50 protein-coding genes, 3 pseudogenes and 2 riboswitches (2 of these 55 only partly in view) are annotated in these 57,671 nt (G+C 33.0%); of the genes and pseudogenes, 12 read left to right on the forward strand and 41 right to left on the reverse strand.

Annotated elements, in window-relative coordinates:
- Nucleotides 1-338 carry the final stretch of a peptide ABC transporter substrate-binding protein gene (locus tag LMD38_RS25055; protein ID WP_227585576.1) on the forward strand. Its footprint begins 1,303 nt before the window's first position, so 338 of the gene's 1,641 nt are visible here — the last part of the coding sequence; its start codon lies off the left edge, out of view; the stop codon is at nucleotides 336-338.
- Between the two features lie 44 nt (nucleotides 339-382).
- On the opposite strand, the gene LMD38_RS25060 is transcribed toward LMD38_RS25055, so the two are convergent.
- The 3 genes and pseudogenes from LMD38_RS25060 to LMD38_RS25070 all read right to left on the reverse strand — a co-directional run.
- Nucleotides 383-1,522, reverse strand: a complete 1,140-nt coding sequence (locus LMD38_RS25060) for a YhgE/Pip domain-containing protein (RefSeq protein WP_061183027.1) — start codon at nucleotides 1,520-1,522, stop codon at nucleotides 383-385.
- Between the two features lie 57 nt (nucleotides 1,523-1,579).
- Nucleotides 1,580-2,161 (reverse strand): TetR/AcrR family transcriptional regulator, encoded by a 582-nt coding sequence (locus LMD38_RS25065; RefSeq protein ID WP_016716269.1) that lies wholly within the window; start codon nucleotides 2,159-2,161, stop codon nucleotides 1,580-1,582.
- A 40-nt stretch (nucleotides 2,162-2,201) separates the two neighbouring features.
- Nucleotides 2,202-2,552 (reverse strand): annotated as a pseudogene (locus tag LMD38_RS25070) (helix-turn-helix domain-containing protein); the annotation flags it as partial.
- 173 nt (nucleotides 2,553-2,725) lie between these two features.
- Between LMD38_RS25070 and LMD38_RS25075 the strand changes: the two are divergent.
- On the forward strand, nucleotides 2,726-3,193 hold the full coding sequence (locus LMD38_RS25075) for a YusW family protein (protein ID WP_001259643.1): 468 nt from the start codon (nucleotides 2,726-2,728) through the stop codon (nucleotides 3,191-3,193).
- Nucleotides 3,194-3,209: 16 nt separating this feature from the next.
- Here LMD38_RS25075 and LMD38_RS25080 read toward each other — a convergent pair whose 3' ends face one another.
- From LMD38_RS25080 to LMD38_RS25100, 5 genes are read right to left on the reverse strand one after another with little or no spacing between them, the layout of a single operon-like run.
- Entirely contained in the window at nucleotides 3,210-4,820 is a 1,611-nt protein-coding gene (locus LMD38_RS25080) for a peptide ABC transporter substrate-binding protein (protein ID WP_061183026.1), read from the reverse strand.
- A gap of 13 nt (nucleotides 4,821-4,833) precedes the next feature.
- Nucleotides 4,834-5,607: an ABC transporter ATP-binding protein gene (locus tag LMD38_RS25085; protein WP_000205672.1), complete on the reverse strand. Its 774-nt coding sequence runs from the start codon at nucleotides 5,605-5,607 to the stop codon at nucleotides 4,834-4,836.
- Nucleotides 5,604-6,614 (reverse strand): ABC transporter ATP-binding protein, encoded by a 1,011-nt coding sequence (locus tag LMD38_RS25090; protein ID WP_048553658.1) that lies wholly within the window; start codon nucleotides 6,612-6,614, stop codon nucleotides 5,604-5,606. Before LMD38_RS25090 ends, LMD38_RS25085 begins: the two co-directional genes overlap by 4 nt.
- Complete coding sequence (locus LMD38_RS25095) at nucleotides 6,571-7,575, reverse strand: ABC transporter permease (RefSeq protein WP_227585577.1); 1,005 nt, start codon at nucleotides 7,573-7,575, stop codon at nucleotides 6,571-6,573. Before LMD38_RS25095 ends, LMD38_RS25090 begins: the two co-directional genes overlap by 44 nt.
- Nucleotides 7,576-7,590: 15 nt before the next feature.
- Nucleotides 7,591-8,508: an ABC transporter permease gene (locus LMD38_RS25100; RefSeq protein WP_000289310.1), complete on the reverse strand. Its 918-nt coding sequence runs from the start codon at nucleotides 8,506-8,508 to the stop codon at nucleotides 7,591-7,593.
- Nucleotides 8,509-8,644: 136 nt separating this feature from the next.
- A riboswitch (SAM riboswitch) is annotated at nucleotides 8,645-8,750 on the reverse strand.
- 167 nt (nucleotides 8,751-8,917) lie between these two features.
- On the opposite strand from LMD38_RS25100, the gene LMD38_RS25105 reads away from it, so the two are divergent.
- Nucleotides 8,918-9,133, forward strand: a complete 216-nt coding sequence (locus LMD38_RS25105; protein WP_000371388.1) for a DUF3951 domain-containing protein — start codon at nucleotides 8,918-8,920, stop codon at nucleotides 9,131-9,133.
- A 16-nt stretch (nucleotides 9,134-9,149) separates the two neighbouring features.
- On the opposite strand, the gene LMD38_RS25110 is transcribed toward LMD38_RS25105, so the two are convergent.
- From LMD38_RS25110 to LMD38_RS25135, 6 genes are all read right to left on the reverse strand, one after another.
- The gene (locus tag LMD38_RS25110) at nucleotides 9,150-9,653 is read right to left on the reverse strand and encodes a hypothetical protein (RefSeq protein ID WP_227585578.1); all 504 of its coding nucleotides are present in this window, start codon (nucleotides 9,651-9,653) and stop codon (nucleotides 9,150-9,152) included.
- Nucleotides 9,654-9,915: 262 nt separating this feature from the next.
- Nucleotides 9,916-11,175, reverse strand: coding sequence for a multidrug effflux MFS transporter (locus LMD38_RS25115; RefSeq protein WP_016716265.1), 1,260 nt, complete (start codon nucleotides 11,173-11,175; stop codon nucleotides 9,916-9,918).
- Nucleotides 11,176-11,293: 118 nt separating this feature from the next.
- Nucleotides 11,294-13,015, reverse strand: a complete 1,722-nt coding sequence (locus LMD38_RS25120) for a DUF3981 domain-containing protein (RefSeq protein ID WP_061183022.1) — start codon at nucleotides 13,013-13,015, stop codon at nucleotides 11,294-11,296.
- Between the two features lie 78 nt (nucleotides 13,016-13,093).
- The gene (locus LMD38_RS25125) at nucleotides 13,094-13,627 is read right to left on the reverse strand and encodes an MFS transporter (protein WP_000222369.1); all 534 of its coding nucleotides are present in this window, start codon (nucleotides 13,625-13,627) and stop codon (nucleotides 13,094-13,096) included.
- The gene (locus tag LMD38_RS25130; RefSeq protein WP_016716264.1) at nucleotides 13,624-15,060 is read right to left on the reverse strand and encodes an FAD-binding oxidoreductase; all 1,437 of its coding nucleotides are present in this window, start codon (nucleotides 15,058-15,060) and stop codon (nucleotides 13,624-13,626) included. The genes LMD38_RS25125 and LMD38_RS25130 overlap by 4 nt, the downstream gene beginning before the upstream one ends.
- Nucleotides 15,061-15,171: 111 nt before the next feature.
- Nucleotides 15,172-15,936, reverse strand: a complete 765-nt coding sequence (locus LMD38_RS25135) for a DUF6612 family protein (RefSeq protein ID WP_016716263.1) — start codon at nucleotides 15,934-15,936, stop codon at nucleotides 15,172-15,174.
- A gap of 145 nt (nucleotides 15,937-16,081) precedes the next feature.
- On the opposite strand from LMD38_RS25135, the gene LMD38_RS25140 reads away from it, so the two are divergent.
- From LMD38_RS25140 to LMD38_RS25155, 4 genes are all read left to right on the forward strand, one after another.
- The gene (locus LMD38_RS25140) at nucleotides 16,082-16,990 is read left to right on the forward strand and encodes an NAD(P)-dependent alcohol dehydrogenase (RefSeq protein ID WP_061183021.1); all 909 of its coding nucleotides are present in this window, start codon (nucleotides 16,082-16,084) and stop codon (nucleotides 16,988-16,990) included.
- A gap of 80 nt (nucleotides 16,991-17,070) precedes the next feature.
- Nucleotides 17,071-17,185: riboswitch (SAM riboswitch) on the forward strand.
- A gap of 86 nt (nucleotides 17,186-17,271) precedes the next feature.
- The gene (locus tag LMD38_RS25145; RefSeq protein WP_016716261.1) at nucleotides 17,272-18,084 is read left to right on the forward strand and encodes a MetQ/NlpA family ABC transporter substrate-binding protein; all 813 of its coding nucleotides are present in this window, start codon (nucleotides 17,272-17,274) and stop codon (nucleotides 18,082-18,084) included.
- Between the two features lie 12 nt (nucleotides 18,085-18,096).
- Nucleotides 18,097-19,137, forward strand: a complete 1,041-nt coding sequence (locus tag LMD38_RS25150; RefSeq protein ID WP_061183019.1) for a methionine ABC transporter ATP-binding protein — start codon at nucleotides 18,097-18,099, stop codon at nucleotides 19,135-19,137.
- Entirely contained in the window at nucleotides 19,112-19,780 is a 669-nt protein-coding gene (locus LMD38_RS25155; protein WP_016716259.1) for a methionine ABC transporter permease, read from the forward strand. Before LMD38_RS25150 ends, LMD38_RS25155 begins: the two co-directional genes overlap by 26 nt.
- 37 nt (nucleotides 19,781-19,817) lie before the next feature.
- Here LMD38_RS25155 and LMD38_RS25160 read toward each other — a convergent pair whose 3' ends face one another.
- Complete coding sequence (locus tag LMD38_RS25160) at nucleotides 19,818-20,594, reverse strand: SDR family oxidoreductase (RefSeq protein WP_061183018.1); 777 nt, start codon at nucleotides 20,592-20,594, stop codon at nucleotides 19,818-19,820.
- Nucleotides 20,595-20,979: 385 nt separating this feature from the next.
- Between LMD38_RS25160 and LMD38_RS25165 the strand changes: the two are divergent.
- A pseudogene (locus LMD38_RS25165) lies at nucleotides 20,980-21,302 on the forward strand (RNA polymerase sigma factor); the annotation flags it as partial.
- A gap of 67 nt (nucleotides 21,303-21,369) precedes the next feature.
- Here LMD38_RS25165 and LMD38_RS25170 read toward each other — a convergent pair.
- Together LMD38_RS25170 and LMD38_RS25175 are read right to left on the reverse strand one after the other, a co-directional pair.
- The gene (locus LMD38_RS25170; protein WP_016716256.1) at nucleotides 21,370-21,936 is read right to left on the reverse strand and encodes a DUF4256 domain-containing protein; all 567 of its coding nucleotides are present in this window, start codon (nucleotides 21,934-21,936) and stop codon (nucleotides 21,370-21,372) included.
- A 103-nt stretch (nucleotides 21,937-22,039) separates the two neighbouring features.
- A complete protein-coding gene (locus LMD38_RS25175) occupies nucleotides 22,040-23,998 on the reverse strand; it encodes a S9 family peptidase (protein ID WP_016716255.1) in 1,959 nt (652 codons plus the stop codon).
- 571 nt (nucleotides 23,999-24,569) lie between these two features.
- Here LMD38_RS25175 and LMD38_RS25180 point away from each other — a divergent pair.
- Nucleotides 24,570-25,085 carry a hypothetical protein gene (locus LMD38_RS25180; RefSeq protein ID WP_016716254.1) on the forward strand — a complete coding sequence of 172 codons (516 nt, stop codon included), beginning with the start codon at nucleotides 24,570-24,572 and terminating at the stop codon, nucleotides 25,083-25,085.
- A 19-nt stretch (nucleotides 25,086-25,104) separates the two neighbouring features.
- Here the strand turns inward: LMD38_RS25180 and LMD38_RS25185 are convergent, their stop codons facing one another.
- The 14 genes from LMD38_RS25185 to LMD38_RS25250 form a co-directional block, all read right to left on the reverse strand.
- Entirely contained in the window at nucleotides 25,105-25,278 is a 174-nt protein-coding gene (locus LMD38_RS25185) for a hypothetical protein (protein WP_016716253.1), read from the reverse strand.
- A 52-nt stretch (nucleotides 25,279-25,330) separates the two neighbouring features.
- On the reverse strand, nucleotides 25,331-25,729 hold the full coding sequence (locus tag LMD38_RS25190) for a DUF3540 domain-containing protein (RefSeq protein WP_227585724.1): 399 nt from the start codon (nucleotides 25,727-25,729) through the stop codon (nucleotides 25,331-25,333).
- Between the two features lie 18 nt (nucleotides 25,730-25,747).
- The gene (locus tag LMD38_RS25195; RefSeq protein WP_227585725.1) at nucleotides 25,748-26,548 is read right to left on the reverse strand and encodes a hypothetical protein; all 801 of its coding nucleotides are present in this window, start codon (nucleotides 26,546-26,548) and stop codon (nucleotides 25,748-25,750) included.
- A gap of 346 nt (nucleotides 26,549-26,894) precedes the next feature.
- On the reverse strand, nucleotides 26,895-28,019 hold the full coding sequence (locus LMD38_RS25200) for a hypothetical protein (RefSeq protein WP_228920014.1): 1,125 nt from the start codon (nucleotides 28,017-28,019) through the stop codon (nucleotides 26,895-26,897).
- Entirely contained in the window at nucleotides 27,988-28,635 is a 648-nt protein-coding gene (locus tag LMD38_RS25205; RefSeq protein ID WP_061663586.1) for a hypothetical protein, read from the reverse strand. Before LMD38_RS25205 ends, LMD38_RS25200 begins: the two co-directional genes overlap by 32 nt.
- A gap of 21 nt (nucleotides 28,636-28,656) precedes the next feature.
- Entirely contained in the window at nucleotides 28,657-29,976 is a 1,320-nt protein-coding gene (locus LMD38_RS25210) for a hypothetical protein (protein ID WP_228920016.1), read from the reverse strand.
- Between the two features lie 332 nt (nucleotides 29,977-30,308).
- Nucleotides 30,309-32,141, reverse strand: a complete 1,833-nt coding sequence (locus LMD38_RS25215; protein ID WP_228920018.1) for a TnsD family Tn7-like transposition protein — start codon at nucleotides 32,139-32,141, stop codon at nucleotides 30,309-30,311.
- A gap of 28 nt (nucleotides 32,142-32,169) precedes the next feature.
- Nucleotides 32,170-34,020, reverse strand: a complete 1,851-nt coding sequence (locus tag LMD38_RS25220) for a TnsD family transposase (protein WP_228920020.1) — start codon at nucleotides 34,018-34,020, stop codon at nucleotides 32,170-32,172.
- A complete protein-coding gene (locus LMD38_RS25225) occupies nucleotides 34,014-35,648 on the reverse strand; it encodes an AAA family ATPase (protein ID WP_228920022.1) in 1,635 nt (544 codons plus the stop codon). The genes LMD38_RS25220 and LMD38_RS25225 overlap by 7 nt, the downstream gene beginning before the upstream one ends.
- 14 nt (nucleotides 35,649-35,662) lie before the next feature.
- A complete protein-coding gene (locus LMD38_RS25230; RefSeq protein ID WP_228920024.1) occupies nucleotides 35,663-37,813 on the reverse strand; it encodes a Mu transposase C-terminal domain-containing protein in 2,151 nt (716 codons plus the stop codon).
- Entirely contained in the window at nucleotides 37,782-38,621 is an 840-nt protein-coding gene (locus tag LMD38_RS25235; protein WP_228920025.1) for a TnsA endonuclease N-terminal domain-containing protein, read from the reverse strand. The genes LMD38_RS25230 and LMD38_RS25235 overlap by 32 nt, the downstream gene beginning before the upstream one ends.
- A 240-nt stretch (nucleotides 38,622-38,861) precedes the next feature.
- A complete protein-coding gene (gene istB / locus LMD38_RS25240; protein WP_000980839.1) occupies nucleotides 38,862-39,626 on the reverse strand; it encodes an IS21-like element helper ATPase IstB in 765 nt (254 codons plus the stop codon).
- Nucleotides 39,623-40,885 (reverse strand): IS21 family transposase, encoded by a 1,263-nt coding sequence (istA, locus tag LMD38_RS25245; RefSeq protein ID WP_002073783.1) that lies wholly within the window; start codon nucleotides 40,883-40,885, stop codon nucleotides 39,623-39,625. Before istA ends, istB begins: the two co-directional genes overlap by 4 nt.
- A gap of 174 nt (nucleotides 40,886-41,059) precedes the next feature.
- The gene (locus tag LMD38_RS25250; RefSeq protein WP_228920027.1) at nucleotides 41,060-41,560 is read right to left on the reverse strand and encodes a DUF4652 domain-containing protein; all 501 of its coding nucleotides are present in this window, start codon (nucleotides 41,558-41,560) and stop codon (nucleotides 41,060-41,062) included.
- A 242-nt stretch (nucleotides 41,561-41,802) separates the two neighbouring features.
- Here LMD38_RS25250 and LMD38_RS25255 point away from each other — a divergent pair, with 242 nt between their 5' ends.
- Complete coding sequence (locus LMD38_RS25255; RefSeq protein WP_061663578.1) at nucleotides 41,803-42,267, forward strand: hypothetical protein; 465 nt, start codon at nucleotides 41,803-41,805, stop codon at nucleotides 42,265-42,267.
- A 177-nt stretch (nucleotides 42,268-42,444) separates the two neighbouring features.
- On the opposite strand, the gene LMD38_RS25260 is transcribed toward LMD38_RS25255, so the two are convergent.
- The gene (locus LMD38_RS25260; RefSeq protein WP_228920029.1) at nucleotides 42,445-43,914 is read right to left on the reverse strand and encodes a putative HlyD family type I secretion protein; all 1,470 of its coding nucleotides are present in this window, start codon (nucleotides 43,912-43,914) and stop codon (nucleotides 42,445-42,447) included.
- Nucleotides 43,907-46,057: a peptidase domain-containing ABC transporter gene (locus LMD38_RS25265; protein WP_228920031.1), complete on the reverse strand. Its 2,151-nt coding sequence runs from the start codon at nucleotides 46,055-46,057 to the stop codon at nucleotides 43,907-43,909. The genes LMD38_RS25260 and LMD38_RS25265 overlap by 8 nt, the downstream gene beginning before the upstream one ends.
- A gap of 57 nt (nucleotides 46,058-46,114) precedes the next feature.
- Between LMD38_RS25265 and LMD38_RS25270 the strand changes: the two genes are divergently transcribed.
- On the forward strand, nucleotides 46,115-46,321 hold the full coding sequence (locus tag LMD38_RS25270) for a Blp family class II bacteriocin (protein ID WP_228920033.1): 207 nt from the start codon (nucleotides 46,115-46,117) through the stop codon (nucleotides 46,319-46,321).
- 130 nt (nucleotides 46,322-46,451) lie between these two features.
- On the opposite strand, the gene LMD38_RS25275 is transcribed toward LMD38_RS25270, so the two are convergent.
- The 3 genes and pseudogenes from LMD38_RS25275 to LMD38_RS25285 form a co-directional block, all read right to left on the reverse strand.
- Nucleotides 46,452-46,958, reverse strand: a complete 507-nt coding sequence (locus LMD38_RS25275) for a DUF3278 domain-containing protein (protein WP_228920034.1) — start codon at nucleotides 46,956-46,958, stop codon at nucleotides 46,452-46,454.
- A gap of 2 nt (nucleotides 46,959-46,960) precedes the next feature.
- A complete protein-coding gene (locus LMD38_RS25280) occupies nucleotides 46,961-47,155 on the reverse strand; it encodes a helix-turn-helix transcriptional regulator (RefSeq protein ID WP_000956454.1) in 195 nt (64 codons plus the stop codon).
- Nucleotides 47,156-47,267: 112 nt separating this feature from the next.
- Nucleotides 47,268-47,872, reverse strand: a pseudogene (locus LMD38_RS25285) (IS4 family transposase); the annotation flags it as partial.
- 248 nt (nucleotides 47,873-48,120) lie between these two features.
- Between LMD38_RS25285 and LMD38_RS25290 the strand changes: the two are divergent.
- Entirely contained in the window at nucleotides 48,121-48,357 is a 237-nt protein-coding gene (locus LMD38_RS25290; RefSeq protein ID WP_000687419.1) for a helix-turn-helix domain-containing protein, read from the forward strand.
- Nucleotides 48,358-48,600: 243 nt separating this feature from the next.
- Here LMD38_RS25290 and LMD38_RS25295 read toward each other — a convergent pair whose 3' ends face one another.
- From LMD38_RS25295 to glmM, 5 genes are all read right to left on the reverse strand, one after another.
- Entirely contained in the window at nucleotides 48,601-51,348 is a 2,748-nt protein-coding gene (locus LMD38_RS25295) for an ATP-dependent DNA helicase (protein WP_228920036.1), read from the reverse strand.
- 392 nt (nucleotides 51,349-51,740) lie between these two features.
- On the reverse strand, nucleotides 51,741-54,278 hold the full coding sequence (locus LMD38_RS25300) for a DUF2726 domain-containing protein (RefSeq protein ID WP_228920038.1): 2,538 nt from the start codon (nucleotides 54,276-54,278) through the stop codon (nucleotides 51,741-51,743).
- Nucleotides 54,279-54,713: 435 nt separating this feature from the next.
- Complete coding sequence (glmS, locus tag LMD38_RS25305) at nucleotides 54,714-56,516, reverse strand: glutamine--fructose-6-phosphate transaminase (isomerizing) (RefSeq protein ID WP_000334168.1); 1,803 nt, start codon at nucleotides 56,514-56,516, stop codon at nucleotides 54,714-54,716.
- 12 nt (nucleotides 56,517-56,528) lie between these two features.
- The gene (locus LMD38_RS25310; RefSeq protein WP_001208183.1) at nucleotides 56,529-56,714 is read right to left on the reverse strand and encodes a hypothetical protein; all 186 of its coding nucleotides are present in this window, start codon (nucleotides 56,712-56,714) and stop codon (nucleotides 56,529-56,531) included.
- Between the two features lie 286 nt (nucleotides 56,715-57,000).
- A protein-coding gene (gene glmM, locus LMD38_RS25315; RefSeq protein WP_061183015.1) for a phosphoglucosamine mutase crosses the window boundary here: on the reverse strand, nucleotides 57,001-57,671 show its final stretch. Its footprint extends 676 nt past the window's final position; only the last 671 of its 1,347 coding nucleotides appear in the window; its start codon lies beyond the right edge, outside the window — the gene reads right to left on this strand; it ends in the stop codon at nucleotides 57,001-57,003.

Here is a 57,671-nt window from a genome sequence, read left to right on the forward strand (position 1 = left end):
GTGACTATGAAATCGGTATTGATGGCTGGGGCCCTGACTTCGCTGACCCAATTACATTCTTAGATTTATTTACAACAGATAGTGCGTATAACTTCGATAAATACTCTAACAAAGAGTACGATGAGCTCATTCATAAAGTAAAAACAGATTTAGCTGGTGATGAAAAAGCTCGCTGGGAAGCAATGAAGCAAGCTGAAAAAATTCTATTACAAGACGGTGCTGTCGCTCCTTTATACCAACAAGGTCGTTCTTACTTACAACGCGGATTTATTAAAGGACTTGTAACAACTGACTTCGGTGGTGAGTTTAACTACAAGTGGACAGAAGTTACAAAATAATGAGTGCTAATAAAAAGGTATCCAATTGAGGATACCTTTTTATTTTATGCTTCTTTAACTACAGAGCTTTTTCCCTTTACCATTCCTTTTATAGCTAAAGTCATCACTGCTACTGATTGTGTAACCAATACAATAACTAATAATGAAATAATATTTCTCTCTAAACTAACTCCTCCAAATATTATTGTATAATAGCCATTCGCTGCATATGTTGCGGGAAATAGTTCACCGATTGTTTGATATGTTTTAGAAAGCATCTCATGTGGGACAATTACACCGGAACTTACAAGTTGTAACGATAGTGAGATAATATTAAAAATCATACCTGCGTTTCCAAACACAGTTAGAAACATTTGTGTTAATGAAAGAAATGCGAAGAAGACTATTGCTTGAAACACCCATATACTCCCTACTGTTTCGTGCATCTCAATTTGGAAGCCTTTCATCAAACCAATTGTAATACATGCAAGTAAAATCGATGCTGTACCGTTTATAATTTGTCTTGATAAGAAATTACTCCAACCGCCCTTTACTTCTTTTGCAACTTTTGATAGTTCCATACTCATTATCATTGCTCCTACAAATGAAGCTAATACGATCATTAGCGGTACCATATTCACTGAAAATCCTTTTGCATCATTTACTTTATGAACTGTAAAACCAATTGAATCTTCCGTTAACCCTTTTATCACTTCTACATTCTCATGTCCTACAGCTTGTAGCTTTCCGACAATCGCTTGTTTCTTATAACTTGCTACCTCTTTATTTACATTATCTCGAATTTGTTTTGCAGCTCCTTCCATCATTTGCTTTGCCATCATGGCATTCGCTTGATTAATGTGGAAGTTTAAATTTGATTTTCCTGTTTCATTTATATCTTTTGAAAAAGAAGCAGGAATTTCAATAATCATATCGTACACATGGTCATTCATTTCTTTGTTTGCTTTTTCTACAGACCGTTCTGCTTTCACTTGAAATGGTAAATTTCTCTGTAAGCCTTCTGCTATTTTATTACCTATATTGACATCTTCATTCACAATAGCGATACGCATTTGATCTGCTCTTTCATTCACTCCATCATATGCTGTTAACCACACGCAAAAGAAAATAAGTTGGAACGATAGCGCTACTACCATTCCTACATACGTACCTGGTCTTTTTAAAAACTGTTTTAATGTATCCATCTTCCCACTCTCCTTTTAGCAAGCAAGTACATACTTGCATTTTATTTTAAATAAATACTAGGGTCTTAATGCCCTAGCATATAAAACAATATTATTTTCAATAAATTTCTCATCATCAACTTCTGTCAGGCGATCAGCAAAACGTAATTTAGATAAGAAATATCCAAAATTGATCCAGATAAAGTTCATTACTTGCGCTTCAATATTCGTATCAATAATGTTTCCTTTTTCCTGCATTTTTGCAAAATAGATACTTAATTCTTCTTTTAGTCCTTGTGGTATTTTAGCAATTTCCCCGTCTAATTCAGGAAATTCTCCAGCCTCACGTATACCGATAGCAATAATATCTTTTACCCCATCTAAAAAATTATGATAATGCCTTGCTAAGTTTTTTAAATCTGTTTCTAATTCCCATACAATCTCTGTTTGCAAAAACTTTTTTAAATGCGGTACATATGAAAATTCAGCAACCGCTGCTTCAATAACACCCTTCTTACTTTTAAAATTGCGAAATATCGTTACTTCATTAACACCAGCACGCATTGCAATTTCTTTCGTTGTCGCTGCTTTATATCCTTTTTCTTTCACTAATTCAATCGCTGCTTGAATAATTTTTTCTGCCGTCTTTGAGCGCGCCATAAAATCCTCTCTTCCTCATGCAAGTGATCACTTACATTTAGATTATATAACTTTTCAAATAATTGTCAACAATCCTCTTTTCCTTCTTTTTGCATTGAAACATTCTTTTAAAAGCTCTCGTAAATGCCTCTTGTGAGGAAAAACCATATTGCATTGCAATATCAATAACTGCTCTTTCAGTCGATACTAAAGCTTGTGCAGCATGAGTTAATCTTCTCTTTCGAATGTAATCCGTTACACTCATACCAATATAACTTTGAAAAATACGATGAAAATGGTACATCGACACCGCACTGTAAGATGCTACTCTTTCTGTTGTAAGCTCCTCATGCAAGTGATTTTCTATATATTCAATTGATTTTTTTATTATCTCTTTATATTCTTCATGCATTTTAGTCCCTCCCTCACAACTTCAATTTACCATATACATACAAATCTTTTTTGATTTAAATTGCGGATTAGCCCTTGCAACTACAGAATAATAATTTATTTTCAACACATACATAATTACATGATTTTGGGAAAAACTTGTATAGAACGAATTTACATAAGGAGGAATTTATAATGAGAACTCTACTATCAGTTTTATTAGCTCTTATGCTAGTACCTGCATTAACAGGATGTAAAGCTCCTGCAAAAGAAGACACAACTTCTAATAAAAAGACAACTGAAGAAGCAAAAAACGAGGCTCCTGCAGATTTAAAACTAAACTTCAATGAATTCGATTTAAAAGCAGACTACCAAGATACAAAGAAAGACTACGAAGCAGACTATAAAAATGTAGCAGCTGATAAGAAAATGGAAGCAAAAATTGAAGATCATAAAGCAGATGTAAAATTAACAGGAGACGAGGCTATCACAAAATTAAGCCCACTTCTACAAGAATTAAAATTTGATAAAGATACTGCTGACCAAGAAGTAATCGATCAAGTAGTGAACGTGTTCAAACTTGATAAAGACTATCAAAAATTTGATTTAGAAGTTGTCTTCTCTGATGGAACGAAAAAAGAATATAAAAGAGAAATAAAATAAAGAAGTAGGCGGTTGCCTACTTCTTTATTTTTGCATATCTTAAATCTGGTTTAGATCCAACATAATATTGAAGTCCAGATACCGTTTGTTTTTGTAAATAGGAATCCGATGGGAATATAATTGGAATTAATGGTGAATCTGTAAACATAATATCTTCCGCTTTATGCAATAAGTCAAAACGCTTATCTTCATTTTGTTCAACTTCTGCTTCCTTCACTAAAGCATCAAATTCTTTATTATGCCATTTTGCATAATTGTTTGGACCATCACCTGCATATAAATCTAATTTAGTAATTGGGTCTAATAGAGAGCCGCCCCATCCCATATAAGCTAATTGGAAATCACTTTGCTTATATGTGTCGATGTAACTCTTCCACTCTTTATTTTCTAATTTAATATCTACGCCAAGATTTTTCTTAAACATTTCTTGCATTGCTTCTGCTACTTTTTTATGTTGTGTATCTGTAGTAAATTTTAATGTTACTTCAGGTAATGTAGACCAGCCTTGTTCTTTCATGCCTTCTTCTAATAATTTTTTCGCTTCTGCTGGATCAAATTTAACGTAACCACCTTTTTCTTTACGGAAATCACGCCCACTTTGTGTTTTTGCTCCTTCTGGAACGAATGCATTTGCTTCTTGTGCATTGTTTTTATACAGTTTTTCAACAATAAACTTACGATCAACTGCTAATGAGAATGCTTTACGTACTTTCGCATTTGTGAACGGCTCTTTTTCTACATTAAACGAATAAATATAAGATGAAAATCCTGCAACACGCTTGTATTCTTTATTTCCTTTTTCTTTCTCAATCATCTCTTGTGGTAAACCACTTAGTAAATCTAATTCTTTTGATTTGTATAATTGGTACGCTGTTTTAGAATCTGGAATAATACGAAACTCAATTTCTTTTAATGCTACCTTTTTATCATAGTATTCTTTATTTTTTTGTACTGTAATAGCCTGATTGTGCTTCCATTCTTTTAATGTGAATGGTCCGTTCGTAATTAACTCTTTTGGATCTGTTTTTAATTTATTATTATCATCAATTGATTTTTTAGATAATGGAATGAATAATGAGCTTGCCAATTTTTGTTTAATAGAAGACACTGGGTGCTCAAGTGTTACCTTTAATGTTTGAGGATCAATGACTTGAATGCCAACTTGTCCTTCTTCACCTTTTCCAGTATTGTATGCTTCTGCCCCTTTAATAAAATACATTTCTGTTGCATTCATAGAACCCGTTTTCGGATTTAATAATCGCTTCCATGCAAATTCAAAATCATTTGCTGTAATAGGAGAACCATCTGACCATTTAATATCTTTCTTTAAATGAATTGTATACTCAGTTCCATCAGCATTTACTTCTTCTTTCTCTGCTAATTCATTTTGATATTTCCCATCACTATCTTGCGTATATAAGCTTGAGAATAAATGTCCAATTACATAACCTGAAGTACTATCTGTCGCAATAGCGGAATCAAGTGTATATGGATCGCTACCAATATTCGTTACTAATCGATCTCCTTCCCCCTTACCAGCACTCGCCTTTTGCGTCTCTTTCTTACCGCAAGCGACAGAAGTAATTGCTAAAACAGTCATAATGACAAACAGTAAAAACTTCTTCATCCTACATTCTCCTTTAACCTGAAATTTTTGGTGTTGATGCTAATAATGTTTTTGTATAAGAATGTTGTGGATTACGGAATACTTCATCCGTATTTCCAAATTCAACAAGTTCTCCTTTATATAGGACAGCCACTTTTTCACATAAATAGTGAACCATCGGTAAATCGTGCGCGATAAATAAATATGTATAGCCTTGTTCTTTTTGAATCTTTTGCAGTAAATGTACAATTTGAATTTGCAATGAAACATCTAATGCTGAAATTGGTTCATCAAGAATCAATACTTCTGGCTCACACAATAACGCTCTTGCAATAGCGATACGTTGGCGTTGTCCTCCGCTAAATTCATGCGGATAGCGATCAATATATCGTCTATCTAACCCAACACGCTCTAGCGCATCACCTGCCACTTTATCTTTCAATCCTTTATCACCTAAACCAAATGAAATATAGCCTTCCGTTACGCTATCGCGTACTTTCCAGCGCGGATTTAATGCTGCTGTGGAATCTTGAAAAATAAACTGTACTTTCTGTAAGAAATCACGTTTATGAGCTGCCTTCAGTTTGTGAACGACTTGACCGTTATAATCAATTTCACCAGACGTTGGGCTCTCAATCCCAGCTATGAGCTTTCCAAGTGTTGTTTTTCCTGAACCACTTTCGCCAATAATGCCAAGCGTTGTTCCTTTCGGGATAGAAAGTGATATATCTTTTAACGCTGCGATTTCTTTATTTTTACTTCCATATGTTTTCGTTACTTGCTTTACAGTAATTAAATCTGTCGTCATGAGGCATTCACCTTCTCTTTTGATTTCGCCTTATTATGCTCCAGAACATGTTGCCAGCAATGTGAACTATGCTCCTTGGAATATGTTGTTCTCTCTGGGAAACGATGAATACATTCTTTTATCGCTACTGGACAACGATTTACAAAAGGACAACCAAAGCTATTTAACGTCTCAATGGAAGGTGTCGTTCCTTCTATTGCACGTAATACTTTTTCGGAATCGTCCATATTGGGAATTGCTTGTAATAAGCTTTTTGTGTATGGATGTTTAGGGGAACCTATCACTTCCTCTATCGTTCCTTTTTCAACAACACGTCCCCCATACATCACAACTACTCGATCCGCTACTTCACGTACAAGTGCTAAATCGTGCGTAATTAGTAAAATACTCGTATTTTGCTTTTCCTTTCTTTCCTTTAATAACTCCATAATTTGCTTTTGAATTGTTACATCTAATGCTGTCGTAGGTTCATCCGCAATAACGAGTTTTGGGTGGCAAGCAAATGCGATTGCTAAACAAATACGTTGCCTCATGCCTCCGCTTAATTGATGTGGGTACTGTTCAAAGCGTTTCTCTGCTTCATGTATCCCTAAATCATTTAATAAGTTAATCGCAATTTCTTTTGCTTCTTTTTTCGATTTCTTTTCGTGTTGCAAAATCACCTCTGTAATTTGCCTTCCCACCTTCATCGTCGGATTTAAAGATGAAAGTGGATCTTGAAAGATAAAAGCAATATCTTTCCCACGAATTTGATTCCATTCTGATTCTTGTAGATTCGTTAATTCCTCTGATTCAAAAGATATATTTCCATCATCAATATGAATTGATTCTTGATTTAAGCCGATAATAGATTGTGCTGTAACACTTTTCCCTGAGCCACTTTCTCCTACAAGCGCAACTATTTCACCTTCGCTAATAGAAAAGGAAACATGCTTCACAATTGCTTGTTTACTATTCTCTTTTTCAACGGCTAACGTTACGTTTTCTAAAGATAAGAGCTGTCCCATGTTTTTTCTCCTTTCGATTCTGTTTTACGATTTTTGGATCAATTGCATCTTGTAAACCATCACCAATCGCATTAAATGCGAACATAATGAGGGCAATCATGATTGCTGGGAAGAATAGCTGCCACCATTCCCCGCTTAGTAATGTCCCAAGTGCATCATTCGTCATCGTCCCCCAGCTTGCTGCCGGTGATTGCACTCCTAGTCCGATAAAGCTTAAAAATGATTCTGAGAAAATAGCTGCTGGAATTGTAAATGATAAATTTACGATAATAATGCCTGTTAAGTTCGGAATTAAATGCCCATATATAATTTTCATATGTGATGTACCTAATCGCTCCGCTGCAATAACAAACTCTCTTTGTTTTAAAGATAAAACTTGCGCCCTAACGAGACGTGCCATACCAATCCATCCTGTTAATGCAAGGGCGATGATAATGGTAAAAAGACCTGGTTTCATAACAATTAATAGTAAAATAACAATTAATAAATATGGGATACCGTATAACACTTCGATTCCTCGTATAATCCACTCATCAATTAATGTCCCAAGGCGATTGCGCCCTCTCACATATCCACTAAATCCTCCGATTAGCACACCAAGTCCTATATCAAGAGCAGCTGCCACTAATCCAACTGTTAATGAAATTTTCCCGCCAGCCCAAGTACGTGCCCATATATCTCTTCCCAAATCATCTGTTCCGAACCAATGCTCACTACTAGGTGGTAAGTTTGTTGCCTCTTTTACTTGTTCACTCGCAGTAAATGGCGTTAAACTTTCACCAACAAGTGAGAAAACAATAATGAGTAATAACGTCACTGATCCTAAAACTGCGATTGGATTCGATACAAACTTACGAAACACTTCTTTCTTTCGGCTAATCTTTTGCTGATCTTTATTTATTGTTAATTCTGTTTTCTCTTCATTTGTTAATAACTGGTCATTAATTTCATAAGCCCCCATCTAAACATCTCCTCCTTACGTAATAGAACGAATACGTGGATCAACAATACGATGAATAATATCTGTAATAAAAATACATACAATTAAAAGTGCACTATAAAAAATGGTTGTTCCCATAATCACTGGATAATCTCGATTAAAAATACTATCTACAAAATATTTTCCGAGACCAGGAATTGAAAAAATCTTTTCAATAACGAAAGTACCTGTTAAAAGTCCCGCCATTAATGGTCCAACAAATGTAAGTACCGGAACAATTGCATTTCGAAGAGCATGTCTTATAATAATCTTCTTAATCGGTATACCTTTCGCTCTCGCTAACTTAATATAATCACTCTGCAGTACTTCGATCATATTAGAGCGAACAAATCTTGTAATCACTGCGATTGGTCCTAACGCTAATGCAAAGGATGGCAATACCGTATGTTCAAATGTACCCCAAGAGGCTACTGGTAAGAGCTCGAATTGAATAGCGAATACTTGTATAAATAGTGGTGCTAAAATAAAACTCGGAATAGAAATACCGAGGATGGCAAGTAAACTTACACCGTAATCAATTACCTTCCCATGATAGAGAGCAGCAAATGTACCTGCAGCAATTCCGACTAGCAATGAAATAATAAGTGCTTGTAAACCAATAATTGCTGATGGACCAAAACCAGTTGTTATAATTTCTGATACACCTTGCCCGGTTGATTGAACAGATTCACCAAAATCAAAATGAACTACGCCGTCTAAATAAGCAACATATTGATTCCATAACGGTTCATCAAGGTGATACTTCGCTCTCATGTTTTGGATCACTTCTTCAGGAAAGATTTTTGCATCTGATGAAAATGGATCCCCCGGAATAATATGCATAATTAGAAATGTCACCGTCGTAATAACCCATAGCGTGAACACCATAACTGATAATTTTTTAATTACATACACTCTAATAACCCCCTAAACACATATATTTACTTAGTTTTATGAACGTACTTTTTCCATTACTCCCTTTTCTCTTTTTAGAATACAAAAAGCCTTGATCTTAAAAAATAAGATCAAGGCTTAATAAACAAAGGCCCATCACTTATCTTTCAAGACTTGCTTGCTGGAATTAGCACGGTGTTCCTATTACAGAACCCGCTGCTGAGGTGTCATAGGGCCAGTCCCTCTACCTCTCTGGATAAGTAAATTGCTATATTATTATTTGGTTCAAATTGTATATTTCGAATTATAATTCTGAAAAAATGAAAAGTCAATCAAATTGGATATATTTAGAAAAATCAGTTTTTAATACTTTTATTTATCTATATCGTATTTCGCTTATAATAAAAAAAGATATGAAAGGAGTTATAAGATGGACCCCTTACTTCTAGCTACTATAGGATTACCCTTAACAATCGTTATACTTGTCATCATCGGCTTCTACAAACTCTTCATCAAAAAGAAAAGTATCACTTCTTTTTATACCCCTTTCGATAATATTACCGGGCAAACTATTTCCGAATTTCACGAAGAACAGAAGATATTAGTATCCGAGGATGAAGATGGAGATGGCAAGAAGAAAAAATAACCTTGCATAGGCAAGGTTATTTTTTCGTTTCTGCTTGAAAACGTTTATAGTATGTCGATGCTGTTGCAAAATTAATTTCTATATCACGAATCAACGATGAATCTTCTTCTTTAGCTAACTTCTGTAATTTTTTCATTGCTTGTTCCGATTCATTCAAGAAACCGACATATACCTCATGTTCTTGCTCTTTCGACTTCGGAACACGAATTTCTTTTCGTATATGATCAATATCTTCTAACATGCTCGTTGTTACCTTTTGCACATCTTCTTTATATGTAGCAGTCGTTATTTCCTTACCGCCCTTTTCTTTTGCTACTTCAAATAACTGTAGTGCTTTATTAATCTCTTTATTCATTTTCAAATCATATTTTTCATGTACTGCACGGTATTCTTTCATCTCTTCTGTTTGCTCAGTAGATTGTTCTACCTTTTCTTTCGGTTCTTTCGTATCTTTATTTCCATTACACCCTGCTAGAAGGAGCATACTTCCCATTACAGCAATACCCAAAACCTTCTTCATCTCTTCTTCTCCTTTTATCTACAGCTATTACTCATTATAGTTTCTTTTATCTCCACTTGTTATTATACCGAGAACATCCTACTTTTTACACTTAAGACGACATCGTAACATATATACCAACATGTTTGTCACAGTATCGTCACTTTATACAAATAACTTTTGCACTGCTTTACTACATCACCTTACAAAACTATATGAGGTATTTCAAAGAAATGAAAAAAAGAACTGATTCAAATATTACCTTTGAATCAGTTCTTTTTTGTTAAGCCTCTAAATTTTGTCTTTGTTGCAGTTCAAACTGCTTCTCACTTCTTCTGGCCATAAACAAATAACATAACACAGCACCAACTTCACAAAGAGCTATTACAACACCCATCGGTAATGCGGTGTTACTTCCCCCAATACCTACTAACGGTGCAACAAGTGCTCCTGAAATGAACTGTAATAAGCCTAATAAAGCTGATGCTGTTCCTGCAGCTTGCTTCTGATTTCTCATCGCTAACGAGAACCCAGTTGTTGAGACAACCCCAACACTTGATACGACAAGAAATAACGAGCATAAAACGCCAATTAACCCTATTCCTAGTAAGATTGTCAGTAGTAAAGATAAACCACCAACAGCTGCAATAATGATACCAGAGACAAATAATGTCTTCTCATTCACTTTCCCCGCTAAACGACCTGTTACCTGACTAGCAATAATAATACCAATACCATTGATTGCAAAGAATAAACTAAATTGCTGTGGTGATGCTCCGTATATGTTCTGCAACACAAATGGTGAGCCCGAAATGTATGCAAACATTGCCGCTGTTACTAATCCTTGTGACAATGCATATCCCATAAACAAACGATCCTTTAATAGTTTTCCGTACGTCGCTAACGTCCCTGACAAACCACCTGTTTCTCTTTCTTCAGGAGGTAATGTTTCACGCAATACGAAAGTAGCTGATATTAACATGAATACACTTATTGCTCCAAGAACGATGAAAACACCGCGCCACGTTGTAAATTGTAATAATTGTCCCCCAATAATCGGTGCCAAAATAGGCGCTGCTCCGTTTACTAACATAAGTAGTGAGAAGAACTTCGTCATTTCAGAACCTGAATACATGTCACGTACCATTGCACGTGATATAACAATCCCGGCTGATCCCGAAGCTCCTTGTAGGAAGCGTAATAACACTAACGTCCAAATAGATGGCGCAACAGCACAAAGTAAAGAAGAAGCAACATAAATAATGAGAGCAATAATAAGAGGTTTGCGTCTTCCGTAAATATCACTAATTGAGCCAACAAATAATTGTCCTACTGAAAGCCCAAGCAAACAAGCTGTTAATGTAAGCTGGGCTAGGGATGCACCTGTTTGCAAGTCATCCGTTAATTTCGGTAACGAAGGCAAATACATATCAATAGATAATGGCCCAATCGCCGTAAGTGTTCCTAATACAAGAATCATCCATAACCTGTTCATCTTTACAGGCTTATATATTTCCTGATTAACTTCATTCACTTTTTTCATTCACCCTTTCCTATACATACTAAATCGTAACAATTATAGTTACAACATAAACATACGTCAAGTATAGCGCATTTTCCTGTTTAATTTTGTAAAAAAAAGCGATAGAATTTCTATCGCTTTACTTGTTCAAATTACTATTTGTAAATTTAGATACGGAAGACATCGCCTCTCCTGTATCTAAATATGTGATTTGAATTGGATCTCCCACCTCTGTAAACATAGCATATGGGAATTTCTTCACAGGTATCATAAATACTTTTTGTTCATTCTCTAACAGTACGTACACGATTGTATTTTCACCTGATTTTTCTTTATATACACGTTGTACAGTGCCTTCTTTTTGCGCCTCTTTTCCATTTGAAGTCGGTCTAAATGAATCTCCGCTTCCACTCAGCGCATTTTTATAATTCTCAAGCGCTTCTTTTTGCGTCGAACCTGTTGCAAATATTTTCGCATTAGAAGCATAGATAACAGTATGGGCACGTACTAATCCTCCGTCATCAATAACAGGTACAATCCAAGAAGGTTTACCGTACACGTTATAAATAACCGGCATCGTTCCATGCCACTTTTCTCTCTTAAAAGAATTATCCACGACTTCCGAAGCAGCCGAACCATCCATAATTCCCTTTACTTCTTTTCCGTTATAGTAATACAACTTACCTGTACGCGCATCGATAAGTGAATAACCTAGTGCAGAATCTACTCCCTCTTTCGGAGAAGTGAAATCAGTAAAGTAATATAATGTTCCATCCTTACCGAAAATCGGTGTAACTCCTTCTTTCGTTCCCCACTCAGTCGGGATCTTCATATCAGTTTGCGAGAATTTTGTATTCCAAAATCCGTGAATATATTTACCGAAGTACGTATTTAACGTAGATGCAGTCTCGTGATTTAATACGCCATCAACAAATTTAGGTGCCTTTCCTTTATCGTATCTTTTCACTTCGCCTGTTTGTGCATCTACTACTACAACGCCCTCTACCTCAAATCCAGATCTTCCTGAAATAAATTCACCGTACGTCATTGTATAATACGGTTTCCCTTTATCATCCACTTCAAATTTAGGTTTTCCTTTAAAGATTAAATTTGGTTCTGCTTGCCTTACCACACGCTCTAAATTATTTCCGAAAAACATGCTTGGCACGTATTTCATTTTATAACCAAGGTGCAGTTTCGCTTCTGCATCAGGATTCGTACCTGACATCGTGACGTATCCTGGAATTGTCTCAGCTTTACGTGCTTTAAAAAACCCTGAAACTTCAATCGGTGCTACATATAAAGCCTCGCCATTTACCATTTGTGGCGTTAATTCTCCTAGCTCAAAATAAGCTACTTTCGGAATATCCCCAAATACTTTTTTCATCTTATTCTCCGCTGTCTTTGGCGGCACTGTAAATGGCTGATCATTTTCAGTAAATGGCTCTGAAATCTCTTTCTCTACCTTTACAACAGAATCATATTTCTTTTGCGAGATTACTATATCGTGCAAATAACCAAAGTAGCCATAACTTGCAAGTAAAACAAGCATTAGAAGTCCTTTTAACGTACCTTCTAATTTACCTATTTGATCTTGGGAAAATAAAACAAGCCCAATTAAAATCGCTACTGCAACAGAATAATGAGTAAGAATTGAATCTGCTCGATCATCAATTAGCCAAAAATATTCATAGATTGCAATACCTATCCAAAATAAAACTGGAATAACTAAAATAGATGATTTCTTACCCTTTACAACCTTCTCATCCCCTTTCTTATCCACTGCTCGAAGTTTACTACCGCTTCTTCTTGTCCATGGAATCAAAAACAAAGTGAGAATAGCTAAAATTAAAAATTTCATCAAAGGCAATGTCCCCTTTTCTTTTGTCTTCCTCTTTAGTATAACAAATAAAGGTTATTCAGGTAAAAATGGGAATCGTTATATTTTTTTACTACTTAATACAACTCCGCTCACTACATATAAGATAGATGCAATATAAAAAATCGTGCCGATCGTAAAGAAATCTACTAAATATCCTGTTGCAATAATTGCTACTGCCCCTCCAATCGATGTCCACACATGATATTTTCCAATCTCATAACCAGCATTTTCTTGTACAACTTTTCGTGCTAACGAAGTCTTCTCCGTATTACGCTGCACAGCCCCTAAAATACCCATTAAAATTTGAAGAATGTATACATGCCATACTTCTGTTGCAATAGGAAAACAAAGCATTAATATCGCCATGGACCAGGCGTATATAATTAATAACTTTCTATCACCTACTCTATCAGAGATTCTTCCAACTAACGGATATACTAGAGCTGAAGTTAAGGCAAATAAGCCATATGCCCAGCCAAACTGTGAGAAGCTATTTCCAACATTCCGAAGCAATAGAATGTAAAAAGGAAATACCATACTTCCAGCCATCATAATAATGCTTTGTGAAGCTACAAATCTTCTATATGTCATTTCGTATACTCCCTATAAAATAAATTCACAAATCTCTCTTTTGGATCCGCTTCTTTTTTCTTCTGAAGAAATTCTTCTATACGAGGATATGCTCTCCTTAACTGTTCTTTCGTTGGATAAGAATAATACGGTAAATAATAACTACCGTTATGCTTTAACGTAACATCAATCATCTTCTGAATAACATTCTCTGTTTTCTTTATCTCGTGTTCAGAACGCCCTTGATTAATTAAAAGAACCAGTGCAAACATATCATCTTTCGCATAGGATAAAACTGCATTTTCATTCTTTTCCACGTAACGAACCGTAATATTGAGCAAATTAAATTCTTCCTCATTTAATACGTTACGTAAATCATCTATGTATTCCGTGAAAGAATCTATAGGCACAAAATATTCTTGTAACACCTCTGTCCTATTTGGATTTTCATATTCCATAAAGGCACTATCTGACCTCATAACATTATTTCGCGTCTCATACTTTCCATCTGTACGTTCAAAATAACTTCTTTGTATATCCCAAAACGTATCTTTTCCCCAATCACTATAGCGTGATAATCCAAGTAAAAATTTAGGCGCTGCTATAATAGTTTCTTCTTTTAATTTACTATACTCCTCCCTCATATTTTGGTTTTGTGCCAATGTATAATCTGTCACATACATTTCTCTTAAAAATGAATTTGGAGCAACAGAAATACGAGCTAAGTGCATACGAACATTTTCATCTTTTTTCACTTTCTCTTTGAAATAAGACGTGTATTCTTTATAATCTAGCATTTTCGTGTGCGTTTCATATAATTCATCATTTGTTAACTTTAAGGTCACATCTAAAATGACACCAAATAGCCCGTAACCGCCAATGACATAAGGAAATAAATCCGCATTCTCTTCTCTACTTACATTACGCACCGTACCATCTGCCATTAACAATCTAAACGACTCTACTGTATCAATCAATGCTTCATGACGAATATCACGACCATGTACATTTACACTTAATGAACCACCAACCGTAAAAATATTTTGCGACTGCATCACCTGAACAGCAAGACCATATGGATTTACTTTCTTCTGAATGTCATTCCACGTGGCACCACTTTGAACTGTAATGCGCTTCTTCTCTGGATCAAATTCTAATATTTTATTATACCCTTTCATATCAAGCATCGTCCCATGCGGATAATATGTCTGCCCGCCCTGACTATGTTGCATACCAGCAATAGAAATCTTCTCCCCAGAAACATTCGCATCTTGCACTAATTTTATTAACGAGTGCTCATCCGTAGCACTTTCAACACGTTTTATTTTTGTCGGGAGTAACTTTCCTACATCACTCATAATCGGATGATTTAATTGCTCCTTATATGTATTTACAGATGTCACAAGCAACACTGTATAAGCCATCATAACCACCGCTATCTTTCTTTTTTTCAAATGACACTCTCCTCTTCTACATCTTTTCCTCTTCATATTGTACCTATTTTCCTATGAATAAAGAATATAAAAAAGAGGGACCTTATTTTAGGTCCCTCCTCATCAAAACTGTTACTTTGCTGCTGGCAATTGTATTGGATCAAACTTTTCATACGACGTATATTTTGCGTTCGTAATAATGTGTGCTTTATCCTTGCCATTACTACTCATAATCATGTCTATCTTTGCTGATTCATATTTAAAATCTTTTGTAATGATATATTCTGCATCCACTTCTTCTATCTTCGCATTTTGTGCTTGTAACATTTTCTTCTGCGTTTCATCCATGCTAGTTAACATACTTTCTGTTTCTTGCCCTTTTAATGTAAATTTCAGTTTATATTTATCTCCGCTTTTCTCCATCTTCATTTTATCTAAAACTACTTCCGGTACTTCTAACTTATCTATAATATCTTGAGTTGCTTTCATTCCACCAGCGTTTAATTGCTCCTCTGGTACGGTTATAACTTCTCCCGTATTAGGGTTTTTTACCTCACCAGCAACTTTACCATCCACAGTATACACTACAACATCTGTACCGGAAATATTCATTTCAGAACGAGAATTCTTTGTCTTTGGCTCTAATTGCATCTTAGCCTTTAATATATCCATCTCTGTTCCCTCAGCTTTTACCCCTACACCATATGTCATCGTTACATGTTCTTCATTTTTAAAAGCTTCGTTCGTTTTCTTGAAAACATCCTTCGCCTTTAATTCCTTTTCTTTTTGAACTGATTCTTTTTTCGGCTCATCCGTCTTTGCTGTTTTCTCATTACTACACCCTACCCCTAGACTGATTGCAAGCACTAAACTTGAAATAAAAATAATTTTTTTCACACTGTCGCCCCCTTTCCCAAAATAATATCACCTCTCTTCCTATGAAATCTATATAAATTTTAATCTATATTCGCTATATAGCGACATGTTTAATGAAGACTTTAAATATGATATAAATAACAACAACTCATTTCAGGAGGTCATTATGAAAGCAATCATTTGCACACAGTATGGACCACCTAACGTTCTTCAGCTTCAAAATATAGAGAAACCTACCCCTAAAAAGAACGAAGTATTAGTTAAAATTCATGCAACAAGTGTATCGACTGGAGATTGTAGAATACGCGGATTTAATAGCCCTCTATTATTTTGGATTCCTATGCGGATCATATTAGGTTTTAGAAAACCGAGAAAGCCTATACTCGGTGTAGAGTTATCCGGCGAAATCGAAGAAATAGGAACAGATGTAACTCAATTTAAAAAAGGAGATCAAATTTTTGCATTAACAGAGCTTAATGTCGGTGGTTATGCAGAATATACATGTGTACATGAAAGTGGATTAGTAGCATTAAAACCTACCAATGTAACGTATGAGGAAGCAGCAGTTATTCCCTTTGGCGCAACTTCGGCACTACACTTCCTAAGAAAGGCTCGTATAAAAAGGGGGCAACAAGTACTAATATATGGCGCATCTGGATCAGTAGGAACAGCTGCCGTACAACTTGCTAAATATTTTGGCGCAACCGTTACAGCTGTTTGTAGTCATTCAAATTTTGAACTCGTGCAATCTTTAGGAGCTGACAAAGTAATCGATTATACGAAAGAAGATTTTACTAAGCGAGGGGAATACTATGATGTTATATTTGATGCAGTTGGAAAATATAAAAAATCCTTTTGTAAACAAGTATTAACACCTAATGGAATATATGTATCTGTTAATGGAATGATGGCAAAGGTAAGTAAAGAGGATATGATTCTACTAAAAAAACTAACTGAAACAGAACATTTAAAACCTGTTATTGATAGAACTTACCGATTAGAAGAAATTGCTGAAGCTCATATGTATGTGGAAAAGGGACATAAGAAAGGTAACGTTTCGATTACCTTAAAATAAAATATATTCAGAAAATAATGTTGACAATTCTTTTTGTAAGATTTACTATTAGTACCATATCAAAAAACTACATACACATACTCTTATCAAGAGTGGCGGAGGGACTGGCCCGATGATGCCCGGCAACCGAGCTTATAACGTATAAGCTAAGGTGCTAATTCCTGCAAAACGAGTTTTCGTTTTGGAAGATAAGAGAGGAATCTATTTTGTCTATTCGGCACCTCTCTTATTTTTGAGAGGTGCTTTTTATTTTGGAACGTATATTTAAGGGGGAATTATAGATGAAGAAAGTATTATTAAGCATTGTAAGTGGGGCTGTATTATTATTAAGCGCATGTAGCGGGAGTTCAGATAAAGAAGTAAAAGCGTTAGATGAGAAAAAGATTACTGTCGGTGTAACAGGAGGGCCGCATGAACAAATTTTTGAAAAGGTAAAAGAAGTAGCAGCGAAAGACGGTCTCGAAATTGATATAAAAGTATTTAATGATTATGTAGCACCGAACGTATCCCTCGATGAAAAAAGCCTTGATGTAAATAGCTATCAAACAAAATCATATTTAGACGTATTTAAAGCGGAACGTAATATGAAATTAACCGAAGTATTTTCAACAGTAACATTCCCTATGGGCGTATATTCTAAAGACATAAAAGATGTAAAAGAATTAAAAGAGGGCGATGCAATTGCTGTACCGAATGACCCAACGAATGAACTTCGAGCTTTAAAACTATTTGAAAAAGCAGGTATTTTAAAAGTTGACCCAAAGGCTACAGAAAAAGCGACTGCAAAAGATGTAATTGAAAATCCAAAAAATTTAAAGATTGTTGAATTAGAGGCATCTCAATTACCAACACAACTAAGTGAAGTAAAAGCAGCTGCAATTAATACAAACTTTGCATTAGGTGCAAAATTAAGCCCTGCAAAAGACTCTATCTTCCGCGAGGGGAAAGATTCACCATATGTGAACTGGATCGTTGTTCGTACTGAAAATAAAGATGATGCTGTTATAAATAAACTAAAGAAAGCTTATCAATCTAAAGAAGTAAAAGAATTTATCGAGAAAAAATTTGATGGTTCTGTTTTACCGTCTTGGTAGGAGCTGACGATAATGATTGAATTGAAAAATGTATCCAAAGTATTTACAACAAAAAAAGGGAATGTGGAAGCTCTTAAGTCTACTTCCCTTCAAGTAAAAAAGGGTGAAGTATTTGGAATCATTGGATATAGTGGCGCTGGCAAAAGTACGTTAATTCGATGTGTAAATTTATTAGAAAAACCAACGACAGGAAATATCATTGTAAACAGCCAAGACTTAACAACTTTATCAGCAAAGGAACTAGCAAAAGCGAGACAAAAAATCGGGATGATTTTTCAAGGATTCAATTTACTTAAAACTGTTACCGTTTATGAAAATATCGCATTACCGTTACGTCTTGCTGGCATTCCAAAAGTAGAAATTGAAAAAAGAGTAGAAAAGTATTTACGCATTGTCGATCTTTTTACTCGAAAGGATGCCTATCCAAGTGAACTTTCTGGTGGCCAGAAACAACGTGTTGCCATTGCACGTGCACTATCACATGAACCTGAAGTGTTATTAAGCGACGAAGCAACGAGTGCTTTAGATCCAGAAACAACTGATTCTATTCTTGACCTCTTATTAAAGATTAATGAAGAAATCGGGATCACAATTTTATTAATTACACATGAAATGAACGTTATCCAGCGTATATGTGACCGGGTTGCTGTTATGGAACATGGATCAGTAGTCGAAAGTGGGACTGTGAAGGATATATTCACAAGCCCACAACATATAACGACGAAAAAATTTGTAAATAGTGCATTTGCAGCAAAAATTCCAGAAGACGTACAAAAAGAACTTCAAACTACTGGTGAAATTGTAACTCTTTCTTTTATAGGAAATTCTTCAGGAGAACCAGCATTAGCTATCGCTACAAAACGTTTCCAAGTATATCCGAATATTTTATCCGGTAATATTACTCAATTAAAACATGAAGCATACGGGAAACTTGTCATTCATATGCAAGGGGAACAAAATGAAATCAACCGTGCTTTATCATTTTTACAAGAACAAGGAATCATCGTAGAAGGAGGTAGAACAGACCATGGAAAACAAGTCCTTTTTGGATGAATGGGGTAAAGTTATATGGGAGGCGACCATACAAACCTTTCAAATGACATCTATTTCATTACTCATCTCGATCCTTATTGCACTGCCACTTGGTGTCACACTTGTTTTAACGAGACCTGGTGGACAGCGAGAAAACAAAATCATTTATCCAATTCTTAATACAATTATTAATATCATTCGCTCTCTTCCATTTATCATTCTATTATTCTTCATTCTACCTTTTACAAAATTTCTAATGGGAACATCCATTGGTGTGCAAGGTGTTATCGTACCGCTTGTCGTCTTCACTGCTCCCTATATCGCAAGATTGATGGAGACCGCATTATTAGAAGTCGATCGTGGTGTGATTGAAGCTTACCAAGCGATGGGCGTTTCTACTATAAAAATTATTTGGCACGTCATGGTGAAAGAAGCTCGTCCCTCCCTTGTACTTGGATTAACAATTGCAACGATTGGCTTAATCGGCGCAACAGCAATGGCTGGTCTTGTCGGTGCTGGTGGACTAGGGGACTTAGCATATCGCTTCGGGCATTTACGCTATGAACCTGAAGTAATGTATGCAACTGTCTTTATTTTAATTATCCTCGTACAAGGATTGCAGTCTTTAGGGAATGGTGTTGCACGAAGATTGAAGAAAGATTAAAAAAGAAGGTATCTCACCAGTGTGAGATACCTTCTTTTTATCTTTTAAATCCACCTTCTGAATGAATAACTTGTCCCGTAATCCACTCTGCTTCTTCGCTTACTAAAAACTTAATGAGTCTTGCTGCATCCCTTGGTTCACCAATTCTGCCAAAAGGAAACATCGGCTTTAATCCTTGCTTTATCTCTTCAGTCATCCAGCCAGTATCGGTTGGACCTGGGTTAATTGCATTCACTGTTATTCCTAAATGAGCTACCTCGGCTGACAACGAATTAGTAAGAGCATCAATAGCTCCCTTCGTTGTTGCATACGCCAGTTCTCCAACCATAGGTCCTTGAAATTGCCCCGAAGTCATATTCACAATTCTACCACCAGATTTCTTATCAAATCCTCGGGCAAATTGACTACTTAACAATGTAGTCGCACGAACATTGACCATGTAGTGCTTATCTAATTCTTCAGCAGTCAAATTAGAGAAGTCATTATTCATAGAATACGCTGCATTATTAATTAATATATGAGGGTAACCTAGTTGTTCAGTAACTTTATTTATAAGCTCTTTCGGCGCATCATTCTGAGTTAAATCTAACTCCATGCTCGATACTTTCACACCGTTTTTTAGTAACTCTTCTTTTAATTGTATTTGTTCACTTTGATCAACGCCCCAAGGCATCTCTTTATCGTACGCTGTCCAATACGTAAAAAATATATCGTATCCTGCTCCAGCTAATTCTTTACAAATCGCTGCGCCTATACCATCTAGACGACTTACACCTGTAACGACTGCTATTTTATTTTTTAATTGATTCATCATATACTCCTCCAATTTAAAGGACGCATACTTTATATAAGAGATATGAATTTCCCTACACATTATCCTTACAAAAGGGATGTACAAGCCAAATATGCGGTCCTTGCATGATTTACAGATAGCTAAATAAACCCTCACTTACGAGAGAAAAATTTATCTATCTAGTTTCTAATCATTACAAGCTCATCCACATATTGAGTCCTTGTCTCCTTTCCGTATATCTCCAAATTTCATTTTAACATTAAAGATTTAATATTTCAAAAAATGAAATGATTACTCCTATTCATGAAGTATCATGTACTATAAAACGTAGTTAATAACGAATTTGCATTTAAGTGTATACATTTACTATTACCTATCCGTTGTATAAGTGTAGGGAGGAAAAATGATGAGAAAAGAAAATATATTGACCTCCTATCTTATCAATTTAGGGGAGGAAGTGTTCAAACTATTACTAGCGAAAGGGGCTATAAAAGAAGGCGCAGAAGACATCATCCAAAATACTTTCTATAAAGTATACACATTGCTAGATAGCTTAACCGAGGATAACATACGTCCATGGTTTTTCAGAGTCGCATTAAATGAATACATTGACTTAAAGAGAAAAAAGAGCAACAGAACATCTATTTAACTGAAGAGATTTATTCAAAATTACAATATACAGACCGAGAACTGGATGCTGTTTTAAATAAAGATGAGATTTTCTATCTATATATAAAACCAGAGAAATAATAAGAAAAGAGCCTAAGTATAGGCTCTTTTCTTACTTACTCCAAATTTAAACTCTTAACGAACCACGAAATCCTCTAGCAGCATAGTATGAATCTGCTCCATTGTGGTACACAAAAACGTGTCCAAAGCGATAATCGCAAAATAGAGCTCCACCAAGCTCTCTAATATCTGAAGGCGTTTGTACCCAGCTTGATGATTTCATATCGAACTCCCCAAGTTGTTGCAACTGTCGATATTGTTCTTCTGTTAATAGTTCAATACCCATAGCAGTTGCCACATCAATAACGTTATTTTCCGGTTTATGCTTCTTTCTTGCTTCTAACGCTTCAAGATCATAACAAAGGCTTCTACGACCTTTAGGACTCTCCTTTGAGCAATCGCAGAAAATATACTCGTCCTTCTCTTCATCATAACCAACAACATCCGGCTCACCGCCTGTTACTTCCATTTCATTAAGTGACCATAATTTTTCAGCATTAGCTTCTATCTTCGCTTCAACTTTAGCCCATTCAAGACCTTCATGGCGGTTCATGTTTTTCTCAAAACGAGCTTGTAATGCTTTTAATAGTTCTTCACGTTGTTCTACAGATAACTCATTTTTATTCGCTGTCATATTCGTCCTCCGAATTACGTTTCCTTATAATCATAATGGTTTGCATACAGTTTACAACAATCTGACCCGATTACACAACGAAAAATCCCTGTACGAATATCCATTATATAGTACGAAATCCCTCCATACTTTCCCCAAGAATATAATGTGAAAACCACATCAAGTTCTGTTTCATAATAGCTACATTCATTCCTGGCTGATCAGAACTATATGCCATTCCTTTAAATATCATTAATTCTGTATCAACTTCCATTTCTCTTAATCCTTCATATAGCTCATATGCATTTGTAATGGGAATTCTTACATCCTTTTCTCCGTGTTGAATTAACGTAGGCGTACAGGCTGATTTAATATATGTCATTGGTGATGTCTTCTTATATATCTCTGGGTCATTCCATGGATTATTTCCTAAATACATGCTAATAAAGTAAGGGATATCGGTATTTACATAATGGGTACTCCAGTTCGTAATTCCGCCTCCAACTGAAATAGCTTTAAATCTACTGCTAAATGTCGAACAGAAAGCTGATATATATCCTCCGTTACTCCATCCCATAGCTCCTACTCTATCTTTATCTACAATCCCTTGTTCAACTAGTGCATCCACTCCAGATATAACATCATCATAATCAGCAATTCCTTGTTTTCTATAGTTTGCTTTTAAAAACTCATTACCGTAACCAGAACTTCCTCTATAGTTTGGTTCTAAAACGATAAAGCCTTTTTCAACAAACTGTTCAATCGGATATTTCTCATTGAAGCAGTCTGAAAATATCGGAAAGGATGCCCAAGCCGGACCTCCATGAATTACTACTAATAAAGGATATTTTTTATTTGCGTCAAACTCTACTGGGATTGATAAAATACCCTCTATTTCAAGACCATCACTATTTTTCCACGAGATGATTTCCCTGTTACTTTTAAGCTTCCCGTCGAAAAAGCTATTTTCATTCGTTATTTTTTTATCATCCAAATAGATTTCAAAGGTTTCATTTGTTATAGCCTTACTATAGGTTATATGATTTCCATCCTTTGTTATAGAGGCATCCATTATAAAACCATCTACGTTGTCACTTAATACTTCCATAGTGCTATCTTCAGCTAGTAATCCAATACGATAATTCGTTTTATCCTGCCATCTAATTAAAATTCCTTTAGCTGTCCACTGTAATGGCATAACCGTACTATCAAAGTTTGTTAAGGGCTGAATTACCTCTCCAGTATGCATATCATATATCTCTAATGTACTCTCTTGTATATGGTTTCTATAATACTCCTTCTCTCTTATGCTTGCTGCGTAGCACATTTTACTGCCCTCAGGAGAAAAGCAAACGCTCCCGCCCAACAACCTATCTACATTCATCTTTTGTAGTTCCTCAGCTTCAACATCTAATATATATAGATCACCATTCATATGATCGTTTAGGCTTGGTGTAGCCATACATACAACCTTTTTCCCATCATTTGAAATATCAAAGTCATGGATATAAAAATCCTTACCATCCGTTAATTGATAAACACCGTTACTCTCTCGTTCCTCTTTATCATTTTGTATCACTTTTTCTATTTCAATGTAGCATAAACAATTATTCTGATGTTCCTTACCTACATGTTGAAAATCTCCATATAGCTCCTTACGTTTCTTTATTTCCTCACATTCTTTTGACTGTGTAATATAATAAAAACCTTTACCGGTAGGATCCCATTTGAATGTACTGATCCCTTCTTCCTCATTAGTAATTTGTACCCCACCGTAACCATCTAATGACTTAACGAAGATTTGACTTTTCCCATTACCAACAGGGCTAAGGTATGCAATATCCCTAGAATTTGGAGACCATAATGGGCATGTACTATCTATATCCCCATTTGTTAATGGATAACTTTGCCCTTTACCTTTTTCATATATCCATACATGATTTCTATATGTATTGTCTTTCCAGTTAGCTGTCCTCTTAACAAATGCTACATTTTTGCCATCATCGCTTATATTGGTACTTGATAAGGTTGGTAATGAAATAATCTCTTCTATACTTAAATATGTTTTTTCACTCACTTTCATCAATATGCCCCCTTGTAATGTCCATAAATCTCTCGTCTCTTTTTGTCATAATAAAGGAAGTTGTTTACGGATACTTAAAATATTAACGAAAAATTCAGATAAATAAAACCAAATCTGATAAAGTGAAAATTTAATCTATAGGGTTCTATCCACTTACCAATTTTCGATGTTCTTTTTCGGCATAAAAATACCCCTTTAGATAACATATCTAAAGGGGTACAGATTCGTATATATATTTTAAAGCTATATATATTTAAAATAGATTTGTACTGTTTTGAAGAAGCTACATTTAATATTAAACAACAACAAAGAAAGGATTGATTCCTTAATTTACAGGAAATCTTCTTTTTCTTTGTTGTATTTTTCTTAGGCATACAAAATTCTCCTTTTATTGGTACTAGCCCTCAGACCCTAGCCAGCACTTTCACCTAAAAACGAAGTAATTACTCCGGTTAAATAAATTGAATATTCCGTTTATTTTTTATCAACTTTTTATCATTGCGTTTACATTAAATGTAATTTAACATTTAATTTGAAAAGGAAAATAATTCAAAAAAAGGGATTGAATGGAATGACAAACTTTAAAAAAATATTATCTGGGGTTACAGCAACCGCTTGTGCATTTTCTGTAGTATCTTTTTTTCCTTCAATATCACAAGCAAGTGAAGTTGAAAAAAATGTAAAAGAAACAGTAAATGCAGATGTTACTAATTTTTCTACACCACTTTACGAAAGCGCTTTAAATAAAGGTAATGATGGTGACATTCAATATGTCAATCCTAACCCTGGTGGTGGAGATGGCTATAATCAATACGTAAGTAATAGAACTGTTAGAAATTCAGCAAATGAGAGAAGTTTACTTATAGGTTTATACTCATTAGCTGGCGGATTTTGGTTAGGTTTAGGGGCGTCTATTATAGGTTATTTAAATGGTAATCAAACCTGGGATTATGCTGTAAAAACTCTATATAGACATAATAATGGTAGCTATAAAGTTTCAACATTATTATATAAAAATGGTCAAGTTGTAGCATCTGGTAAATCTAAGATATTAAGTTATAAAGAATTAGGCAAATGGTATTATTAATTAAAAAAGAAGGCTGAATTCAGCCTTCTTTTTTTTGGATTTTTGCTATTAACATAAGTGTACCACCGAATAAAATTAATGGTACTGCAATTTTCCAATCAAGTTGTTGTTTTATAAAAAACATTGAAATTAATAATGGTGAAAAAGCTATTAATAATCCAACATAGTGTAGTAGTTTGAAATTTCTCTTCAAGTATTATACCTCCTTTCGAATTATACAATTGATATCTCACCTCTTTAAATAATCAGAAATTTATAGTAGGTTTTTCAGAAAACCCTAACTCGGCAATTTGCATAACTGATGTATATAAAACTTGGCTAATGTAAGACTCAGGTAAATCTTTAATTCTAGAATAATATGAAAGCTTCCACCCTTGAGCTATTGCTCTTTGTCCATGGCCCTCACATGAAGTTATCACAGAATTTTGAGCATGTATCCTAGTAACTTCACCTGCTTGATACCTTTGTGTACTATTAGCAACTGCTCTATAAATAATTCCATATATTTGTGACACAGAAAAATGTTCTAGTAGATGTTCAAACACCCTAATTGTTTTTTCCCCTGGATTAAATGAGTAACCAACCTTTTCCATTTGATATAGCAGATATTGTAGGCATTCATTTAAAGCAATTTTCTTCCACATGTTGAAACAAAATTCTTTTTAATTTTCAGCTGAATCTAGACTTGGATACATTAGTCTTTTTATCATTTCATCGTAATCCAAATCATATGGTTCGATATTAATTCTATAGTTAACGTTATAAATTCCGTAAGCAATTTCAAAAGTATCATCTTCTTTATAAGTCACATCAAAAGCATTTATATCAGATATCACGTGTGGAACTAAGATTTTTCTACCTGTTAACGTTTTAATGATTTCTATTTCAAATTCTTCAATTGGAGCTAATTTACTTATCACTTCATTTAAAGGTTCTATATATCTAGTATCTTCCGACAATGAACTCCTTAAAATTACAGCTAAATATAGTCTGTCTTCTAAGCTTAATTCAATCTCTGCTTTTAAAGCCCATTTTTTCTCATCATAAACACTAGATATTGTTGCTTTTTTTCTTTCTATAATTTCTTTTTTTCTTTCAATTTCTTCTAACCGAGCCTTTTCCCTAATTTCTTTACAATAGGTACAATAACAGTATTGAGAATCTTCATGTCCACACTTTATACAATACTTCTTATGTGAGTTTATGTATGTAGACCATGACTTAGATTCCCATGGTTGCACCATTACTGATCCACAATAGACACACTTTTCCTCTGTAGCTACAGGAGGAAATATTGAATATAGTTGAGATGCACTAATCTTAATCTCATACTCTTCTAAAATATTTGCAACTTTCTCTCCATCATAATATTTTTTCATAAGATCAATAATTTGTTCTTGAGATAAGTGTTCCAAGCGCTTATCAATACTAGAAAGTTCTAGTTTTTCTACTGTGATTTCCACTGCTCTCACTCCTTAAAAACAAAAAACATCCGTTCACTTATTTTAATTATAAGCGAACGGATGTTGAACTTCCATATTTAAACAACTTTATTATTCATTAACACTATTGTGTTGTTACAACATAGTTGTACATTAAGAGGCGTTCTACGCTTTATTTTCTATGTCTCAATTTCAATATAATGACAACATAGTTATTCACAATGTATATTAATTCGATATCAAAAAACAAATTTGGTGACAACATAGTTGTACATCATGAAAAGGTGGATAAAAAATAGAAGCCTTTTTGAGGCTTCTATTCGCATAATTTATATCATTTGAACATTAAATTTGTTTTCATAAGAAATCATATCTCTAATTGATAATCCACTACTTTTCCCTCATGATGCTGCATACTTTCAATCAATGCATAATCTCTATCTTTATTACCACTTAAATTAGTTAGTAATTTCTTATCCATTTCAAAATAAAAATTAAATTCAGATTCTATTCGTTTCTTGAGTATATATTTAGCCACTACATCTTTTTCTTCATTATATATTTTTAATATTCCATAGCAATCTTTTTCATTCAGCGTGTTGTATATTTCTTCTTTTAGTTTATTAGTGACTATACATGTGTAGGTCTCCCCTACTTCTGCTTTATTTATTTGATTCACTAAATTTCCAAAACAAGTTAGAATTCCTTTTCTATCTTCGCTTTGATATAACTTTATTACAAATTGAAAGTTAGAAACTTTAATCGGTAAATTAAATGTAACCTCATGCTCAAAAGTTTTAGAAGCAGGATTTTTATAAAATTCTAAGGTTGGAAAATTCAAAGAAAAAAACTCCATAATATCAGCTTTATTATCAATTAAATAACCTACATTACAAACCTCATCTATCTGAGGTAAATATCCGTTTCCTAAAGGATCTTTATTCATCCTAATTAGCTTTAGTGCAATAGATATCAACATCAACGCTAAACATACTATAGCAAAAAAAGCTACACTACCAACTTTTAAAAAGGTACCTATAGATAAACTAAATCCCTCCGCATAATCAAATCCTCTATAAAATTTAAGTGTCGTTCCCCAAACCAATATAGAAAAAAAGGTAATAATTAAATACACATAATACAGTACACTTAAAAATTTATCTTCTGACAAATTATTCTCGTAGTTAATCAATGTATTTCTTAAATCTTCCCGATTTAAGGAATATGGCTTTAAAATTCTTTTTAAACTTTTAGAAGCTGTCACTAATTTATTTTCAAATGTGAATGCAATAAATAAAGCTGAGAAAGATACTAGTGACATTATCCCAGTAAATAACCAACTCAATAAATTGGTAAGGTCTTTATAATCATTATAAACTTTAATATTATAAGCATTACCTAAATCTAAGAAAAATAACAATGCAAATGGTATTAAGAAAAAAATCCATAACTTCCACTCTTTAAACAATATCACTAAGGCTTTCAATAACATGATAAACAACCTCTTCTTTTACTACATCAGGAAATGATACTACAGATTCGCTATCCAAATAAAAATATGTTTTCCGTTCATTAAAATAATAAGTAAAACTAGTTACTTCCCCATTTATAAGATGCTTTCTTAATTCTGCAGAACCTATATCATTGATTTTTACTTTCTTCACTCGCGTGCTTTCATAATCATCGAAAGAATTTGGTTTCTTTTGTAATAAATATATGCTGACTAAATCAGATTCCCAATTATCTTCATTAATGTATTTCTTTTTACATATATCAAACAAATTTATCTTTTCTAGATGCGTTGCTAATTTTTTTTCTAACTTACTTATGACAAATCCTATATAACTTTCTGAACTTCCAAAACAACAAATAATTTTTCGTTGCACGAAATATATCAGAACTACACTTTTAGGTTCCCTTGATATTATTTTCTCTTGAACCTTAATAGGATCCAACCATTTATACGAAATTCTTATAATTTGATTATTGATATAAGAAATATCATATTTATCATAAGTAATTCTTTTTGGAGTGATAGAATGTAATTTATCTATTTGAAAATCGTTAGTTACCCTATACAATATACAATCCTTTTCCATTAAAAACATTCTATCACTCCCCAATTTTTATTATTTTACTATTGCTGTTTCTTCATCTTCAGAAAGTTCTTGTTCCTTCTCTTCTTCATCATAACCAATATATTCTTTAATTTTTAAAATATCTTCATTAGTATCATCATATCCTACCGAATCTAAAATAACTTTACTCTCTTCATAAAAACTATAAAGCATCTCTAAATTATTTTCATCATCTAAATCCCATTTCTCTAGATTTCTGGAGATGGATTTAATGATTTGTAAGGAACTGTTTTGAATTACTTCATTAACTAGTTTATCCCCATTTATAAATTTTTCATAAATTTGTTTCAATAAATTTGAAGTTTCTTGAACGTTTTTGAGACCAGCACTACATAATTCTATATACTCAGATTGAATAATGTCTATAACTTGTTGTTTAAATATATCATCATCGCTATCGATTACAACGATTTTTAATATATCTTCTTCCTTTCCTTTTAAAGAAAATAAAGTTGTAAAATCCACATCATTATACGTCATATCAACTTTAAATGATAAAATATCACTACCTAAAGTGATATACTCACATGCTAATTGAGAAGATAATAAATTGCGACCATTTATGGTGATATTACGTATACCGTCTGTTGTATGTTTTTTATTTTTCGTATTAAATTTTATCTCTTTGAAACGTGAAAAAATTCCTTGCTCATGTAAACGAGTAAAAATGAAATCTAATAGAACTGCTGTTTTAAAGCTTGCACTCCCAATTTGATTTATTTGATTTATATTTTCTCTAATTCTATAACTCTGGATAGGCCATTTTAGCACTAATCCAAAATAATCTTTAATTACACTTTGTACCTCATTATTTCCAGAGAAAATTGTTAGCACTCTTGCATTCTTATCCAAACTAATTTTTATTCTATAAACCGCAGAAAGGGTATCTAAACAACGTTCCCCTCTCCTCCAATAATCTGAATATTCCTTCAATCTAACAGTCAACTTTAGCATTGAATCTCCTTGTTCAATGTCTTCAATTGATATTAGATATTTATCTTGGAAAGGCATGTTATTTACATTTTCAATTGAAACAGCGGATTCAGCTTCCGTTAAAAAATTCAAGTGATTAACTTTATACGTATAGGCTGGTAATCCAATTGATTTAGTCATTACTGCCATCTCAACAAAATCTTCTACTTCATCAGCCTCAATTAGTTCTGTTAAAGCTAGAAATTCTTCCTTAATTTCATTTTTCTTGTAATTCTTTTTTTCTGGTTCCCAACCTGGACGCTTAAAAGCTATTATGTTAGCAACATGCTCTTTTGGTATCTTATTAAACACTCTTTCTAAAATCCCACTAACATTCATGGCAATTTCCACTCCCTGTACATTACAATTTAAGAATTCATGAGCATTGCAATGTTTTCATATTTTTTATAAGCCTCGCTACTCATTATACCAAAAAAAACAATTAATTCCTTTATTGAACCTTCCCAAATTTATAATCAATGCCTATATCTATCAATACTACAAATCTTTTTTGAAGTAATAAATGTTATACTTTTAACGATGGACTCAACTAATACGATGAACATAAAATTGTTATTATAATGAAGTGACTATCAACATACATAATATTTACATTTTATGAATTATAACCTTCTTGTACAATGGTTCACTATCAAGATGCCTATAATACTCTATAAGCTATATTTCTCTTTTAACTCATTCAATTCTTCCTGTAAATCTTTATTAACAAAATATAGCTTTGGTACATTTGCACGCTCTTTAATTTTAGTTTTACTTAAAACCTCTCCTCCCTCAAGCAATTTCTTTATTACAAATTTAATTCTTCTTAACCGAAAGGATTCAATACCTTCAGCCCGCTCATTTAAATAACTTAAGGTTATTGGAGTCTTTTCCTCATAACCTGAAAAACTCTTAATACCCAACTCTTTTGCAACACGATTTTTTGTAACTCTTATGGGTGGTTCAAGACCATAGAGATCATCTACAATTTTTTTAACCCTATACAAATATTCTTGATCCTTCTCTGGCCAATTCACTTCCCTATAATCATTATTGTGCCTGCGTTTAACATTTGGCTTATTCTTCATTAGCCAATCTCTATCATGTTTATATAACCAATTAATTAAATTTTGATTAGCTTTTTTAAAATGGGAAATTAAGAAATCTGGGTGTTTTTCCTTTAACTTTAAATATTTTTTTCTATTTATCTGCTTTAATTCTTCTTGCTTTTCCTCATAATGCACATCAAGTTTTAAACAATAGTATATTTTACCTACACTTACATCCAAACGTCTTGATATCTCAGGTACTGACAATTTCTTTACATACTTATATTCATACACCTTATTTATCCAAACACTTCCATATCGTTCAATTTTCCAATAATCTTTTTCATCTCCTATATGATCCGGCACTAATTTAGAATAGCTAAAGCCACATTCACATTCAAAGATACCTTTTATTTGACCTTTAAATTTTTTTATTTTCATACTTCTTATTACTGATTCACCATAATGTTCGGCTGCTTTATTTAAACAAATATATGGTCCTTCTCCAAAAGGAGTTATTAATTTCTTATTATGCTTAGGTAACTGCTTTACAGATTTCCCTAAAAAAATAATTAATAATAAATGCCGAATAGGGTGAAAAGAATTATAATAAGTTCTAATCATCTTAATGAGCCAACATCTATCGCTATCTTCTATTGTCGAATTCATAAGAACTAATAACTCTTCACCATAAAATTCAAGAAAGTCCCTATATAAAATGTATCTATTAATTAAACCATTATTATTTATATATCCCTTTTGCATTAACAAAGAACGATATATTTGATATAAATCTTCGAACTCATATCCTTCATTAGCAAGGAAAAAACTTTCTTGAGCTATCCGTTTAAGATGATTTTTAGTTTTATCAGAAAAATTCACACACTCTTTTGTTATTGGGCAATTTTCTATACTAGCCGCTTCTAAATATTGTGAATTTGTATACTTGCATACCACAGAACTATTTAACAAATAAGTTCCATGTTGCTCGCAAATGAAGACACCGGGTATTTGATGATTTAACCTCCAGTATGTTTCCCCATATCTTTCATAATCATTAACTATACAACTTGGACAGTATCTAAAGTATTGGTTTTCTAGTGTAGAATATACCCTTGATCCCATCAAACTTTTTACATTTACGTTCCCCCCGTTTAACATAATATCCCATACCTTTTCCTTTATTACTTTGCTAAAAAAATTAGTATAGTAGTAATACATCGTATTTCTTTTTATCCAATCACCTACAGAGGGATATAAAAATATATGTAGCTGCTTCGCTAGGCTGTTTAAAGAGGTCGGTAAATGAGGGCTAATTGTCCAGCTCTTTCCTGGAATCAACTCTTTTCTTCTTATATTCAACTTCTTACTTGGATTCCCTGTATGATTATAGTAACGCGCAAACACACTATAAATAAGCTCATTCTCATATAAATAAGGAAAATAAGCTAACAAATAATCTCCTCCTTATGACTAATACATTTTAGCCATTTTTTCTATGGATACGTGCCAATATTTCATCTTGTAAACTCTTATCAATATCAGCTCTTAATCCTACCATTCTTAAAACTTTCCAATAAGCTAAATCATCTTCTTTTTTTATAAGTTGTTCAAAGACCCATTCAATTCTGCGCTTTTGAAACTCAATAACTGATTCAGTAATTGAGTGTAATAACTTTCTTGTTAAAGGCAATTTATTGAGCTTTTTTTCTAATAGGGATGACTTCTTTATTTCCCTTCCTATCCTCCCGATCGTTAAGCGGATTGGTTTTTCTGCATTCATAAGAGATTTGATTGCTATATTTACTTCTTCTACAACATCCATATCTCTCTGTCCCCAATCTATTCTATTCTGCACCTTCACTCTTTTCTTTAGCTTAGGAGAATATTCCCTCAACCAATCTTTATCATTGCGATATAAACGCATATACAAGTTAGGATAAAGATTTCTCAATTCAGTTTTCGTCATATCAGGATTTTTATTCATTAAACTTTTCCATTCATCCTTCCATTTATCTAACAAGTTGTTCTCTTGCATTTTCTTGCTATTAGATAACATATCCTTAGAGTACTTAATGACAGTCTTTACATCTACCTTTAGTCTTCTAGCACACTCACGATAACTTAAGTTTTGAATAAAAATATACTCATGCAATCTTTCTTTCCAATAATATCCGAATGATTTAATACGACTAATTTTCATTTTATCTTCTTCAAATTTATCGGGCCCTTTACGAGAATATATAAAACCACAAGTACAACTAAAAGTTCCTATGGGTCGTTTTGTTCTACTACATCTTGAAATTTTCACTTCCTTAATTACTGGTTGAAGATAATGTTGAGTAGCAGGATTTAAACATGGATATGGCCCTTTTCCAAAAGGTTTATAAGATTCTTGACTATAGTTACTAATACTGTCAACTGACTCTTCTAAAAAATAAATCAATAATATATGTCTAATTGGATGAAAAGACTTTCTGTGTTTCCTAGTAATAGCTTTTAACCAACAACTCTCATCAGATTTCAACATTGACTGCATACAATGCAGTATTTTCTCCCCAAAATATGATATGAAATCCCGCGCTAATTTACCTTGTTTTACGTTGCCCTTAACTGAAACATACCCCCTTTTTTGTAACAAATATCGATAGCCTTTCTGTAATTTATTCAAATCGTATAGATAGTCTGTGTTTACTAATTTTCGGCTTTGTTTAGCGATATAAATTAAATGTTCCATTTCTTGTTTAGACCAAGCATGATCGTTATTGTTTATCCTTCTCTTCATATGGACTGTATCTAATGGTGCAACAAGGGTTGAACACCCTGTCCGAAATTGTTCAGAGCTCTCTTGAAGTAAACATCTATGCTTTAAGCAAACAAAAACACTTGGCAATTGTTGATAAACACGCCAATAAGTTTCTCCATATCCCTGTAAATCTTCTTGTAAACATTGTGCACAAAACCGAAAATATGGAGCTTCCTTTACTGTACTTGTTATATAACCAATTTGATAATGCACATTTACTCCCTGCTCATTACTTAATATTGCTTTTTTTACCTTATTACGAACCTCCGCATTCAAAAAATTTGTATAATAATGAAAGAATGTATGCTGTTCCCAACAATCATTAATATTAAATTGATTAAAATATTTAAGCCTATTTTGTAAAACTTTTAAATCTGGTATGAAATCTGGCATAATATATGTTCGCGTATCACCATATAAATCCCTTAACGTATCTTTAAATTCCTTATTACACGAACGGTTATGATATCTAGTCAATGCGCCATACAATAATTCTTCTTCATATAAACTTGGAAAAAATGTCAACATAATCTCTCTTCCTCATAAAAAGATTCTTCTAATGGTTTTTTAATATAACCGTTATCATATAATGCTTCATAAGCCGATTGTTTGGTCTTCTTTCCTTTATTAATGAGAAGCTGTAACATATTCATATTCAATGCCTTATTATTTTTCTTTCTCTTGTCAGTTTCACATTCATTAATACACTTCAAAGCTTCTTTCATTAGTTCTGCAATCGTTAAATTTGGAAGTTTATTCAGTACTCTTTTAGCTATCTTTTCTGCATGCTTTTCATTTATATCTAAATTAATAAGGGATAAAATTAACTTTTCTAACTTACTTGATTCATTTGCTTCACTATCTTTTTTAATTTTTTCCTTTTGAGCTTGAATCCTGGCTCTCATATCAATTACTGGTATTTTATTTAACATGTATTCTTTTATATCTAAGGCAATAATATCTTCATACTTTGCAATTTCTGACTCTACTCCAGATTTAAGTGCTTTCAACATTGGCTGAACAAGTTTCAAATCTTCTTTTACTACTTTTTTTATTAATTCTATTGAAATTTTCTCTGCGCTTGTTTCAATTGCTCTCCCCTGTGCCAATATAAAAATCTTTATAGCTATATCAATAATTCCCTGACTCTCCTCATAAATGAGCTTAATCAATTCTTGATTAAGTTCGACATATTCTTTTGTCCACTGATAATCCCAAATACTTGTAAGTAACACTTCCCAATCTTCCGAGTTATCCATTTGTTGCCAAATCATATCTCCTTGTCCACTTCCACGACGTGCCTGCCTAAAATCCTTCTGTAAAATTGCTCTTGCTCTCATTGTCCCAATCATCATAACAGGTATACCAATTTCATTAATAAGTGTCACAAAGAAATTCATCATCTTTTCAGAGGCATCTCCCTTTGTTGATAAAAGGTGCTGTATCTCATCAATAATTACGGCTCCGACACAATGCAACCGTGCAATCTGCCCCATCCTTGTTACCATTGAGCTGACTGAAATATGTGACTTACCGTATTTATGTAAATAATTTGTTCCAATTAATGTATCTATCTTTTCAAAAAAATTTTGACATAAAGATTTTAATGATCCATCATGTGGACAGTTTAATTTTAGCCAGACAATTTGAATTGTATTAATGGGATATTGATGAACAATTAGCTGTGGATATAATGAAAGAACCCTCTCTATAGCTGTAGACTTTCCAACACCAGAAAATCCCATCAAAGTAAAACTAGAAGCTGTTGCTCTTATATCTGGTGATAAACCCAACTCTTCTTTTTTCACCAACTTTTGATGTAACTCATTTAAAGCTTGAATATGCTGCTTTTGTAATGGATTCCGATTAACATATCCATAACGTAAAAAACGAGAAAACCTTCTCTCTAAATCTAACGTTTGTCCAATTGGCTGAAAAAAACGGGTTAATCGTAACAGGGCGTGGTAACGATGATGCTCAGATAAGTTTTTTTCTTTTTCATGATACTCAGGTAAAAAACTAAGTTGATCAAATGCTTCTTCATAGGAGAGTATAGGGGGTAGTGCTTCAATTAAAGGATTTCCTTGATATTCAACTAACTGTTGTTCTTTATAACTAGCAAGTAAGGCGTATGTCCCATTTTCTAATTGAACCATGTCGGGGTTCTGACTCATTTTTTCCCTCCTCTACGCTTATTAAACAAATCTTTAACTGAATGACGATCATATATATTTTTTTGATTTTCATTTACCGAAATTACATTTTGTGGAACACCATTTTTCATACCGTCTAATTTAAACGCTTCTTCCTTTCTTCTCATTTCTTTTTCAAATTTGGTATGTTCTTTTATTCTCTCTATGTTTTTTGATTCGCTAAAATTTACCGTTTGTTTCTCATCTGCTTCTTTGATTGCTTCATTGACAATAGACTCTATACTATCAAAAAGATTAATGTCATTTTGTAACAAAACATGCTCTTCTTCCTTGAATTTTTCACTTTCTACTTTATGCAGCTGTTCAACTTCCTCAATTGATTTATCTTTATATCTTTCTTGATGTTCTAGTAAATTGCATGTTTCAAATATTTTTTCATCCTTTGTATGAATATAAATCTGATTCATATCACGAGGATCAAAAGAAATATCTACCTTCCAACTTTTCTTTGTTCTAGCAATAGCAAACCATGAATTTTGCAATGCTGTTTCACAACTATATAGCATTTTTTGAAATCGAATTCCCTTTGCCGTTACCGTAGCACTCCCTCTAGGCATTAAATAAAACTTCATGATATCAGGTTGCACAATTCGTAACTTTCCAGCACGATTTTTAATACCCCATTTCCATAATTCGATAGGAGTTGGTTTCACATCATCCATTATCATATCCGAATCTCGTATATAGTCTTTCATATAGAAATTCTTGTTGTAATGTAAAATAAAACGAATGATAATTTTTGTATATTGCTCTATATTTAATTTCGCTTGTAAGCGTGGATCTTTAGCTCCTCTCTTCCCCCAATCTTTTACTACATAACCAGGTAAAAAAGGACGTATTTTTTCTTGTGATATATCAAACAATTTCTCCACAATCCCTTTCCAATCTGGACGATAGGCTGGGTTGTTCTCAACTGTAACATTAAGACCTTGTATTAAGTGATTAACATTAAATCCTTCTAATTCTCCTCGATCTCCTAAAATAACTTCAGGTAAATGAGCTGCTGGCCAACAATCTTCTGTAATATGAATACCGTATTTCTCACAAAACACTTTCTTATTTGTGGTTGCATTAAGAAGAGCCATCATCATACCCAACCAAGATGGACTTTCTAATCCTACATAAAATCCTGCTATTAAATGAGTATATACATCTGTAACATAATAAACCGTCGGCCTCTCTAAAACCCAATCTGAATTATACCTAGATACTATATATACATTAGCCTTTGTAGCATCAATTTGATATCTAGAACCTGGACCAAATACTTCAAAGGATGAAGAACCTAAAATTGCCCTATGATCTCGCTCGAATTTTTTCCTTCCATACTTTGATGAAATAATTTCTTCTGTCCCATATCTCTTATTAAACCAATAACGAAATTGCCGAAGTGTAGGAATATTATTTTCATCCTCGATAATAGTGTAATTTATCCCATCCTCATAGTAAGTATCCACTTGAAAGGATTTCCTAATCATCATCTTATAAGTATGTGTTAACGTATTATCCGGATTTACAAAATAATAATTTTGAACAGCCTTTTCAAACAGTTGTTGAATTTCTGGCGTCACATTTATACCCGCACTATTTCTCATTCGTGGTCTACCAGTCTTATTCTCCCCCCAATTTTTTTCAACTCCCTTATTGCCACAATTTTTATAATCAGGGATTAATGCATCCTTCACTTTTCCACGTTGCCAATATCTCTTTAAATACTTATAAATTGTCTTATTAGAGACATCTTGTTGGTCTATTATTCCCTTAATTAATTTCCCCCTTTCTTTCCTCTTATAAATTTCCGGTTCTCTCTTAACTAATTCCTTAATCTTATTCCATGCTTTATCTCTAATCAAAATCTCCTTTTCACTCAACTCTTCACAGGCTATAACTGAAATAAGGTTAGGTGCTACTACTTTTGAAAATCTACCACTCACGAAACCATCAAAAAGATTTTTCATACTCTCTCCAAAAGGTAGAGCATTGTCATGATATATATCAATTAAATATGTGATTACATTTCCATCATCAATCCAAAGTACCCTATATACCTTTGAGCTATCTACATCCTGAAATACTTCATTTACTGATAGCATAATCACAGACCTCATACTCCCCTTTTGAAAAAAACAAATTCTCAATATTCAGATTTCTTATATTAACCCTTTTTGTTAATATATCTATAAATATATATTTTCTAGCTACTAAATGCTTAAAATAAACCATAGCTTGTCCCTGATCCAAATTATACTGATTATCAAATTGATTAAGGGTATCAATTAGGGTGGTATTAGACGAAGTGTTCATAAGAGATTTAAAAAGAAGCTTAATAAAGCCCACATCCCTTATATCCTCTACATAATAAGACTTATGAAGCCAAAAAATATTATCTGCCATTTCCGCAGGAATATCCTTTTCCGTTACAATACCCCAATCAATATTTTTCCTTTTCCAATATTCCCTTTCAATCTCAAACTTTTCAATTACCCTCTTATCTTCTAATTCCTTACTTGATTTTACGGTTCTAGCTATATATTTAATTTCTTTCTCCTTATGAATCGTCAATAAAAAATCTGTAGTCATTACAATTAGTGTTTTATTCTTTGGATCAATAGGATGTGATATACCTTTTTCTACAGCAATTTGATATGTAAGCTCCCGATCTAAAGGGAATTGTTCTCTAATATCAATAATATTATCTGCCCATTCCAAGATGAAAAAATAATCCCTTTCTAAATTAGAAAGAAATTCATGTTGTCTGTTTGTTTTCCAACCTTTAGGACGAGTTTCATTACCATTAGAAGATAGATTTTGTATCGTTAACCAAGGTTTATAATCCCCTACTTCCCCATGTCCCCTACCTTCTTTTATGTATTTTTCTATTCTTTTTTCTGTCCATTCATTTTTTCGTTTGGCCATCTCTACCCTCCTTAAAAATTTCATCATTTCTAGTATGGAATATTTTTATGTGCATAATACATAGAATCCTTCTAAAATACTATTTATCTCATTTGGTATTTCTGCTTCAAACTATTCAATGCTTTTTTAGAACCAATAACGAAACAAAAAAGCTGTATTATTCTCCATATTTTTCTACTGTGTCAACAACGATTCAAATTTCCCCAATTTCAACGAAATGAAATTCCCCATTATGAACGGCTAAATCGTTGTTTGGGCAGGATAAATTCCTGCTTTTTTCTTTTCTCGCAAACGGTAGGAGTCACCCTTGATGTTAAATGTAATCGCATGATGTAAGAGGCGATCCAAGATAGCCGTTGCCAATACATCGTCACCAAAAACTTTTCCCCATTCAAGGTACGATTTATTAGATGTTAAAATCATTGCTCCTTGTTCGTATCGCTTTGAAACAACCTGGAAGAAAACATTGGCGGTTAGTTCATCAAAAGGAAAATAACCTACTTCATCTACAATTAACACGTCTGGACGACTCCAACGATTTACGAGTCGCTGGAGTGTCCCTTTATCATTGGCCTTGCGGCACTGAGCCACTAAGTCGTCGGCCGACAAAAATAGGGCTGTATATCCTTGGGTAATCGCTTCAATCGCAAAGGAGACGGCTAAATGAGTTTTTCCTACACCCGGAGGACCCAGTAATATGCGATTTTCCCCATTGGCAATAAAGCGACATGTTAAGGTTTCCTTGACCCTTTTCTCGCTCAGACTTGGTTGAAATGTAAAGTCAAAATCATGAATCGTTTTGGTGTAAGGCAGCTTTGCCCGTTTCATTCGCTTTTCTAGTTGATCAGAATCTTGTTGCTCCGTTTCATGCAAAACGATAGTGTGAAGAAACTCAGAATATGATACATTATCCTTAGAAGCGTCTTCTAGTAAACTATCAAGTTGGTTGGCTGTATGATGCCAGCCGAGCTTCTTTAAACGCTCCAATAAGAGTTCGTTCATCATACAGACTCACCTTCTTCCAGTGCTGCGTAAGCAGCGAGAGGGCGTTTTTCCACATTTGGAGATGGGGTATGAGAGTGAAGACCGTCGGTCGCCAAATCTTCAACGTTCTTCGCTTTCTGCCCTTTTTCTTTTGTATGTAGCCCATCATAGTGTTCCATTCGGATATGAGTAGTTGCTTTTCCTGTAAGAACCGGATGTTTTGCGATACATTCACGTTCATCGTAAATCTCTAAATGATGATCGAGTGTTTCTTTAATCTTAACCATTTGTCCAGCGTAACGGTAAGGAACTGAATACCTTTTTCCGCGGTACGACACCACACAGTCCCGACTGACTTCTCTGGTTTCCCAATGTGAAGTGGGAAACAGAGGCTTCACTCCCCATATCTGCAGGAACTTCTGTTCCTGCTCAAATCGTTGAAATGGTGACTCATTAGTAGTCTGATTGGTTTTCTTGTTAGCTATCTGATCCAACCATGTACGTACGGCTTCATTTAATGCATGTAAAGTTGGTTCGTGTTTTCGCTGAAAGAAGTTATCTTTCAAATACTTAATGGTTCTTTCTACTTTCCCCTTTGTTTGCGGACGTTTAGGACGACAGGCTTTTGGCACAATCCCATAGTAGGCTAAGAAATCCTCAAACTTGCGATTGAAACGAATCTCTACAGGACTATGCTTGATTACAACGGTTTTCATATTATCATAGAGAATTTGTTCTGGTACCCCATTAAAGTAAGAAAAAGCATTCATATGACACTTCATGAGGGTTTCGAGATTCATGTTGGTTGTAAACTCTACGTACTTCATTCGGGAATAACCTAATATCATCACAAATGCATAAATGTCTTGCAGATTGCCATTCACTAAGTATTTTCCCACGTACGCCCAATCCATTTGGGCTTGTTTCCCTGGTGGTGTTTCAAACCGTAAGGTTGCCTGTTTCTTTGGCTGTTGACGAAGAGGACGAACAAAGTCTCTTAAAATTGTCATCTTCCCCTCGTAACCCATCGTTTGAATTTCCTCTAACAGTACGACACAGTTGGTTGTTCCTTCTTTGACTCGTTGAAGGATGTAGGACTTATAGGGTTCGAGCTTACTCTCTTTCTGCTGCTCGCTTGCCTTACGTTCCGGCAACTGATTGCTTTTTAGATATTTGCTGATCGTTTTACGATCGAAGCCTGTTGCTTCTGCAATGGCTGTTTTCGTCCACCCTTTCTGAAATAACTCTCTAATCATAAAAAACTCCCCAATCTTCAGCACCGTTTCTTCACTCCATCTTTGATGTTTGTTTCGAAACGATTATCTGTTATTTTTGGGGAATTTAAAACCGTTGTTATTGGGTATTTTACAATCGTTGATTACACTACTGTACCTATAACCAAACATTTATTGTACTTTCATTCTTCTTTATAAAACTCTAAAAACCTTATAATTTTATACAGTATATAACTTTATATCTAATATCTCCTTAAATTCTATATATTCCTCCATCATGTCACTTAAATACTCAATACCTTTACACTTTAAGAAACCACTATTATATTCTAACTTTACTACTTGTTTTCTTTGATCCCAATCAGTTATTTTAATCAATTGACTATCCATTAAATTATAAAGATACACATTTCCTCCATCACTGAAAGTGCCAAAACCAATAATAAGTGCAAGATATGAGTTATCTATCCATATTGCTCCTTTCGGCATATATGCTCCATCTATATCACCTATTAATTGAATATTATCACCATTCCTTAAATCAAAGAGATACAATTTGGTGATACTTTCCCATTCGCAAGGTGATAAATATATGGCTTTTAATCCCCCTGGTGAAATAGTTGGTTTTGAGGAAATGCTATCATTTAGTAACTTTTTTTCACAATACTCTGTAATTAATTCTATACGGTTATCTGAACGCCTATATTTTAATTGATACATACCTTCCTCCCGCTCTCCCTCAAAACTAAATCTAACATCTTAATTTTACAAAATAAGTTTTGGAAATCTGCCACTATCTTTTTATTTTATTCATCTATATTTAATCAATAACCACCTCCTTTATATTAGATAACTTTTGTATTTTTATGGTAATTCACGATATATTTGTAAGTATTATCTACAAATCCATTGTATCATGATACAATACCGTAGACTATAGTCTACAAAGAAAGGATGTTATTATGTATTTTAGTAAATTACCTATAGGATTCTTCGATTTAAATACAGATACAGAAACACTTCACTCCCTTTTATATGAACATTTTAATAAAACAATAAAAAAAGGTACCGAAATACAATTTCAAGATTATGAAAACCAAAGTTATTTTTTTGTACCTTCACCTGTCTTCACAGAAGAACTGATGGGTAATATAAGTGGCATTGATTTAATTATCTATGCGTATTTATGCAAAGATGCATACCTCAATAAAACAGGAAAAGTTAAAGTAGATATCCCTACTATCTCAAAAGAAACGGCTATTAAGAAAACTGTAATTCGAAACTCTATTAATAGCTTGAATCGAGTGGATTTAATTGTTAAAGACTCTAAAGATACATACTATGTTATAGAAGAATTATTTTATTACTTCACAGATAATGAATTTAAAGAATTTGTTGAAGTAGTTAACAACTCAATACCTTACTAAAAAACGGCTATAATTTAGTAATAGGAGTCACCATATCAAAAAAAGAAAAGTGTACATTTAGACTATATTTCTTATTAGATGTATTTTTTACAAAGAAAAGGCACCCTTTCGGGTGCCTTCCACTATGAGTCATGTTATTTTTAATAATATAGGTTCGAATTTATTGAGTTAATATTTTTATACATTTTGATAGTAGTTACAATAAAATGTATTTAGTTTTAAAACAGCTTGTAATACTTCTTCCGGATCATTTTTTTCAAGCATCTGTGTAATTGATAAATAATACAACTTGTCATTTAATTGGTTTGATTCTATGGTCATTCTTAATCCTTTAAAATTAGAGATAAAATCTAATTTTCTTAATATAAATTTCCATATCGGTTCTTCTCCTGTTACTATCGAAACCCTGCCTACCATTCCTGTATGCAACTCATATAATTCCTGCTTATCAATTGTTGCCTCCAATTCATAAACATAAGCTTTAGAATCTTTATCAAAAATAGGATGTGCCGATATATACGTTACTTTTCCCATTTGTTTATCCGTTTTATTTAACTTAAACGAATACTGTACCTTATCCCCTTTTTTAATCCCTCTTATCTCTTCAGCAGATAACAAAATTTTTACTTTTTTTTCATCTTCTTCTGGAATAATTGAAACGACCTCTTGACCTGGATCAATTAAATCACCAGGTTGCAAAATAGAAGGGAATTGTACAACTCCATCTTGTTGTGCCTTTATAATCATCGTTTCATTTTGATTATGTAATCCAGAAAAGTCTTGTTTTTTCATAAATATCTCTTGCTCTAAAGATTGAATACGCTGATTCACAGAAACAATAGTACTTTCTTTATATTGATTCAAGGCATGTTCCTTTTGTTTTTGTTTCCCTTCCTTCGTTGTATCAACTTTCTTCCTTTCACTATCTAACGTTTCTTTTCTTTGACCTATTCTTTTTTCTATATTATTTTGTTGAGACTCTAAAGATTGAATTCTATCATCCAATACTTGTTTTTGTTCATCTAATATATTTTCTTTATCTTTCTGTTTATTTATAGATTTAATTTCTCTTTGTATATTTTCCTTTTCTGCAATCAACCCTTGTAAAATCTCGTCTTGTTCATTTGATAGTTTACTATTAACTATCAAATTTATCTCATTTTCTTTTTCATTTTGCAAAGATTGATACCCTTGCTCATATGCTTTATATTCTTCCCTTATTTTTTTATCCACTTTATCAGAAAAAGATGATTTATGGGATTGAATACTCTTTTTTAACTGTTCTAACATCTCTTTTTGTCCTTCTAAATGCTTAACAATTTGATCCATTTGATTTTGTTTATCCATTAATTCTTGGTTTTTTAATTGAAGTAAAGTATCTCCCTTTTTCACCACATTTCCTGATTGAACAGAAATAGTATCTACAACACCTGGAATTTGAGTTCGAGATACACTTACATCTGACTTACCTTGTATCATTGCTGTTCCTTTACTCACAATATCTAGTTTTCCAACATATGCCCAAATTATAAATCCTATTAAACTAAAAAAAAGAAAACATAGTAATCCAGCGATAAAACGAGGAGGTTTTCGTTCCAATAACTCTACACTATCTGTTAACTGATCAAAAGAATAAATCTTACTCATATTGACCACCCCTCATTTTATTAAATTGTGACTCTATATGATCTACGTGAACTGTTTGATTCTTCCAAAGACGATAATATTCTCCTTGATGGAATAATAATTCTTCATGAGAACCTCGCTCTATAATATTTCCTTTTTCCATTACAAAAATTTGACTTGCATGTTGAATTGTACTTAATCGATGAGCAATCATAATAACAGTTACTCCTTGTAAACCTAATCCTTTTAACATATCCGTAATATTTTTTTCAGTTGTAGAATCCAAATTGCTTGTTGCTTCATCTAAAATTAAAATATCTGGTTTTTTCAATAACGCTCTCGCAATTGCTAAACGTTGTCTTTGTCCACCTGATAAATTCGAAGCATTTTCTTCTAAATGAGTTTCATAACGTAACGGTAATTCACCAACAAACTCATGTACACAAACCTGTTTACATACTTGTATAACTTCTTCTAACGTAACTGATCGTTCTAATCCAAAACATAAATTCTCATAAATAGACGCACTAAAGAAAAATGATTCCTGAGAAACATATGCAATCTGATTTCGTAATGCAGTACGATTTATTTCTTTAATATGATAATCATCATAATATATATCACCTTGTTGTGATTCGTAATAATGCATTAGCAATTTTGAAATTGTCGTTTTTCCAGAACCACTTTCTCCTACAAATGCAACTTGACTACCAGACTCAATAGAAAAACTTATATTATTTAAAACATTCTTACGTGTTCCATAACGAAATGTAACATTAGAACATTCAATCCTCCCAGATAACTGTTTAGGAGAGACTTTATTATCTTCTTTTTCACTTTTTTCAGCATCTAAATCAAAGATTTCATTTAATCGTTCTCCAGCAACTAATGCAGATTGCATCATAGGTTGAATTCCAATTAAATTTTCAATTGGATTTAAAAAATAAGCTAAAAGTGCATTATATGTAATTAATTCACCTATCGTCATATTACCTTTTAATACCTGTATAGCTCCAACCCAAAGAATAACCGTCCCTCCAATTAACTCAAGTCCCATTTTAATAGATCCTTGTAAATTAGATAACATTCCTCTTTTAAATACATTCTTTAATAAATTAACAAAATGACTTTCAGTTTGAAAAAACACTTCTTTTTCAGCGTTATAAGACTTTACTGTTGCAATTCCATTTAAAGATTCTACTAAATAAGAATTTAATCTAGCATTACTTTCCATCTCTTCTCTATTAATTAATTGATACGGTTTATGAAAAACAAAAATAATCCCAATATAAAAAGGTATTAATAATAGAGTCACACCAAATAAAATAGGACTATGTATATATAATAAAATTGCTCCTAATGTAACCATTAATGTATCAATCATTAATGTAACTGTAATTGTTGATAACGCATCCCTTATTTTACTTGCATCCATAAATCGAGAAATAATTTCTCCCACTTTTCTTGTCTCAAAAAAATTCATAGGTAACCCTACAACATGACGATAATATCCAAGCATTAATTGAATATCTATTCTTCTACTCAAATATAAAATCAAATGAGTTCTAAAATAGGAAAGAAGAACTTTAAAAATGTACAATATAATAATCCCAATAGATACAATATGAAGTGTCTGCAACAACTGATTCGTAACAATATCATCAATTAAAAACTTAAAATAAAATGCTCCTAACAATCCAAATAAATTAAAAAAAATAGAAGCAAAAAATAAAGGTACTAATATTTTTTTTTGCTGCTTTAATAACAATAAAAAACGAGAAAATGTTCCTTGAGATTCTTTCCCTTTTTGAAACTTTTGTCCAGGAGACATTAATACAAGAATACCTGTCCACATTTGACAGAATTCCTCTAATAAATAGGTTATCAAGCCTTTTTCTGGATCCGCAATATAAATTTTATTATCCTTAATTTTATGAATAACTACATAATGTAACAAACCACCATTCACTACTACATGAGCAATAGCAGGTAATGGTATTTCTTTCAAATTTTCAATTTTGGTTGCCTTTACAGCTTTAACTTCAAATCCTAATTTTTCTCCCGCTTCCAGTAATCCCCTTATATTTGTTCCTGATAAATCTGTGCCAGCTATATTCCTAATCTTTGAAATAGACATTGTAAACCCATAATAGGAAGAAATCATTGCAAGACATGCAGGACCACAATCCTTTAAATCTTGTTATAAAAGGAGAATCATATTATGAACTTAGAGACACTTACAGAAAAAGAACTTTTAGAAATTTCAGCTGGTGGAGCTGGTAAATGTGTAGCAGGCATCGCTTCTGGCGCAGTTAGTGGATTCCTAACAGGAGCTGGATACACTTGGGAACTCGGTCCTGCTGTAATTTATGGCAGCGGAGTAGGCGCTTTAGCTGGCGGCATTGCTGGCGGCATTGGCGGTTGCTAATAAATTTTATATCTAATAATGATTAGAATGAAAAAAGCGATTAAATTGGGTTTTTAATTTAATCGCTTTTAATTTATAGAAAGAAAGGTTTAATTCTATAGACCGTATTTCATTTATATTCTAATTTCAACTAATATAACTTTTTTAAATTAAATAATGAAATTACATACATGCTAGAACCAAAGAATAAGCCTGCACAAACCCATATAATAATATCAGAGAAAGAAACTGATATTTTTCCTGAGCTTAAATAAGGAAAAACATAACACATTAATATAAACATTTCAAAAGTCCAAAGTAAACCCGCTCTAATACTAGATTTTTTAATCTGTTTTTTCTTTTTAAAAAATTCTTCTTTTGTAGAGCACTCTATATCATTCAATTTTTTCTTTTTTAATTTCCACATTAGATAGTTAGCGTAAAGCATATTGACCACAAAGGTAATTATAGTTCCTATGGATAAGGTGTGATTAATAGTATCCACTACTAGCATAATAAACATAGCCAATATATTTGCATACCATAACATTAACCCTGCAATAGCAAACTCTTTGTTTATTTCTTGTATTTGATATTCATCTCTTTCGCTTACCTTGTTTATAAATCTCAAGTACATTTTTTCTAAGATATTTTTCATTATTACAACTCCTCCCAAAATAAATCATTTAAAGTAACTCCAAGGGTTTGACAAATCTTAATACAAAGATTTAAAGATGGATTATATGCGCCTTGTTCAATTAAACCTATTGTTTGCCTGCTAACATTTGTCAATTTTGCTAATTCTCCTTGTGTCATACCTTTTTCAAGTCGAATCCGCTTAACTTTGGTAAGCATCTAAAAACCCTCCAATACTATAGTTTACTTTTGTTATTTATATATTACATTTGTTTTTTATATACGTCAAGTGTCATATATATTTATGAGATTCCAGTATGAATTTCGACATGAAATAAGCCGAATCACGAATACATAAATCTCCTGGTCGTAAAGTATTTAAGCACTTCGTGCCAAATATTTTGTCGTTATTTTTTTCTGGTCCAACTTGAAAGTTAAGAAATTTTCTACTGTGCAGATCATATCCTAATTGAATTTTGATTTCGGCTGTTTTAGCACAGCCTCCAGAGCCTGGATATACATCTTCTAAGGCATTCGGCACCTGAAATACAGTAGCATCTAAGATACGTATTCGTTGAAAATAAGAGAAGAGATGGTTAGAAGTTTGTGTTTGTTCACATACTTTTTGTTGTAACAGTAAAGAGAAAATATGTTGTGAAAACAAAACTGCTTTAGCATTTAAACGTTTATTTAAGCCCTCAGGGCTGAGTAAAGTGCAAGTGGCTGCATGAAGCTTACTACATAATCATACTAAGGGATCACCTGCTACTCGTTACTGATCCAAATACAAATCGGGGCTAAGTCTGAGCAAGAAAACTTACGTTTTCGCTTTATAAATCCTATTTCTCTTGCAAGTTCTTCTAAAAATACAGGTGTCACATATCGTTGTAATTCCTTTGCAAATGGTTGTAGTTCATCTTGAATCAAGGGGTTCATCAAAAAACGTCATTCTTTCTAATCTAGCTTGTTTAGAAAGAATGACGTTTTTGAGTAATTAGGGGGTATTAAAATCTCTTAAATTGATGGGCATGTATGGTGAGGCCTAATAACTACATTATGGCCGTTTTCTTTATACTTCTTCCTAAACATCGGCTGTATATTACAAGTAAATGCAGACTATAGTCTGTAGTTAAAAGAAGATTACTCTCTCAAAATTATCTTATAAATATAAGGAGAGTGATTTCTTGAAAATCGAAGAAGCCTTTGGAATTACCCTACAAAAATACCGGCATATCACTAATATAAGTCAAGAACAGCTCGCACTTAACTCTAGTTTAGATAGAACATATATTAGTCTTCTTGAACGTGGTAAAAGAAAACCCACAATCAATACTATATTTGCATTAGCTGAAACTCTTGATGTCAAACCCTCCCTGTTAATTCAAGAAGTAGAATTTTTAGTCTCAAAATCCAAAGAGTAATACCACCTTATTAAAATTAATATTAATATTAAATAACTATAGAAAATACAAACTTTAAGTAATTATTTTAGATTGAGTAACAAGCAAAAGAAATAGTATCATTATATTTCTTCTTTTGCTTGTTATAAAAACTATACAGTATAAAAAAGCATAATAAACTAATTTTTTATTCTGCTATTGTTCCCCATAGCAAAACTATTAATAGTATAAAGAATAGCTTCCTCACATCTTTTTAGAATGTTTTTAAACATTTTGTAATAGTTCACTTGGTCGAAATTCATCTTGATCTAATATTTCTATAGGTTCAATTAGAACCCGTTGTTTCCCTGTTCTCCCCATATATTCAATCTTTGTAGCCCCATAGGTATCAATAAGATAAGCTATTATTTGCTTATGTTCCTGTTCACTACATTCACCACTGCACCCTAATTGCGTACATAAAGGATATGCCCTTTTCCTCGTTCCCCCATGGTAAGTAAATAACTCCCTTTTTTCTTCTTCATCTTGATATGGAAAACACTCCCTTAAATAAGACACATCCTTCCAGCTACTGTATAGTTCATCATATACTACCTTATAAGCATCGTTTACTTCTCTCTTTATAGAACCTGTTATTCCTTCCTGTTCCATGAGATTCTTTAAAAATTCTCTTTGGTCTTTATTTACTCTGTTTTTTGTTGTCTTCACTTCATTTTCCCTATAGATTTCTTCTACCGTCTTATTAGCTACTTTAAAATCTAAATATTGACTAAGCTTTTCTTTCTCTTCAATATCTCTATATGGAAAATCCTTCATTGTTTGAGGAATAGGAAGTTTATCCATAGCTAAACTAATACAGACTTCTTTAAATACAAGCTCTGTAGTTCCATTTAGAATAATTTTAAAGTTAGCATCTTTACATACCTTTTCTAAGAATAACTTTTGATCTTTTTTTATCTTCTTAGGTTCATACATTTTCACTTTTATATGTTTTCTCTTCTGTGTTTTAGCTAGTAATTTACGGTTAGGACGGCTTAACAAATTTCCAATATCTAATGCTTCTTTGTTATATGGTCTATATTCAGCTTCTGCTCCTTTTTCTAACTTTTTAATATAAAAAGATTCTACCTCTTCCCATGATCTCGTCAGTACATACCCTTGTTCTTTTAATAACTCTCGCACATCCTTACCATACCCTTGAGATGTATAAATGCGCTCATCAAGTATTGTGACAATTCCATAATCCTCAATACTTCTAATTAAGCGCCCTACCGCTTGATCTAACTTATTTATCATCATTGGATAACTAACTTTTTTAAACCTATCTTCCTTTTTAATTCCCATACTCATTAACTCTATAATAGGATCATTAAAAGCTGGAAATGGTAACTTATTTATAATAACTGATGTTAAAGAAGTTCCTGCTATTGAAAACCCAGAGAAAAAACTACCGGATCCAACTAACACACTCTCTTCTAATTCTTTAAAACGTTTAGTTAAATTTTCAACTCCACTTTCTCCTTGTTTGTATAATGGAACGTTAGAAGTCGCTAATTCTACTTTGATTCCATTATAAAATTCATCCATATGGTCCTTAGAGGTATTTAAAAGAAGCGTACGTCCCCCTGTCAATCTCAGTAATTTACGAATCTCTTTTAATGCATTTTCTATAAACTCATCTTTATTAGGATTACCTAATTTCTTAGGTATGTAAATAAGTGCTTGATTCTTGTAATCGAATGGACTATTTAAAACTTTTGTTACCGCTTCTCCACTTTTAATATTCCATTGATTTTTAATATAAGAAAAATCTTTATTCACCGTAAGGGTACCCGACATAAATATAATTTTATTGGAATTCTTGATATAATCTAACATCTGTCGGAATACCTCTTTATAATTATTTTCTATGACATGAAATTCATTATCTTCTAAGCTTATCCAAGACGTATACTTCTCCTTCTGTAAAAATCTATGGAGAATACCAGACAATTCGTCCAATATTTCAGCCCTTCGGTACTTTGCCTGAAATAGATTTTCATTTAAGATTTTTTGTAGCGTCTTTAAAATAGAAAATACAAAGTCTGTTAACAAGTAGCGCCCCGCATCTGACTTCTTATTATATTCTTTGTTCCTTTTTACCCATGCTCTTAATCTATCTACGGCTTTTTTCCACTTATAATTGTCCCGTTCTATATATTTTTCAAGATTCCTCAAGTAAGACAGAGTAAACGTTTTTTCTAAACGACCAATAAATGTTTCCAAAAAATCGTGAGCTTCATCAATTATCACTAGCCCCATATCAGTTTTTAGTACTGGCTCATAAATACTATCCATATCCATTGCATTTAAAAACGAATTAATTAGTTGATCATGATTGGTTATAACTACATCATTTTCAATTGCTTTAAATCTTCTCCGATGTATAATCGTCGGACATACCATTGAAAATTGACAAGCCCTACAATTAGACTTATTAGATAACTCAACTCTTTTCCATTTTTTATCCTCTATATTAAAGCCATGTTCCTCTTCTAATTCGCTCCTTTGCCCCGTCTTACTTAATCGAAAAAACTTTTCCAAAACATGTTGATCTGCACGCGAAAATAATTCGTTTTCTATTTTTTGACTTGAATTCTTCATCCTAAAGTGACAATAATAATGTGATTTTCCCTTTGCAACAATTGGGTTATTTACTAACCCCAGTTTACGTAATAGTGGAATTTCACTCCTCATTAACTGTCCTTGCAAATTAATAGTAGCAGTAGCATACATAACATTCCTTTTATCGAATGTATTATATTTCCGATCTACTAAGACTGGAACTAATGCTCCTAATGACTTTCCTGTTCCTACTGGTGCCTCAATAATCATTACTCTCTTACTAGACTCCAAAAACTCTCCAATATCTAATGCCATTTGTAACTGAGATGCCCTAATAATACTAGTACCATAGTGTTTGAGTAGCTTTTCTTCAAATATGTCTAAAATTACATCTGCTTTAGAATTCATCTACTGCCCCCTCTACTTTTCTAACTTGCAATCTCTCTTTTATATAACTCTCTCTTGTTTAGAGTAGTTTTACTTTCACTATAACCCTTTAATATTTTATACAATATCTTCCTTACACAAAAACTTATTATATCACTGAACAAACAACACATCAATATATAGACTTTAAAAACAATTGTAAAACTACATATTGATCCCTTACCTTTTATCCCTATAAAAACCTAGATAAAATAAAAAGCACGATAAATTTATATCGTGCTTTTTATCATATACTTCATAATAATAAGGTAAATTCATATATTGTATATACTATGTTTCCCCTCCACTCTAAAGCTGAAATTAACACACCCAATAGCATTCCAGTCCCCAATAGTGACTAGAAGCGCCAAAATTTAATCTTCTTTTTTACTGCTTTCCCATTTAAATTCAAGTGCATTAAGTACCGGAAATTCTTGATACATGCTTTTCTTTATGTTTTCTTTTCCCATTTCCACTATTGATTTAACTTTTTCGCTTAAAAAAATTATTACAATACCGGTCTCTTTTAACATTTGTATCTCAATAGTATTTTCAGCGATTAATTCACCAACTATAGCAGACCACTTGTCTTGAATATCATTAATATTAGGTAACTCATTGTAGATATCAAACTTTTTTAAATCAAAAGATTTAAGTATACGCTTACTCTCACTATTATTACCTTGTTGAATTTCTAAAAAGAACTCCTTTGTTGTCTGTTTTATTTCTTCTTTCAAGCGCTCATAATCCATTGAAGGGCTATAGCGAAGGCGAATTAAAGGTAGACCACTTGTTTGGAAAATTATATTTTTCTTTATGGCATTGCTTTTTTGAGGCTCGTGGTCTTGATAAGTACTGTCACGTTCATATGTCATAATAGGAAAATAATTTGTTGTATCAACAATTGCAAAGTCTACATGCGCCTTAAAGAAGTAGTCTAATATATCATTATCAAGGTAATCACGGATTTTTTCAGCATCAATTATAGTTTTTAAATCCATATTCGGAAATACTAAGTGCATCGGAAACAATTCCTTTAAAACCCTATATAAATTGATCTCTGCTTCATGATAGAAAATAGGACGATAAAAACAATTATTATCCCATTTAATAATTTGTCGCTCCAACTTAGGATTTATATAGCTCTCTACATTTTCTTTAATTGCCTGATCAATGTACCATCCTCTTCCAGCATCAAAATAAATCAGTTCTAATGATTGCAAGTGCCTTATAAGTTTTTCAAAATAACGTCCTTTAAAATTAGTAGCATTCATAAGTAATTCATTAGATACATATTCCTGACCTTGAAAACGATAAATTGTAAAAATGATTTTTTTATGTTGACTATCCGTCTTTTTAAAATAGCGCTCAACTATTTTTTGTGGATGAGATTTTTGCTCATCAATCATTTTTTTTGTAGTATTTATATTTTGTATTATTATTTGATCATTGGGTAATATCTTATTCGCTTTGTTAAATAAATCTAAAGCTTTCATGTAATTTTTATCTATATCTCGGTAAATGACTCCCAAGTTATTAAAAACTCCTGATCCTTCTTTTCCCTTTTTAATCATAGCCTCATATATTTCCTTAGCCTGTTCTTTTTCACCACTTTCAGATAAACAATATGCTAATTCAAAAGAAAGTCCATTCTTAACTTGTTCTTTTAATTTTTCATTTTCACATTTATTGTATAATAAAGCAAACTGACGATACATTTTCTCTTCATAAAACTTCATAAAAGAATATGATGTTATATTTGACAAAATATATTCTTCCGCGAATTTTTTCTTATATTTTGTATGCTTTGATTCATCTAACAAATCAAAAAAACATGTAATATCTTGTTGCGAACAAATAAAATTTTGACCATAATCATCTATCTCACATATTTTTTTAGTTAGAGTCCCTAAAACATCCCTATATTTCATTACAAAATCTACTTTCCATTTTTTAAAAAAAGTTTTAAACTTCGGTAGAACACCTTCAATTGGTTCACGAAATTCAAAATAAATGTATCCCTTAAAAACTGGTTTTATAAAGTACAAAAAACGAATTACTAAATCATTTGATATTAGTTCTTCTACTCCACTATAAAATTCATCCCACTCTTCAAGGAAATTTTGAGTACTACTTTTCCAGCCATTAATGGAATCAAAGAAATAAAATTTCTTATTAAGTAATAAATGAGAAAAATTCATTACTACATGTTCAAACTTTTGTTTCCCAACTTTACTATACAAATGTTGGTAATTCATAAAAAATAACCTTGCAATGTAATAAGTATCAACTCTATAGTAATTAATATTTTGAAGTTCTATCCGGTTATCTATGCATAGTTCAAATAAATGTATAGTTATCTCCTTATCTTCTTCTAAAAATTCTTCATTTTCCTTCTTAGTAATTAAATATAAGAAGACAAAGTAATAATAATTTACTAATTCTTGTTCTCTTGCCTCCTCATCTATTTTTAATAAAGCTTTTGAACAATTCCCTACCCCTGCAACTTTTAATAATTCTAAAGCTCCTTTAAAGTCACCTAAAGTATGATATAAATACATAATTCTTGATATAACCATCAAAAAATACGTTGCTTCAACGTTTGCTTTACTTAACTTCCCACACTTACCACATACATACTTTAATAATAAACTTAAATTATCTTTCTCATAAAATAATTTTTCTACCGCAAAACGGTGCTTAATTTCTTCCTCAGAAATACCTTCTTCATGAATTTCCTTTGGATACAATAAAGGCATTAGTTTATCATATGTATCTGGCTCAAATTTTTCATTTACGGAGTATTCCCAATGAATATCTTCAATAGATAATTCATCATTATCTTTTTCTAATACCTGAGTCGATGCTGCAATCTTCATATCTCTTTTTTTAAAATTCCGTTTTTTCTTCATTTCATATCACCTTATCTTTTTTATTTACTATTTTATCATTGTATGTTACAACTACTGTTTTTTTATAAACCGTTCTTTTTATTCCATAAACAATCACAATCCCCCTTAGTAAGTTACTCTTTTAATTAGTTTCTTTTTTCACTAAACTATTTGGTTAGAATTATAAAAAGACTACTGTATTTAACATATGTTTTATCAAATTTAACAATAAATCTACACATATTATGTATAATGAACGAAGTTCATTATCTTCATTACCAATTAACCATTCTTAACACAAAAAGCATGACATTTTTATGTCATGCTTTTTCTCCTATAATCTAACAAGTCACTTCATTTCTAAATGTACAACTTTCTTGTAATATGAATAACTTTGTTGTAAATGTTACAACTTTCTTGTCACTTCACAACTATATTTACTAACCTACTAATCTCCTACTCAACCGTAACAGACTTAGCTAAGTTACGTGGCTTATCAACGTCACACTCGCGGTGAAGTGCTGCGTAGTATGAGATAAGTTGTAATGGAATAACTGCTACTAGCGGTGCTAGCGCTTCGTGTACAGCTGGTAATACGAAGCTGTCACCTTCCATTTCTAAGCCTTTCATTGAGATGATACATGGGTTAGCTCCTCGTGCTACTACTTCTTTCACGTTACCACGAATTCCAAGGTTTACGTGCTCTTGTGTAGCAAGTGCGATAACTGGTGTACCATTTTCGATTAAAGCGATTGTACCGTGTTTTAATTCTCCTCCAGCAAATCCTTCTGCTTGGATGTAAGAGATTTCTTTTAGCTTTAACGCACCTTCTAATCCTACGTAGAAGTCTACGCTACGTCCGATGAAGAAGCAGTTACGCGTTGTTGCTAAAAATTGTTTTGCTAATGCGTCCATTTCTTCTTTTTGATCACAAAGTTGTACCATTGCATTTGCTACAAGTCCTAGTTCGTGTGTTAAGTCAAAACCAAGAACTTCACCTTTTGCTTTAGCAATATCTGCAGCTAAAATTGAAAGTACTGCAAGCTGTGCTGTGTAAGCTTTCGTTGATGCAACTGCGATTTCTGGTCCCGCGTATAACGGAAGTGTATAATCCGCTTCACGAGAAAGTGTAGAACCAGGTACGTTTGTAATCGTTAATGCTTTATGACCCATTTCATTTGTTTGTACAAGTACTGCACGGCTATCAGCTGTTTCACCACTTTGTGAAATGTAAATGAAGAATGGTCTTTCTGTTAATAATGGCATGTTATAAGAGAATTCACTTGCTACATGCACTTCAACTGGCATTTTTGCAAACTTCTCGATAAATTGTTTTCCAACAAGACCTGCATGATAACTTGTTCCACATGCAATGATATAAATACGATCGCTATCTAAAATCGCATTGCGGATGTCTTGATCTAATTCAATCTCGCCATTTTCATCTTGATACTTTTGAATTATATTACGGATAACAAGTGGTTGCTCATCGATTTCTTTAAGCATGAAATGAGGGTATGTTCCTTTTTCAATATCACTTGCGTCTAATTCCGCTGTAAACGGTGCACGTTCAATCGTTTCACCTTGTAAGTTTTTAATTGTAATACTTTCTTTCGTTACAATTACAATTTCTTTATCCATTAATTCAATAAATTGATCTGTAACTTGTAACATCGCCATAGCGTCGCTCGCCACAACATTAAAGTTGTCACCAACACCTACTAATAGCGGGCTTTTGTTTTTAGCAACATAAATCATGTTTGGATTTTCAGCATCAAGTAATCCGATTGCATAAGAGCCATGTAAAAGAGATAGCGTATTACGGAACGCTTCTTCTACACTTAGTCCTGTGCTCACTTGTTGTTCCATAAGCTGTACGATAACCTCTGTATCCGTTTCACTTACGAACGTTACATCTTGTAAATATTCCTTCTTCACTAACTCATAGTTTTCAATTACACCGTTATGAACTAGTGTAAAACGCTTTGATGTACTTTGATGCGGATGCGCGTTTACTTTGCTCGGAACACCATGTGTAGCCCAGCGTGTGTGACCGATTCCCACGCTTGTTGCTACGTTCTCATCTACGATTTCGCGAAGTTTTGCAATACGGCCTTTTTCTTTGTATACAACAACACCGTTCTCTGCTTGTACTGCAATACCTGCTGAATCATATCCACGATATTCTAGCTTTTCTAAACCTTTTAATAAAATTTCCTTTGCATCTTGCTCTCCAATAAATCCTACGATTCCACACATGTTTAGTCGCCGTTACAAATGCTTACACTGCTCTGCGAACATGTAACGACATAGTCCGATACCATTTTTATTTATACTAAAAAACGGATTACATATTGCTAGCCCTGTAAGCTTGTAACGGCTTTCACCTTCCTCTCGATTGGGTTTAAGTCCGTATATACTTATACAGCTAGTTTGTATCCGTTCCTTTTCTCTCATCACACTTTCACCTTTGTCCACTAAGTCACCTTAATGATTTAAGTAAAAGCTTGCGGTTGTGATGAACAACCGGGAGCCATCCGCCGAAATCTCGATAAACCCCACCTCGTCAACTACACTACTTGTAGTTCTGGCGCTTCTATAATTTACAATATTTCCTTTGAGAAAAAGAACAAGACCATCTTATAACAAACATGGATAAACCGTCAATGAAAATTTTTTCACCATCTATAAAACATATGAAAAAGGAGCACTTATTGTGCTCCTTTTCAATAAATTTATTAAATTATTCAGCGCCAACTTCCGCTTTCACAACTTCTACAATGCGATGTACATATGCATTACAAACTTCTTGTGTTGGTGCTTCTGCCATTACACGAATAAGTGGTTCTGTTCCAGATGGACGAACAAGAATGCGGCCATCACCGTTCATTTCTTCCTCTACAACACGAATAATTTCTTTAATTTTTTCGTTTTCTAGTGCTAGTTTTTTATCTGTTACACGAACGTTTACTAGTAATTGCGGGAATTTTGTCATTTCTCCTGCAAGCTCAGATAATGGTTTTTTCGTCATTTTCATAATGTTTACAAGTTGAAGTGCACTTAACATTCCATCACCAGTTGTAATGTAATCAAGTAAGATAATATGTCCTGATTGTTCTCCACCTAAGTTGTAACCTCCGCGCTTCATTTCTTCCATTACGTAGCGATCACCAACTGCTGTTTTATCACTTGTAATACCGTTAGCTTCAAGTGCTTTGTAGAAACCTAAGTTACTCATAACTGTTGAAACAACTGTATTGTGCTTTAGTTGACCAGTTTCTTTCATGTACTTTGCACAAATAAACATAATTTGATCGCCATCAACGATGTTTCCTTTTTCATCTACAGCGATTAAACGGTCACCATCACCATCGAAAGCAAGACCAATATCAGCACCTTTTTCTTTTACTAATT

This window comes from Bacillus pacificus (assembly GCF_020861345.1).
In the GTDB taxonomy this organism is placed as follows: domain Bacteria; phylum Bacillota; class Bacilli; order Bacillales; family Bacillaceae_G; genus Bacillus_A; species Bacillus_A pacificus.

Bases quoted from the DNA above. Each gene is read 5' to 3' on its own strand.
- LMD38_RS25060 (WP_061183027.1), bottom strand. From the start codon at position 1,522: ATGGATACATTAAAACAGTTTTTAAAAAGACCAGGTACGTATGTAGGA.
- LMD38_RS25065 (WP_016716269.1), bottom strand. From the start codon at position 2,161: ATGGCGCGCTCAAAGACGGCAGAAAAAATTATTCAAGCAGCGATTGAA.
- LMD38_RS25075 (WP_001259643.1), top strand. From the start codon at position 2,726: ATGAGAACTCTACTATCAGTTTTATTAGCTCTTATGCTAGTACCTGCA.
- LMD38_RS25080 (WP_061183026.1), bottom strand. From the start codon at position 4,820: ATGAAGAAGTTTTTACTGTTTGTCATTATGACTGTTTTAGCAATTACT.
- LMD38_RS25085 (WP_000205672.1), bottom strand. From the start codon at position 5,607: ATGACGACAGATTTAATTACTGTAAAGCAAGTAACGAAAACATATGGA.
- LMD38_RS25090 (WP_048553658.1), bottom strand. From the start codon at position 6,614: ATGGGACAGCTCTTATCTTTAGAAAACGTAACGTTAGCCGTTGAAAAA.
- LMD38_RS25095 (WP_227585577.1), bottom strand. From the start codon at position 7,575: ATGGGGGCTTATGAAATTAATGACCAGTTATTAACAAATGAAGAGAAA.
- LMD38_RS25105 (WP_000371388.1), top strand. From the start codon at position 8,918: ATGGACCCCTTACTTCTAGCTACTATAGGATTACCCTTAACAATCGTT.
- LMD38_RS25110 (WP_227585578.1), bottom strand. From the start codon at position 9,653: ATGAAGAAGGTTTTGGGTATTGCTGTAATGGGAAGTATGCTCCTTCTA.
- LMD38_RS25115 (WP_016716265.1), bottom strand. From the start codon at position 11,175: ATGAAAAAAGTGAATGAAGTTAATCAGGAAATATATAAGCCTGTAAAG.
- LMD38_RS25120 (WP_061183022.1), bottom strand. From the start codon at position 13,015: ATGAAATTTTTAATTTTAGCTATTCTCACTTTGTTTTTGATTCCATGG.
- LMD38_RS25125 (WP_000222369.1), bottom strand. From the start codon at position 13,627: ATGACATATAGAAGATTTGTAGCTTCACAAAGCATTATTATGATGGCT.
- LMD38_RS25140 (WP_061183021.1), top strand. From the start codon at position 16,082: ATGAAAGCAATCATTTGCACACAGTATGGACCACCTAACGTTCTTCAG.
- LMD38_RS25145 (WP_016716261.1), top strand. From the start codon at position 17,272: ATGAAGAAAGTATTATTAAGCATTGTAAGTGGGGCTGTATTATTATTA.
- LMD38_RS25150 (WP_061183019.1), top strand. From the start codon at position 18,097: ATGATTGAATTGAAAAATGTATCCAAAGTATTTACAACAAAAAAAGGG.
- LMD38_RS25155 (WP_016716259.1), top strand. From the start codon at position 19,112: ATGGAAAACAAGTCCTTTTTGGATGAATGGGGTAAAGTTATATGGGAG.
- LMD38_RS25160 (WP_061183018.1), bottom strand. From the start codon at position 20,594: ATGATGAATCAATTAAAAAATAAAATAGCAGTCGTTACAGGTGTAAGT.
- LMD38_RS25170 (WP_016716256.1), bottom strand. From the start codon at position 21,936: ATGACAGCGAATAAAAATGAGTTATCTGTAGAACAACGTGAAGAACTA.
- LMD38_RS25175 (WP_016716255.1), bottom strand. From the start codon at position 23,998: ATGAAAGTGAGTGAAAAAACATATTTAAGTATAGAAGAGATTATTTCA.
- LMD38_RS25180 (WP_016716254.1), top strand. From the start codon at position 24,570: ATGACAAACTTTAAAAAAATATTATCTGGGGTTACAGCAACCGCTTGT.
- LMD38_RS25190 (WP_227585724.1), bottom strand. From the start codon at position 25,729: ATGTGGAAGAAAATTGCTTTAAATGAATGCCTACAATATCTGCTATAT.
- LMD38_RS25200 (WP_228920014.1), bottom strand. From the start codon at position 28,019: ATGTTATTGAAAGCCTTAGTGATATTGTTTAAAGAGTGGAAGTTATGG.
- LMD38_RS25205 (WP_061663586.1), bottom strand. From the start codon at position 28,635: ATGTTTTTAATGGAAAAGGATTGTATATTGTATAGGGTAACTAACGAT.
- LMD38_RS25210 (WP_228920016.1), bottom strand. From the start codon at position 29,976: ATGAATGTTAGTGGGATTTTAGAAAGAGTGTTTAATAAGATACCAAAA.
- LMD38_RS25220 (WP_228920020.1), bottom strand. From the start codon at position 34,020: ATGTTGACATTTTTTCCAAGTTTATATGAAGAAGAATTATTGTATGGC.
- LMD38_RS25225 (WP_228920022.1), bottom strand. From the start codon at position 35,648: ATGGTTCAATTAGAAAATGGGACATACGCCTTACTTGCTAGTTATAAA.
- LMD38_RS25230 (WP_228920024.1), bottom strand. From the start codon at position 37,813: ATGAGGTCTGTGATTATGCTATCAGTAAATGAAGTATTTCAGGATGTA.
- LMD38_RS25235 (WP_228920025.1), bottom strand. From the start codon at position 38,621: ATGGCCAAACGAAAAAATGAATGGACAGAAAAAAGAATAGAAAAATAC.
- istB (WP_000980839.1), bottom strand. From the start codon at position 39,626: ATGATGAACGAACTCTTATTGGAGCGTTTAAAGAAGCTCGGCTGGCAT.
- LMD38_RS25250 (WP_228920027.1), bottom strand. From the start codon at position 41,560: ATGTATCAATTAAAATATAGGCGTTCAGATAACCGTATAGAATTAATT.
- LMD38_RS25255 (WP_061663578.1), top strand. From the start codon at position 41,803: ATGTATTTTAGTAAATTACCTATAGGATTCTTCGATTTAAATACAGAT.
- LMD38_RS25260 (WP_228920029.1), bottom strand. From the start codon at position 43,914: ATGAGTAAGATTTATTCTTTTGATCAGTTAACAGATAGTGTAGAGTTA.
- LMD38_RS25265 (WP_228920031.1), bottom strand. From the start codon at position 46,057: ATGATTTCTTCCTATTATGGGTTTACAATGTCTATTTCAAAGATTAGG.
- LMD38_RS25270 (WP_228920033.1), top strand. From the start codon at position 46,115: ATGAACTTAGAGACACTTACAGAAAAAGAACTTTTAGAAATTTCAGCT.
- LMD38_RS25275 (WP_228920034.1), bottom strand. From the start codon at position 46,958: ATGAAAAATATCTTAGAAAAAATGTACTTGAGATTTATAAACAAGGTA.
- LMD38_RS25280 (WP_000956454.1), bottom strand. From the start codon at position 47,155: ATGCTTACCAAAGTTAAGCGGATTCGACTTGAAAAAGGTATGACACAA.
- LMD38_RS25295 (WP_228920036.1), bottom strand. From the start codon at position 51,348: ATGAATTCTAAAGCAGATGTAATTTTAGACATATTTGAAGAAAAGCTA.
- LMD38_RS25300 (WP_228920038.1), bottom strand. From the start codon at position 54,278: ATGAAGAAAAAACGGAATTTTAAAAAAAGAGATATGAAGATTGCAGCA.
- glmS (WP_000334168.1), bottom strand. From the start codon at position 56,516: ATGTGTGGAATCGTAGGATTTATTGGAGAGCAAGATGCAAAGGAAATT.
- LMD38_RS25310 (WP_001208183.1), bottom strand. From the start codon at position 56,714: ATGAGAGAAAAGGAACGGATACAAACTAGCTGTATAAGTATATACGGA.